Genomic DNA, 57,671 nt, shown 5'->3' with positions numbered 1-57,671 from the left:
CGCTTGATGCGCGACATGCTCAGGATGACAGGCAAAATATTTTTCTCTACATTTAACTAACGATTGTTAGTTACTCTTTGTTGAAGAAGCATGGAAACGCTAGAACTCACCCAGGAAGAACAGTTTCAGGCCCGCATCGACGAGGACATCCGCATTGAGCCCAAGGACTGGATGCCGGAAGCCTACCGCAAAACCCTGATCCGGCAGATTTCGCAGCACGCGCACTCCGAGCTGGTGGGGATGCTGCCCGAGGGCAACTGGATTACCCGCGCCCCTTCGCTCAAGCGCAAATCCATTCTGCTGGCCAAGGTGCAGGACGAAGCCGGCCACGGCCTTTACCTCTACTCAGCCGCCGAAACCCTGGGAGCCTCGCGCGACCAAATGCTGGCCGACCTGCACTCGGGCAAAGCCAAGTACAGCAGCATCTTCAACTACCCCACCCTGAGCTGGGCCGACATGGGCACCATTGGCTGGCTGGTAGATGGGGCGGCCATTCTGAACCAGGTGCCGCTGTGCCGCACCAGCTACGGCCCTTACGCCCGCGCTATGGTGCGCGTGTGCAAGGAGGAAAGCTTCCACCAGCGCCAGGGCTTCGAGATTATGCAGACGCTGTGCGAAGGCGCGCCCGAGCAGAAAGCCATGGCCCAGGAAGCTCTCAACCGCTGGTGGTGGCCCACGCTGATGATGTTCGGCCCCAAAGACGCCGACTCGCCCAACACCGAGCAGAGCATGAAGTGGCGCATCAAGCGCTTCACCAACGACGAGCTGCGCCAGAAATTCGTGGATATGATGGTGCCCCAGGCCGAGTTCCTTGGCCTGACCGTGCCCGACGATAAGCTGCAGTGGAACGAAGCCAAACAGGGCTACGACTTCGGCGATGTGGACTGGGCCGAGTTCTGGGACGTGGTGAAGGGCAACGGCCCCTGCTCCCGCGAGCGGCTGCAGGCCCGCACCGATGCCTGGGAACAAGGTGCCTGGGTACGCGAAGCCGCCCTGGCCCACGCCGCAAAGCGCAAGCAGCGCGCCGAGGCCGCTTAGGCATCAGCAACAAAAAGAACGTCATTCCGAGCGTAGCCGGAGTCGAGGAATCTCGCGTGCTGACGTTGCCAAACTAATTTGATTACCCTCTGGCGAGATTCCTCGGCTACGGCTGCGCCTTCGCTCGGAATGACGCTCTTCAAGAACTTAGATTGTATGTCTCAGAAAGAATGGCCGCTGTGGGAAGTATTCATCCGCAGCAAACAGGGCCTCGACCATAAGCACGTAGGTTCTCTGCACGCTGCCGATGCCGAAATGGCCGTACAGAACGCCCGCGACGTGTACACCCGTCGCCTCGAAGGCGTGAGCATCTGGGTGGTGGAAAGCAAGCACGTGCACGCCTCCAACCCCGATGATGCCGCCGCCTTTTACGAGCCGGCCAACGACAAAGTGTACCGCCACCCTACGTTCTACACGGTGCCGGACTCTATCAAGCACATGTAACCCGGCTTCGCCATGTACGCATCCACCCAAAGCATTGCCCTGCCCGACGTAGCGCCCGAAGTGCGCCAGCACCTGTTCGAGTACGTTTTGCAGCTGGCCGATACCAGCCTCATCCTGGCTCACCGCCTCTCGGAGTGGTGCGGCCACGGGCCAATTCTGGAGCAGGACCTGGCTATGGCCAATATCTCGCTTGACCTGCTGGGGGAAGCCCGTAGTTATTACCAGTATGCCGCTGAGCTGGAAGGCCGGGGCCGTACCGAGGACGACCTGGCTTACCTGCGGAGTGCGGTGGAGTACCGTAACCCACTACTGGTAGAGCAGCCCAACGGCGACTTCGCGCAAACCATTGTCCGGCAGTTTCTGTACGACTGCTTTCACTACCATCTGCTGCTGCAACTGCAGGCCAGTCCTGACCGGCACCTGGCCGGCATTGCCGAGAAATCGGTGAAGGAGGCAGCTTACCATATCAAGTGGAGCGCCGAGTGGATTATCCGACTCGGGGATGGTACCGACGAAAGCCGCCGCCGTGTGGAAGCTGCCATTGCCTCGCTATGGCGCTACAGCGGCGAGCTGACTACCCCCACCCCCACCGAGCAGGCCCTGCAGGCCGCCGGTTTCCTGCCCGATTACGCCGCCATCCAGCAACAGGCCGACACCCAGGTGGCGCGGGTGTTCGAGGAGGCCACCCTGACGGTGCCGCAGGGCGTGTTCATGCAGAAAGGCGGTAAAACCGGCCGCCACTCCGAGCACCTGGGCTACCTGCTCACCGAGCTGCAATACATGCAGCGCGCCTACCCGGGCATGAAGTGGTAAAGGCTTTAGGCATGCGTTGTAGAAAGAACGTCATGCTGAGCTTGCCGAAGCATCTCTACCGCTTCGTTGAGTTCACCCTGCAACAGCGCGGTAGAGATGCTTCGACAAGCTCAGCATGACCGTACCCACAAACACTTTGCCTACCGAAGACCACATCTGGCAGCTACTGGAAGAGGTTTCTGACCCCGAGATACCGGTGCTCAGCATCCTCGACCTGGGCATCGTGCGCGGGGTAGAGCTACGCGGCGACGAGGTGCACGTGACCATCACGCCCACCTACTCGGGCTGCCCGGCCATGAACACTATTGCCACCGAAATCCGGCTGCGGCTACTGGCCGAAGGTATGACCAACTTGCACATCCACAACCAACTCAGCCCCGCCTGGACCACCGACTGGATGAGTGCGGCCGGCCGCCAGAAGCTGGAGGACTACGGCATTGCCCCGCCCGTGGACGGCACGGCCTCGGGACACATGCTCAACTTGTTCGGGGCTGATACGGCCGTGCGCTGCCCGCTCTGCAAATCTACCCACACCCACTTGGTCAGTCAGTTCGGCTCCACCGCCTGCAAGGCCCACTACCAGTGCGACGACTGCCTGGAGCCGTTTGACTACTTCAAGTGCCACGCCTGACAGGCTAGAGCTAGTTCCCCTCCTCAGATGAGGAGGGGCTAGAGGTGGTTGATACTCGTTGAACATGAACTAGCTCTAGTTTCTATTTCTAGTCTTTCAACCACCCCTAACCCCTCCTCATCTAAGGAGGGGAACTAGACCTAGCTTACGCCTTTTCCCACCCTTTCCCCTATATGACCGACTCTCTCCAGTTCTCCCTCGATGGCGGCGTAGCCACCATCCGTTTCAACCGGCCGCAAGTATTCAACAGCGTCAACAAGGACGTGGCCCTGGCTTTGCAGCACCATTTGCGCGAGTGCCAGCAGAACCCTGCCGTGCGCGCCGTGCTGCTCACCGGCACCGGCAAAGCCTTCTGCGCCGGCCAGGACCTGGCCGAAATTACCGGCCCCAACGCCCCCGAGGTGGCCGACATCGTGGAGAAGCACTACAACCCCATTGTGGAGCTGATTCGGGCGCTGGACAAGCCGGTGGTGGCGGCCGTGAACGGCGTGGCCGCCGGCGCGGGGGCCAACTTGGCTCTGGCCTGTGATGTGGTAGTGGCGAAGGAGTCGGCCTCATTTATTCAGGCGTTCAGCAAAATCGGGCTGATTCCGGACAGCGCCGGCACCTACTTCCTGCCCCGCCTCATTGGCATGCAGCGTGCCTCAGCTCTGATGATGACCGGCGACAAGGTATCGGCCCAGGAAGCCGTGCAGATGGGCATGATCTACAAAACCTTCCCCGACGACACCTTTGAGCAGGAGGCCAACGCCCTGGCCCGCAAGCTGGCCGCCATGCCCACCAAAGGCCTGGCCTACACCAAGCAGCTGCTCAACCAAAGCTTCGGCAACGACCTCACCCGCCAACTGCGCGCCGAGGGCGACTACCAGCTCCGCGCCGGCAGCACCGCCGACTACAAAGAAGGCGTAGCCGCCTTCCTGGAAAAACGCCAACCCACGTTCACGGGTCAGTAATTTTTAGTGCTTAGTGCGTGGTGCCTAGTGCTTGGTCTGAATGACACCAAGGCACCACGCACTAAGCACTAGGCACCACGCACTAAGCACTACACAGAATGACTATCGGAATTATTGGCAGCGGGGCCATGGGGGCGGGTATTGCACAGGTGGTAGCCCAGGCTGGGCACCCGGTGCGCCTGCTCGACCAGAACACGGCCGCCCTGGACCGGGCCTTGGCCGGCATCCGCGGCGGCCTGCAGAAGCTGGCGGAGAAAGGTAAGCTCACCCCGGAAGCGGCCGACGCCGCCGTAGCCCGCGTGCAGCCCACCACCGAGCTCGGCCAGTTTGCCGACTGCGGGCTGGTGCTGGAAGCCATTGTGGAAGACCTGGGCGTGAAGCAGCAGCTGTTTCGGGAGGTGGAGCTGGTGGTGCCGGCCGACTGCGTGCTGGCTTCCAACACATCGTCGTTGTCCATTGCCAGCATTGCGGCGGCCTGCCAGCGGCACGAGCGGTTTATCGGCATCCACTTCTTCAACCCCGCCCCGCTGATGCAGCTGGTGGAGGTGATTCCGGCGGTGCAGACGCGCGCCGGGCTGGCCGAGGAAATCCGCCAGCTGGTGCAGAGCTGGGGCAAGTTGCCGGTGCTGTGCAAGGACACGCCGGGCTTCATTGTGAACCGCATTGCCCGGCCCTTCTACGGCGAGGCCATCCGGCTGCTGGAAGAAGGCGTGGCCGATGCCGCCACCATCGACTGGGCCCTCACCGAGCTGGGCGGCTTCCGCATGGGGCCGTTTCAATTGATGGATTTCATCGGGCATGACGTGAACTACCGGGTCACGGAATCGGTGTTTACTTCGTTCTTCTTCGACCCGCGCTACAAGCCTAGCTTCACCCAGAAGCGCCTGTTTGAGGCCGGCTACTACGGCCGCAAGTCGGGCCGCGGCTTTTACGACTACCGGGACGGGGCCACCCTGCCCGAGCCCACCCGCGACGCGGCCCTGGGCCGCCGCATTGTGCAGCGCGTGCTGGCCATGCTCATCAACGAAGCCGCCGACGCCCTGCACCTGCGCGTCGCCTCGGCCCCCGACCTGGAGCTGGCCATGACCAAGGGCGTAAACTACCCCAAAGGCTTGCTGCAGTGGGCCGACGAGCTGGGCCCCGCCACCGTGCTGGCTACCCTCGACGCGCTGTACGAGGAATACCACGAAGACCGGTACCGCGCCAGCCCGCTGCTGCGCCGACTGGTAAAAGCCCATCAACCTTTCCTGCAGCATGAGCCAGCCGACGCCCGCTGAGCTGGTGGCCCGCGCCGAGGCCGTGAAAAACCGGATGCTGGCGCACGACGCCTTTAGCCAGTGGCTGGGGCTGGAGGTGACGGACATGGCCCCCGGCTACTGTCGCCTGCAGTTTCGGGTGCGGCCCGAGATGCTCAACGGCTTCGGCATTCTGCACGGGGGCGTGGCCTTTGCCGCCGCCGATTCAGCTTTTGCCTTCGCCTGCAACAGCCACGGCCGCCAAAGCGTGGCCCTGAGCGTCACCATCGACTACCTGGAGCCCGGCCGCCCCGACGACCTCATCACGGTGGAAGCCCGTGAGGAAAGCCTCCGCCATAAAGTGGGCGTGTACCAGCTGCGCCTCACCAACCAGCACGGCACCCTGCTGGCCCTGTTCAAAGGCACCGCCTACCGCACCAGAACAGAGCACCTCACCCCCTAGCCCCCTCTCCTTGGGGAGAGGGGGGACTAGCTCTAAAAGTTAGTTTTAGTTTTCTCCCACACTCAACCACCTCACTCACCTCCACTAGAAAATCTGGATTCTAAAAAACTAGAAGCTAGTCCCCCCTCTTTCCAAGGAGAGGGGGCTAGGGGTGAGGTCCCTCCTAACCTATGACCACTCTCGAAAACTACACCCTCGGCCGCTGGGCGGCGGGCTCCGGCGACCAGCAGGAACTCTATGATGCCTCCACCGGCGAAGTCATTGCCCTGGCCCACCCCGAGGGCTACGACTTTGCCTCCATCCTCGACTACGGCCGCCGCGTGGGCAACCCCGCGCTACGCAAGCTCACCTTCCACGAGCGGGGCCGCATGCTCAAGGCCCTGGCCTTTTACCTGCAGGAGCGCAAGGAGCAGTTCTACGAGCTGAGCTACCGCAGCGGCGCCACCCGCGCCGATTCCTGGATTGATATTGAGGGCGGCATCGGCAACCTGTTCGCCAACGCCTCCCTGCGTCGCAAATTCCCCGACAAGCCGTTCTACGTGGAGGGCGAGCCGGTGGGCCTGAGCAAGGGCGGCACCTTCATGGCCCAGCACCTGCTGGTACCCCGAGAGGGCGTGGCCGTGCACATCAATGCCTACAACTTCCCTATCTGGGGGATGCTGGAAAAAATTGCGGTGAACCTGCTGGCCGGCATGCCCGCCGTGGTGAAGCCTGCCGTGCCCACCGCCTACCTCACCGAGGCCGTGGTGCGCGAAATCATCAAATCCGGCATTCTGCCCGAGGGCGCGCTGCAGCTAGTAGTGGGCTCGGGCCAGGGTATTCTCGACCACGTGACCTACCAGGACGTGGTAACCTTCACCGGCTCGGCCGCCACCGGCCGTAAGCTGCGCGCCCACCCGCGCATCATTGAGGAAGCCGTGCCCTTCACCATGGAGGCCGACTCACTGAACGCCGCCGTGCTGGGCCTCGATGCCAAGCCCGGCACCCCGGAGTTCGACCTGTTTGTGAAGGAGGTGCGCAAGGAAATGACGGCCAAATGCGGGCAGAAGTGCACCGCCATCCGCCGCATCATCGTGCCCGAAAACCTGCTGGAAGACGTGCAGATTGCCCTCGGCAAGGCCCTGAGCCAAACCACCGTGGGGCACCCGCTGGCTGAGGGCGTGCGCATGGGCGCGCTGGCTGGCCGCGAGCAGGCCGCCATTCTGCGCGACAAAGTGCGCCGCCTGGCCGAGCGCACCCCCATCGTGTACGGCGACCTGGACACGGTGAACATCCTGGGCCAGGAGCGCGGGGCCGATGCCACCAAAGGCGCGTTCATCTCCCCCATCCTGCTGCTCAACGAGCGGCCTTTCGAGCACCTCGACTCGCACGAGGTAGAAGCCTTCGGGCCGGTGGCCACGCTGATGCCTTATAAGGACACTGCCGAAGCCGTGCGCCTGACCAACATGGGCCGCGGCTCACTGGTAACCAGCATTGCCACCAACAGCGCCGAGGTAGCCCAGGAATTTGTGCTGGGTGCGGCTACGCACCACGGCCGCATCTTGGTGCTCAACGAGGAAATGGCCAAGGAAAGCACCGGCCACGGCTCCCCGCTGCCCATGCTCATCCACGGCGGCCCCGGCCGCGCGGGCGGTGGGCAGGAAATGGGCGGCATCCGCGGGGTGGAGCATTTTATGCAGCGCGTGGCCCTGCAAGGCTCGCCCAGCATGATTACGGCCATTACGGAAGTGTACCAGCCCAAGGCCAAGCAGATTGAGAAGGATAAGCACCCCTTCCAGCACTACTTCGAGGAGCTGGAAATCGGACAGGCCTACGTGACCCACAAGCACACCGTCACGGAAGCCGATATTACCAACTTCGCGCAGGTATCGGGCGACAATTTCTACGCTCACGTGGATGAAACCTCGCTGGAGGGCACGCTCTTCACCGGCCGCGTGGCTCACGGCTACTACATCCTGAGCAAGGCCGCCGGCATGTTCGTGGACCCGCGCAAGGGCCCGGTGCTGCTCAACTACGGCCTCGACGAGTGCCGCTTCACCAAGCCCGTGTACCCCGGAACCACCATCGGCGTAACGCTGACGGTGAAGGAGAAAATCGGCCAGGAGAAGCGCGACGAAACCGACGTAGCCAAGGGCATCGTGCGCTGGCTGGTGGAAGTAACCGACCAAACCGGTGAAACCGTAGCCGTAGCCACCATCCTCACGATGGTGAAAAAGAAGAACCAGGAGTAGATTTCCCACTAGAATGTCATGCTGAGCTTGTCGAAGCATCTCTACCGCTTCGTTGAATTACTACAGCAACAAAGCGGTAGAGATGCTTCGACTACGCTCCGCTTCGCTCAGCATGACGTCCTTCCGAGACCTAAGACACCCACCCCACCCATGAACGACATTCTTACCGCCGGCAAAGTAGAAACCGCCACCGATGACCGGGGCGTGGCTACCATCAGCTTCTTCCACCCCAGCCACAACTCCCTACCTGGCGTCCTGCTCACAGAGCTGGCCGAAACCATCACCCGCGTAGGCCAGGAAGCGGCCACGAAGGTTATCATCCTGCGCAGTGAAGGTGACAAAACCTTCTGCGCCGGGGCCTCCTTTGATGAGCTGATGGCCATTGAAGATGAAGCCCAGGGCCAGATTTTCTTTTCTGGCTTTGCCAAAGTGATTAATGCCTGCCGCACCTGCCCCAAAATCATCATTGGCCGGGTGCAGGGCAAGGCCATTGGCGGCGGCGTGGGCGTGGCTGCGGCTACCGATTACTGCTTCGCCACCCAGCAGGCCTGGGTGAAGCTCAGCGAGCTGGTGGTGGGCATTGGTCCGTTTGTGGTGGGCCCGGCCGTGGAGCGCAAAATCGGGAAGGCCGCCTTTGCCCAGCTGGCGCTGGATGCCGCCGAGTTCCGCACAGCCACCTGGGCCTGCAACCACGGCCTGTACGCCGAAGTGCACGACACCATCCGCCACCTCGACGAAGCCGTAACCGCCTTTGCCGGTAAGCTGGCCAGCTACAACCCCGAAGCGCTGCGCGAGCTGAAGCAGGTACTCTGGCAGGGCACCGAACATTGGGATACGCTGCTAGTGGAGCGCGCCGGCATCAGCGGCCGATTGGTACTGTCCGACTTCACCCGGCAGGCCCTGCAGCGGTTCAAAGCCTAGTAAAAACAACGGCCCCTTGCGAAATCCGCAAGGGGCCGTTGTTTTCGGGGCGTTTTCCTTACCGCAAACTACTTACCACAGTGGTAACGGACTGCGGCTCCAGGTGCAATGTGCTACCCGCCGCCAGCGCCGCGCCGGGTGCCAGGTCTGTAGTGGCAGACGTGACGTAGGTTTGGCATCTGCCTACTGACTTACCAGCCACCTCCAGCCGCAAATCGGCAGCGGAGGCGGCCGGGTTTACAACTACCGTAATCAGCTGCCGGCCGTTGGGGCTGCGGTAGGCCGATATCAGGGGGCCAGTGGTTGAGGCACCCTCCACGGCGGCAGTAAGGCGCACGGCTCCGGGGCGTACGAAGCGGCTGTAGTTGCCCAGCACCCACAGCATTTTGCTGGAGTAGTAGTTGCCATCGGCCTTGTTCTTGTCCACGTACACCAGCCCATCTTTGTAATCGTAGGGAGACACGGCCAGCCACCACTGCCACGCCGTGGCGTTGGCGACCGTGAGGTCGGTGTGGATTACCCGGGCCAGGTAGAGCGCCGCCGTCATGCCCAAATCACACGGACCGCCGTTGATTTCGCCCGCGTTGTCGCCCAGAATGCAGTATTCTGATTGCCAGAACGCCAGCCCCGGCACGGCGGCTACCTGCCCGGCCAGCTGCTCCCGCGTAGTCACGGCCACTGTTTGGGGCGAAGTGGTGAAGTAGCTGTGCCCGGCTATGATGCGCGCCACCCGGGGCGTGTTCCCTAAGTAGGTTGAAGCCGCGATATTCCCGAAAAAAGCGGCTATCTGGCTGCCTTGCTCGGGTTTATCGGCCGGGCCAGTGAGGTAGTCAAGCTTGCCGGCTTCGGTAATGAGTACTTGGGTGGGCAGCTTGCTGGCCTGCAGCTTTGGGCCCAGTGCCCGGGCAATGCCGCTGATGTCGTCGTTGCGGAAGGGCGTGCCTTCCTGACCTCCGTCGCTCCAGTCCCACTGGGGCTCGTTTACGGGGCTGAGGTACTGGAAGGTGACGCCCGTTTTCTGGCGCAGGCCTTCCAGCACCCGCACGCAGTAGTCGGCCAGGGCGGCCTGACGCTCGGGGGCCAGGTTGGGCTGCTTAGCGGTGGCGTAGACTTTGCCGTTGCGGGTGAGGCTCACGGGCGGGCTGTTCAGAAAACCTAGAAACTGCTTCACGCCCCGCTTGCGGGCCGCTTCCAGAAACCAGCGCTGCCCGGCCAGCCGGTTCCAGTCGTAGGTGCCGGCCGGGGTCAGGAACGATTCGGCCCGCCGCCACTCGTCTTTAATACCGCTTTGCTCGCCCTGCTCGGCGCTGCCCGCCCCCAGGTTGAAGCGCCACATCGAAAGGCCAATGCCCCGGGGCTGCCCACCGGGGCCGGTGGCGGTGCTGAACAGCAGATCGGCAATGGCCTCTTTCTTGGCGGCGGGCCAGTTGCCCACGAACTGACAGGACCAGGCATCTGAAGCGGCGAAGTTGGCAATGGTTTGCCGAGGTTGGCTGGGCTCAATGCGGACGGTGTAGATAGGCACCTGCTGACTGTAACCCGGCTGCGCCAGCAGCCACAGGCCGCCGAATACGCCCGCCGCCAGCCCGCGGACCTGTTGCATGGAAAAGATGGACATAGAACGGAAAGCGGCGGCCACTACTAATTCGGTAGCAGCCGCCAGTAAGGTGGGAAAAGGAAAAGCGCAAAGGAAATCCGGTTACTGCTGCCACACCAGCCATTGCTGCCCGGCGCTGTTGGTGCCGGCCGCCTGGATCACTCCCAATGCCGTAGTGGTGGAGGCCCCGCTCCCATCCAGCACCTGATTCGTGCTCCGGTTTTTGAGCGTGTAGTAGCCGGCTTCGTTGGCCGTGAGCTGCCACTGCTGGGTTTGGGTGCTGTTGTCGGGGTTCTGCACTACCATGTTGGTCGCCACATCGAGCAGCTGGCTGCTGTTGCGGTTTTTGAGCGTGTAGTAGCTGCCGGCCGCCGTGAGCTGCCACTGCTGGTTGGCCGCGCCGTTAGCGTACCACTGCACCACGGGGGCCATGGGCTGCTGGCTGGCCCCGTTCACATCGGCCACCTGCCCGCTACTGCGGTTGATGAGGCGGTAGTAGGCGTTGGGAAACAGCTGATTGGTGCCGCCCAGCCCCTCGCCCCAGGCAAACTGCACCCGGCCCAGGCCCGAGCCGTTGGTCACTGTCGTGTTAGTGCCATCAAACTGCAGCAGGCTGTACTGGTCGCCGCTGCGCAGGCCGGGCCAGTACACGCTGGCAATGTTGTGCTGGCGACAGTAGTTGCTCACGCCCAGCACATAAGCCTTCTTCACGTCGTTATCAATGGCCGAGTAGTAGTTTACGCCGGTGGTCATGAACGCGCCCCACTCGGTGAAAACCGTGCGGCTGGCGTTGTTGCCCAGCTTGCTGGCAAACACGGCCTCCCAGCCCGCCGCCGTGGTGGCGGGGCTGCCGTAGAAAAAGTCGTAGAGGTGCAAAGAGAGCAGGCAGTTGCTGAAGCGCGGGTCGGCACCCAGCCGGGTCAGGTCTTCGGAGTAGCCGGTGCCGCCCAGCAGCACCCGGTTCTGGTGCACGGCCGGAAAGCGGCTCAGCCAGTCGGCATACAGCGTGCCCAGTTCGGTGAGGGTGTAGCCGTAGGGCTCGTTGAACACCTCGAAGTACACCTTGGGGTTGCTGCCATACTTGCCCACCACCGTTTGCCACATGCTGAAGAACTGCGCCGGGTCGTCCACGCGGCCGTCGCGGCGGGAGCTGCTTTCCCAGCAGGCCAGAATCACCTTCATGTTCTTGGCCAGGGCCTGGTCGATGGCACCGGTGTAGGCTTCCCAGGTAGCGCCGGTGGCCGTGGCCGGGTTGATGGGCAGGCGCACGGTGTTGGCCCCGGTGCTGCCCTGCAGGCCGCTGATGATTTTGGCCGATTTGGCTTGCACGGTGGCGTAGGTGTCGCCGGCCTGCAGGCCCGAGAGCACCAGGGCGTCGTCCACAAAGTTGTCGCGGGGGTCGGCCCAGTTGAGGCCGGCAATGTTGCCCGCGCCCAGCCCGGCGGCCAGCACCGGCTCCGGGGTTACAGGTGGGGCGGGTGCGGGCTCCGGAGTATTGGAGCCGCAGCCGGCCAGCGCCAGCAGCAGGGCCCCGGCCGCCAGACGGGGCAGAATAACAGAACGAATCATGGGCATAAGCTCGTCAGGAAGAAGCCAATAACAACCAAATGCCCGGCGCAGAGCAGTCTGCGCCGGGCACCAAGCATTGAAGCGGAGGTTAGTAACCGGGGTTCTGGGTTACCACGCCGCCCGACAGCTGAATCTGGGGCGTGGGAATCGGGAACAGGTTGTTCTTCTCCGAAATCTGGTCTTTCACCTTGCCACCGTCATATTGGTCGGTGTTGGTGCGCTGGGAGGTGTTGAAGGCCTGCATTACCTGCACCAGGCGCTTCTGGCGCACCAGGTCGTAGTAGCGGTGGCCTTCCATGGCCAGCTCCAGGCGGCGCTCCAGCCAGATGTCGGCCAGCAGCTGCGCGCCGCCGGAGGTGCGGGGCAGCACAGTGCCGGGCTGCAGACGGTTGGCGCGGGCCCGCACCAGGTTCAGCGAGGTAAGGGCTTTGCTATCCTGGCCCAGGCGCTGCGAGGCCTCGGCGTGAATCAGCAGCAAATCGGGGTAGCGCATCTCAATGCGGTTGAGCGGGGAATGCTCCCGCTCGTTGGCCGGCCGGTCGGCCAGGGGCACGAACATCTTGCGGCTGATGCGGCCCGACTCGTTTTCCGAGGGCTTGGTGTCGTAGCTGGAGTAGTCGAAGCTGGCCGTTTTGGGGCCCACGTTGTCACCCTGCTTGATAATGGTCCACTTGCGGCGCGGGTCGTTGCCGAAGGCCTGCTCCAGGTTGCTGGTGGGTGTGTTGAAGCCCCAGCCGTTATCGGCGCGGCTGCGCATCACCACCGTCAGGGCCGTACCCAGGTTAAAGGTTTGGTTGGCGCTGTAGTTCAGCTCAAAGATGGACTCGTTGCCGTTGTGGTTGTTCACGTTCCACACGTAGCTGAACTCATCGTTGAGGTTGTACTGGGCCGAATTGATGACCTGCTCGGCGGCCTGCTGGCTGAGGGCCCACTGCTCGGTGAACAGGTAGGCTTTGGCCAGATAGGCATTGGCGGCACCTTTGGTGGCACGGCCTTTCTCAATGCTGGGGCGGGCGGCCTTCTCGGGCAGCGCGGCGGCAGCATCCTGCAAATCCTTGATAATCTGAGCGTAGCAGTCGGCGGCGCTGGAGCGCTGGATGGTCAGAGCCTGGCTCGGCGACACGGGCGTGAGCACCAGCGGCACCCCGCCGTAGCCCTTCACCAGTTCAAAGTAGTTGTAGGCACGCAGGAACTTCAGCTCGCCCAGCAGCTGCTGCTTCAGGGTGGCATCAATGGGGGCCTTCTCCACCCCTACCAGCGCGGCGTTGCAGTTGCCAATGGCCTGGAAGATGAAGGTGTAGCGGTTATCAAACCACTCGTTGTTGGGCAGCCAGAAGAAGCGTGAGAAGTCGCCGAACTCGCGCTGGTCGCCGGCAATGGAGTTGCCCTTCCAGGCGTCGTCCGAGCCGGCGTCGCCGAACATGCGGGTGCGGTCAATCTTCCACCAGTCGTCCTGGTCGGTGAGGGCGTAGCAGCCCATCACGGCCGCCTTGCACTCGTCGGCGTTGGTGTAGAAGTTGGCAGTCGTCTGCTGGCCGTTGGGCAACTGGGTCAGGAAATCTTCGCAGCTCTGCAGCGCGAGGCCCAGGGCAACCAAGCCGATATATAGACAGTATTTTTTCATGACAGGGAGCGGGTGGGAAGCGTTAGAACGTGATGTTGGCACCGGCCAGGAAAGTGCGGTTGGTGGGGTAGTTACCCAGGTCCACGCCGCGGTTGAGGGCCGAAGCTCCGTCGGTGTAGGAGCGGCCATAGCCCAACTCGGGGTCGAGGCCGCTGTACTTGGTGAAGGTGAACAGGTTCTGGCCGCTCACGTACAGTCGCAGGCTTTTCATGCGCATGGTGTTAGTGAGGCCGTTGCTGAAGGTATAGCCCAGCTGCAGGTTCCGCACGCGGGCGTAGGAGCCGTTTTCCACGTAGAAGTTGGAGAAGCGCGTCAGGTTCTGGTTGTTGTCGTTGGCCACCACGCGCGGCACCGAGTTGCTGGTGCCTTCGCCGTGCCAGGCTTTGTCTTCCAGGCCGGCAATCTTGTTGTAGTTGTAGCTGCCCGAGTACCACCAGCCCTTGTTGGCATTCACGATGTCGTTGCCGAAGCTGCCCACCAGCGAAGCCTGCAGGTCGAAGCCCTTGTAGCCGGCGTTCAGGTTCACGCCAAAGGTCAGGTCCGGGAAGGGGTTGCCGATGAACTTCTGGTCGTTGGCGTCAATCTTACCGTCGCCGTTCAGGTCGGCAAAGCGGAAGTCGCCGGGCTTAGCGTTGGGCTGGATGGTCTGCCCGTTGGCGGCCTTGTAGTTGTCTACCTCGCCCTGGTTCTGGAAGATGCCGCTGGTCTGGTAGCCGTAGAAAGCGCCCACGTAGCCGCCTTCCTCGGTTTTGGAAGGCCGGCCGAAGATGGGCGTGTTGCCCGAGTAGATGGCCTGTCCGTTGGCCAGCTTATCAATCCGGCTGATGGCGCGGGTACCGTTCACGCTCACGCCGTAGGTGAAGTCACCGGCCGACTTGTTGTAGCCCACCGTGAAGTCGAAACCGTTGGTGTGCATGCTGCCCACGTTGGTGATGGGGCTGTTGTAGCCCGCGCCCACGTGGCCCGGAATGGCCTGGTACATCAGCATGTCGTAGGTATTGCGGCGGAACACGTCGGCCGTTACCGTGAGCTGGTTGTTGAACAGGCCCAGGTCGGTACCCACGTTATAGTCCTCCACCGTTTCCCACTTCACGTCGGTGTTGGGCACGTTGCTTTGCACCACGGCCACCTGCTGGGTGGCATCCACACCGGTTACGTAGTAGGTTTTAGCCAGCGTGCCGATAAAGGCGGTGTTGCTGATGTTCTGGTTGCCCACTCGGCCCCAGCTAGCACGTAGCTTCATGAAGTTCAGCGTCTCAAACGACTTCAGAAACGACTCATCCGACACCAGCCAGCCCACCGACAGCGAGGGGAACGTGCCCCAGCGGTTGTTGGCGGGGAACACCGAAGCCCCGTCGCGCCGCACGCTGGCCGTGAGCAGGTAGCGGCCTTTGTAGTCGTAGTTTACCCGCCCGATCAGCGAGGCAATGGTGTTCACGTAGTTGTTGCCGTAGGCCGCGTAGTTGGCCGTGGCGGCATCCAGGTAGCGTAGGCTGGGGTCGTTGCTGGGAATGGCCTGGCCCGAGCCCGACTGCGTCCGGTTGTCGAACTTCTCCAGCGTACCGGCGGCCAGGGCCGTGAAGTTGTGGTCGCCCAGCGTTTTGGTGTAGGTGAGCGTGTTGGTGTTGTTCCAGTAGATGCCCAGGTTGTGCTCCCGGGTTACGGAGTTTACCAGGTTCTGCTCGTTGCCGTCAATCTTGAAGAACGGGTAGAAGGAGTCCCGCTCGTAGATGTTGGTGTTGGTGCCCACGCGGGTTTCCAGCACCAGCCCGTCGATGAACTCGTAGTTGGCGTACAGGTTGCCCACCACCGAGTAGTTGTTGCGCCGGTCGTCGTTGCGCTCCACCACGGCCAGCGGGTTGCCAATGTCGGTGGGCGAGGCGCCGTAGTAGTCGTAGGGGTTGCCGGAGGTGCCGGGTACGCGGGCTTTCGTGATGGGGTCGTCATTGAAGGCGTCGCGGAACAGGCTGCCGCTGTTCTGGTAGTGCTGGCCGGTGGTGGTGAGGGTCAGGTCCTGCCCTACTTTCAGCCGCTTGGCGGGCTGGTACTGCGTTTTCAGGCGCAACGACAGCCGGTCGAAATCCGAGCCCTGGATCAGGCCCCGCTCCTTGAAGTAGCTCAGGCCCGTGGAGTATACCAGCTTGTCGCTGCCGCCCGAGAGGCCCAGCGAGTAGTTCTGGGTGATGCCGCGCCGGGAGATTTCCTTCCACCAGTCGGTCGTTTCGGTGAAGGCAGCCGGGTTCTGGTACACGGCCGGCAGGCCCGAGTTGGCGGCCGCCAAATTCATCAGGCGGGCGTACTCGCTGGCCGAGGCCATATCGGGCACCCGCGTGGGGCTGGATACGCCGGTAGTGGCATCCACCGCAATAACCGACTCGCCTTTGGTGCCGGTTTTGGTGGTAATCAGGATAACGCCGTTGGCCGCGCGCGAGCCGTAGATGGCCGCCGACGCCGCATCCTTCAGCACCGAAATGGTGGCAATATCCTTCGGGTTCAGAAAGTTGATGTTATTCACCGGCAGACCATCCACCACGTACAGCGGCGAGTTGCCGTTGATGGTGGAAATGCCCCGGATCAGAATCTGGGGCGGGGTGCCGGGCTCCGAGCCCGCGCCCACTACCGTTACGCCGGCGGCCTTACCCTGCAGGGCCGAGCCCACGTCGCTCACCGTGAGCTTGGAAAGCTCCTTGCCAGCCACGGTGGTTACGGCGTTAGTTACGGTGCGCTTTTCCTGGCTGCCGTAGCCCACTACCACCGCCTCGTTGAGCAGCTGGGTATCGGGACTGAGGGCCAGTGAAAAGGTCGTCTGGTTACCCACCGGCACCTCCTGCCGCGTGTAGCCGATGGAGGTAAACACCAAAGTGGGGTTGGCGGTACCGGCCGGGATTTGCAGCGAGAAATTACCGTTCTGGTCGGTGGAGGTACCCACGGAGGTGCCTTTCAGGATAACCGTTACGCCGGGCATACCGGCCCCTTTTTCGTCGCGCACGGTACCGCTAACGGGGCCATCGGCCACCACGGCCTGCGTACCGGGCTTGCTAACCGGGTCAGCCGAAGCCAGGGCGGGAGCAACGGCCAGCGGCAGCAAGGCACCGCATAGCAAAATAGAAGTTCTCTGCATGTGGGAGGAAAATTGTGGACTGCCGGAGCAGGCCGGTGTGGGAGGGAATGTGTGGCGGGAGTGGGTGGCTGCTGGCCTCTGCAGAGTAGCCGCAACCTGAGCCGTTGTAAGCTGGGGTAAAACTACCGGAAGGTTACGTGCACACCGGGCGGCAATTCAGGCTATCAGCGGGGGCAAATTCGCCGCCGCCGCGCAGGGCTTCAGTTGCGGCTGTTACAGCCGTGTCTGGGCGTAGCACCGGACTGGTTCCGCGGAGTTTCGGGGGCTGTACCTGCTTTCTTTCCAGCTACACTACTGCGGTTTCGACTCCTGCTGCGGCCACAGCGAACCAGGAAGAGCGTTGAAAAACCCTGACGCATCCCGGTTCTGACGGATTTGCCACCCCTTATCGCTGGATTTGGAACGTTCCCGCCGCACGGCCCGCCGCTACCTTTGACACTTCCACTGGCGATGCGACCAACTGGTGCCAACGGCGCTTACACCTCTCCCCCGCGCCCCCTCCCCTTGCCTTCTGCCCCAGGGCCTGGCCATGCTTCAGCGGCCGGTTGGCCGCGCCGCGCGCTACTCCACAACTTTCAATTCAATCTGCCACCTCACAACTTTAGTACGTGATGCTAGGGAAGCACATTGCCGGGCTGCTGCTGAGCGGTCTGAGCCTGACCACGGGCGCACTGGCCCAATCTACCGCCCCCAAATCCGTCTCCGCGAAGCACACCTTCGCGCTGGGTGGCGAACAGTTTCTGCTTGATGGCAAGCCCTTCCAGATGATTTCGGGGGAGCTGCACTACCCCCGCATTCCGCGGGAAGCCTGGCGGGCCCGCATGAAGGCGGCCAAGGCCATGGGCCTGAACACCATCGGCACCTATGTATTCTGGAACCTGCACGAGCCCGAGCCGGGCAAGTACGATTTCAGCGGCAACAACGACATTGCCGCCTTTGTGCGCACGGCCCAGGAAGAAGGCCTGTGGGTAGTACTGCGCCCCAGCCCCTACGTGTGCGCCGAGTGGGAATTCGGCGGCTACCCCTACTGGCTGCAGAAGCAGAAAGGCCTGGAAGTGCGCAGCCTGGAGCCGCAGTACCTGGCCGCCTACGGCCGCTACCTCAAGGAAGTAGCCCGGCAGCTGGCCCCACTGCAAGTCAACCATGGCGGGCCGGTGCTGATGGTGCAGGTGGAAAACGAGTACGGTTTCTACTCCAATGACAAGAAGTACCTGGCCGAAAACCGCCGCATGTTTGAGCAGGCCGGCTTCGATGGGCTGCTGTACACCTGCGACCCGGGCGACAAAGTAGCCGAGGGCCACCTCGACGGGCTGCTGCCGGCCGTGAACGGCTGGGACAGCCCCAAGAAGGTGAAAAACGTGGTGCGCCAGAACCACGGCGGCAAGGGCCCCTACTACATTGCCGAGTGGTACCCGGCCTGGTTTGACTGGTGGGGCACGCCGCACCACACCGTGCCGGCCGCCCAGTACAGCACCCGCCTCGATTCGGTGCTGGGGGCGGGCATCTCCATCAACATGTACATGTTTCACGGGGGTACCACCCGCGGCTTCATGAACGGGGCCAACTACAAGGGCGGCGACACCCGCTACGAGCCCCAGACCAGCAGCTACGACTACGACGCCCCCCTGGACGAGGCCGGCAACCCCACCCCCAAGTTCCTGGCTTTCCGGCAGGTTATTGAAAAGCACCTGCCCAAGGGCCAGCAGCTGCCGCCGGTGCCCGCCGCCAAGCCGGCCATGCGCCTGCCCGCCATCAGCCTCACCAGCAGCACCAGCCTGCTCACCGCCCTGCCCAAGCCGGTCACCAACGCCCAGCCCCTCACCTTCGAGGACCTGAGCCAGCCCTACGGCTACGTGCTGTACCGCACCACCGTACCCGGCGGCCGCACCGGGGCCCTGCAGCTCAAAGACCTGCGCGACTACGCCGTGGTGCTGGTGAACGGCCAGCGCGTGGCTACCCTCGACCGCCGCCTCAACCAGGAGCAGGTGGAGCTGAAGCTGCCCGCCGGCTCGGTTACGCTGGATATTCTGGTGGAGAACATGGGCCGCCTGAACTTCGGCCCCTTCCTGAACCAGAACCGCAAGGGCCTGACCGGGGGCGTGAGCTTTGCCGGCCAGCCCCTCACCGGCTGGCAGCACTACCCCATGCCCTTCACCACGCCGCCCGCCGCGGCCAAGGCCACGGCCAAACCCGGCAGCAACGCGCCGGTGCTGCGCCGCGGCTCCTTCACCGTTGCCAAGCCCGCCGATACCTACTTTGATATGAGCAGCTGGGGCAAAGGCTGCGTGTGGGTGAACGGCCACCACCTAGGCCGCTTCTGGGAAATCGGACCGACGCAGACCATGTACGTACCCGCCGAGTGGCTGAAGAAAGGCTCAAACGAAGTGGTAGTGCTGGAACTGCTCAAAACAGACCAGGACCAGCTCACCAGCCTCGACAAGCCCATTCTGGACGTAGTTCACCCCGACGGCGAAGCCCGCAAATAATACCATCCGCCCGCCTCACACACCTATTGCACCACACAAGCCCGGGGGCTGCTTATCAAACCGATAAGCAGCCCCCGGCGTGTTTTTGACGCGGCTGTTGTTGAGCCAGTCGGCCAACGGCCCCGGTCCGACGGCCCCGGTCCGACGGCGCAGCCGTCCGACCGGTTGGCTGCGTGCTGACGCAGGAATAACAGCACGGCAGCGGCCCCGGAAAGCTGCGGGCTGACGAAGAAGTGAAGACGCGGCAACGACCCTAGGCAACAACTGGTCGGACGGCTGCGCCGTCGGACCGGGGCCGCTGTTTCGTGTGTTGTTCACTAACAAAAAAGCCACCCGGAATTGCTGCGGGCGGCTTTTTTGTTGGGCAGGGTACTTGCGCCTATTTCCGGGCCGGGACGCGCAGTACGGTGAGAGAGTACGGAGGCAGCGTGTAGCTTACCTGCTGGCCGGCAACGGTTACCGGCTGGGTTATGGGGGCCAGCTTTTGGGGCTGCTGGAGGCTGTTTTCGGTTTGCAGGTCGGTGGCGGCCAGGACCTGGGCCTGGGCGGTTTTAGCGGCGCGTTTCAGGCCGCTGAGGGTTAGCTGCACCGGGCGCGGGGTGGCGGCGTAGTTCACCAGCTTCACCACCACATCGGCCTTGTCGGCCACGGCGCTGACGTAGAGGTTATCCTGGCCGTTTTTGGCCCCGGCGGGCAGCTGCACGGGCAGAATCTGGGTGCCTTTGTTTAGGGAGAACAGCTTCTGCACGTAGTAGCTGGGCGTGCCGTAAGCCTGCAGGTTGTCGAACCAGATCAGGTCGGGGGCCCATTGCCAGGCGTCCACATGGGCGAACAATGGGGCGTAGGAGGCCATCTGCACGATGTCGGCGTTGCGCTCCAGGCCGGTCATGAAGGCCGCTTCCGAAATAGCCGCGTCCCAAGTGTTGCGGTTCTTGCTGTTGCCGATGCCCTCGGGGTGAGCGGCGTACTCGCCGGCGAAGATTTTGGGGCCGGTGCGGGGGTAGTTGTCGTAGCGGCCGGCGTTCTGGCGGAACCACTCGGGCCGGGCGTAGTAGTGCTCATCAATGAGGCCGACTAGGCCGGTGGGCAGCTCGCGCAGAAACTTGGTAGCTAGGTCGAAGTTGGCCCCGTCGGGGCTGGGGCCGGCGCTGCTCACCAGCTGCACCTGCGGGTATTTGGCTTTTACGGCCCGGGCGAAGGGCTCGTAGCGCTCCAGATACTGGGGGCCCCATTGCTCGTTACCCACGCCAATGTATTTCAGGTTGAACGGGGCCGGGTGGCCCATAGCCACCCGCTTAGCACCCCAGGGCGAGGAGGCCGGCCCATTGGCAAACTCCAGCAAATCCAGCGCATCCTGAATAAACACCTCCAAGGAAGGGTCGTCCTGGGCGTGGTCGTGGGGAGCCGGGGCGCTGGGGCCGGGCGCGGCGGCACGGCTCATGGGGGCCAGCTCAGATGAGTTGTACTGGCAGGCCATGCCCACGTTCAGAATCGGCAGCGGCTCGGCCCCAATGTCCTCCGACAGCTGAAAATACTCGAAGAAGCCCAGGCCGAACGACTGGTAGTAATCGGGCGTGAAGCGGTGGGCAAATTCCGTGTTCCAGCGGTTGATAATGGGCTGCCGGCTGGCTACGTCGCCGATGGTTTCTTTCCACTGGTAGCGGTTGGAAAGCGTGCGGCCCTCCACGATGCAGCCGCCGGGAAACCGCAGAAACCCGGGTTGCAGGTCCTTGAGCAGCTGCACCAGGTCGGGGCGCAGGCCGTTGGGGCGGTTCTGCCAAGTGGCTTTCGGGTAGAGCGACACGGCGTCGAGGTCCACGGTGCCGGCCCCGTACAGCACCAGCCGCAGGCGGGCCTTGGCGAAGGTGGCCGCGGGCCGGAGCGTGAGCGTGAGGGGCTGCCAGCCCGCGCCGGTGGGCAGGGCCAGGCGCGACTCGGCCAGGGTAGCGCCCTTATCGCCTTCCAGCACCACGCGCAGCTGTTGCACCGGGCCGGCCACGCGGCGGGCCAGCAGCGTGAGGGTGTAGTCCTCGCCCTGCTTCACGCCCATGCCGCGGAAGCCTTCGTTGCTGATGCCGGCATCGGGCGAGGTGGCTTTGGCCGTGAGGCGCAGGTAGTGCGGGCTGGCCGGACTGGCGGCCCCTTCGGTGCGCACTTGGTAGGTTTCCAGCGCCGCGCCGCCTTTTAGGGCCTGCCAGCCCAGCAGCGGCTCGGGCAGTTCAAACGACTTGTTCTTCACTAGCTCGGGGTACAGCCCGCCGTCGGCGGCGAAGTTGATATCCTCGAAAAACAGCCCGAACAGCGTTTTGGGCACGGCCGCGCCGGGTTTATCGGCCTGCACGGTAATGCGGGTGGGAGCCGCCGACTGAGCCTGAACGGCCGATGGGTCCGCCACCAGCAGCAGGCCCAACAGGGAAATGGTTGCGCGCATACGAAGAATAAATGGGCAGTACAGCCGCGAAGCCGCCCCGACTTCAGGGCAGCTCCGCGGGTGCGTTACCAGAACTTAATGTACAGGGCCGAAATCAACAGCAGCGTTACCACAATGAGCGTGAGCGTCTGGCTGCTGACGCGGAACAAGCGGGCGTCGATGTGCAGGGCGCGGGCATTCACCACCGGGCCGGCCAGGCTCATGGCTACCATCAGCACGAAGGTGAAGGCAAACGACAGGCCCATGCAGATGAGGAAGGGAATTTCGTAGCCGCCTTTGCCATTGGGAAAGGCCGTGTAGAATAGCGTTTCGTGACCGAATACGCTGGGGGCGTAGTTGTTGAAAAACACCGACAGCAGGAAACCCGCCAGAATACCGGCAATGGCGGCCGGTGCAGTGGTGCGCTTCCAGAACATGCCCAGCACAAACACCGCCACAATACCGGGCGAAATGAAGCCCGTGTACTTCTGAATGTAGGTGAAGCCGCCCGCACTGCCGATGCCCAGCAAATCTTCCCAGGTGAGGGCCACGCCCAGCAGCATGGCCACAAATACCGTTACGCGGCCAATCCACACCAGCTTGGCCTCGGGGGCCTCTTTGTTGAGGTAGCGCTTGTAGATGTCGAGGGTGAAGATGGTGGAGATGGAGTTGACTTTACCGGCCAGCGAGGCCACAATGGCCGCCGTGAGGGCTGCCAAGCTCAGGCCCTTGAGGCCGTTGGGCAGGAAGGTGAGGATGGCCGAGTAGGCGTTATCGGGGTTGAATGCCCCGCCGGAGTTCATTTCGATTTGCAGGCCGCCGTTCTTATAGAGTACGTAGGCCGCAATGCCGGGCAGCATCACAATAACGGGCATAATGAGCTTGAGCAGACCGGCGAACAGGATACCGGTGCGGGCCGTTTTGAGGTCGGCCCCGAGGGCGCGCTGGGTAATGTACTGGTTGCAGCCCCAGTAGTTCAGGTTCACAATCCACTGGCCGGCGGCGTACATGGCCAGGCCCGGCAGCATCAGGTACTTGTCCACGTCAACCTGGGGCGAGTTGGGCCCAGGCTTGTCGAACATCAGATGGAAATGGTCGTTAGCGTCGGTCATCATGGCGTTGAAGCCGGCCAGGATGTTGTTGCCCAGCCCGAAATGCTGGCTTACCATGGTGAGGGCAATGTAGGTCGTCAGCAACCCACCCGCCAGCAGCACCAGCACCTGAATTACGTCGGTGTAGCCCACTACCTTCATGCCGCCCAGCGTAATCAGCAGGGCAAACACGGCCAGGGCCACGATGATGGCGTGGAAATTGCCGCCGCCGGTGAGGTTGTTGATGGCCAGCGCGCCCAGGTACAGAATGGCCGTGAGGTTTACCAGCACGTACAGGAACAGCCAGAAAATGCTCATTACCAGGCTCAGCGTGGCGTTGTAGCGCTGCTCCAGAAACTGCGGCATCGTGTAGATGTGCTGCTTCAGATACACCGGCATAAAGAACACCGCCACAATGATGAGCACAATGGCGGCCACCCACTCGTAGGCGGCCACGGCCACGCCCACCGTGAAGCCGTTACCCGACATACCGATGAACTGCTCGGCCGAAATATTGGAGGCAATCATCGAGGCCCCAATGGCCCACCACGTCAGCGAGCCTTCGGCCAGAAAGTAGTCTTTGGTATCGAGCTGGGTTTTCTGCTTGCTGCGGTACACGTAGTACCCGTAGGCACCCACGCCCACCAGGTACACAAAGAACACCGCTAAATCGAGGGCGGTAAGATGTTGGGGCATATGCTGTGAAAAAGAGAAGAGAATGAACAGATGAAGGGCGCTCAGCGGGTGGGCCGCTGGTACACGCGCACGTAGTCGACTTCGTAGCGGTTGGGGAAGGTGGTGCCGGTGAGCGGGCCGCCGTTGTCGCCGCCCAGGGCCAGGTTCAGCAGCAGGTAGTGGGGCTGCAGCATGGGGTTGAGGCCGGTGCCGTCCTGGTTCACCGTCTGGGTGAGCGGGGTTTCGTTGAGCAGCTCGTCGTCGAGGTAGAGGCGGATGGCCTGGGCGTCCCAGTCCATGCGCCAGACGTGAAATTTGCTGGCCCAGGCCGGGTCAGGAAAGTCGGCGACGGGCTTGGTTTCGCTGTGCCACTTGGCCGAGTAGCGCTTGGCCGTACCCGAGGCCACGTTGGCCAGCACCTTGCCCCGGTAGAACTCCATAATGTCGATTTCGCCGTTCGAGGGCCACTCCCCTTTCACGCCCAGCGTCCAGAACGCGGGCCAGAGGCCGGAGCGCGCATCAATGCGGGCGCGCATCTCGAAGCGGCCAAATTGAAACTGCTGCCGACCGCTGGTATTAAGGCTGCTGGCGGTGTATTCGATGGTGGGGCGGCTGCGGCGCCAGTCGGGGCTGCCGGGCTGGTAGTCGGGGTTGGGCCGGTTTTCCTGGCGCGCCTCGATGACGAGCAGGCCGTCGGCCACCCGGGCGTTGTCGGGCTGGTACCACTGCAACTCATGGTTGCGCACGAAACCGTTCTCAAACTGCCAGTTCTGCGGGTCGGGCCGGCCGTCCTGGTTGAACTCGTCGGCCCACACCAGGTTCCAGCCCGGGTAGCTGGTTGGGGTGGCGGTTTTGGTCAGCGGCTGGGTGGCTTCAGTGGTAGTCGTTGCGCCCGCCGCACCGCTGGCAGGGGCGGCTGTTGGGTCGGTGCTGCTGAGGCTCCAGCCGGCGGCCCCGGTGGGGGCCGAAGTCGGCTGCCACTCCTGGATGTACACGGGCTGGGCGGGCAGGTTTTCCAGCCGCTCCCCGTCGCCCTGGCCGGTGCGCTGCACGAAGAGGCTCAGCACCCCGTCACGCCGCCACCGCTCGGTGTCGTAGCTCGGCTCCCAGTTGCCCACGCTGCTGGTGGTCAGGTCGGTGATGCGCCACTGCGGCTGGCGCAGGTCGGGGCAAATGGAGAGAGAGGCGCGGTCCTGGCGCTCCGCGTCGCGGAATATGAGGTAGGCAGCGGTGCGGCCTTTCTGGCTCGTTACCAACAGCTGGGGACGGGCAATGGGTATCTTTTTGGTGCCGGCTCCGCTCAGGCTGAACGGCGTGCTGCGTTGCGAAATCTGCAGGGTTTTCCAGCTCCGGCCGTCGAGGTAAATCAGCTGGTATTGCGGCACCTGCGTGCCCTGGGGCCGCCAGTAGGTGGCTATGTAGGGCTGCCCGGCCGCGTCGGCGGTGATGCTGGTCTGGTTGATTAGCTCACTGTTCTGCGGAATGCGGGCGGCGTACTCGGCCGAGGCGGCGGTGATGGGCAGCTGGTAGGCTTCGCCGGTGCTGCGCTGCCAAGTGCGGCCGCCGTCCATGGAACGGGCATAGGCCATGTCGTGGTTGGAGGCCACATCGGGCGACTCGCGCCACACCCACGACACGTGGATGGTGCCCCGCGCGTCGATGCAGGCCTGCCAGTAGGCGTTGCGCTGGCCCTCGCCGTCGATGAGCACGTCGTACAGGCGGGTCCAGTGGCGGGTTTTCAGCTCGTAGCGGTTCAGCACCAGGTTGCCGTTGCCGCTGCCCCCGTCGCGGTACAGAAACAGCAGGTCGCCGCTGGGGAAGCGGTGAAACTCGGGGTAGGTTACCTTCTGCTCGCGGGTACCGAGCATGGGTTCCAGCGGGCCCATTTCCAGGGAGCCAGCGGCCTTGCCCCGGCAGTAGCGCAGCGGGTTGTTGTGGTGGTCGAAGGACAGATGCACGAAGCCCGCGCCGTCCACCATCAGGCTGATGACGTTGTGGGCGTCCTTTACGTTGCCCTGGTAGGGCGTGCGCTGCGTCTGCCAGGCCCCGGCGGGCAAACGGCGCTTGGCCAGCACCACGTACCCCAGCGAATCATAGTAGGCCGTGTACTGCTCCCGCTGGTGCGTCACCACCGAGTTCTTGCGGAACACGGCCCCATTCACGTTATTCTTCGCCCAGCCCAGTCCAACCGGCGTTTGGGCCACAGCCGCTACCGTCAGCAGACAGATAGTAAGCAAAGCAAGCAGCAGGCGGGCGGGGTGATTCATGGGATGGGAAGTTGCCTCACCCCCCGGCCCCCTCTCCAGGGGGAGAGGGGGAGCCAGAGGTCAGCAACGATGCGGACGTGGAACGGGCTATTTGACAGTTTGATATGGATGGTCCGGCACTACAATTGAGGCAGAAATCCGGCAGCCGCGGGCTGCGGAGGCCCAAGCCGCCGCAATGTGCCCCGGTGCTGACTCCTGGCTCCCCCTCTCCTCCTGGAGAGGGGGCCGGGGGGTGAGGCCTTACCGGCGGCCGACGCTCGGGCTGGGTTTCGGGGCGTCGAGCAGGCGCAGGGTGTAGCTGTAGCGATACTGCTTGGCGGTGAGGCGGTATGCATCGTGGGGCAGAGCGCCCCAGCTGTTGTCGCCGCCCACGCCGCGCTGGGCCAGGTCGATGTGCAGGGTGGTTTGGTCGCGCAGCTTGATGTCGGTGGGGTGCTGCTGTTTCTTGCTCAGGCCGGGGTCCAGGTCCTCAGTGCGCACGGGCAGGGCACTGAAGCTCAGGGGCTGGCCGGCGGCTTCCACGCGCAGGCCACGGCCGGCAGCATCGGTCAGCGTGAGCCAGCGCATATCGGTGTGGTAGCCGTACTCCTGCGGGCGGATGTAGTTGCTGGTGAGCGTGCGGGCCACCGTATCCTGGTACACGCCCAGGAAAGTGGTGGTGTTGCGGTCGGCGTAGTTTTCCCAAGGGCCGCGGCCGTAGTACTGCACCCGGCCAAACTGTCGGGGCACCTCCAGGCGCATGCCGAAGCGGGGCAGCTCGGGCAGCTCCCGACCGGCCAGGTCGATGGCGGCGGTTACCTGAATGGCACCGTCGGTGCCGATGAGGTAGTCCACGGTGTAGGGCACGTTGATGTCGGTGAGCTGGTACTCCACCTTGATGGGCAGGCCGGCGGCCGACTGCTCCCCTACCGTCACGCGCTGCACCTTGCGGGCGGCGTGGGCCGAGCGCCAGGCACTCAGGCCCTGGGGCATGCCACTGCCGAAGTCGTTATCGGTGGGGGCGCGCCAGAAATACGGCTCGGGGTAACCGCCGATGACCCACTGGTTTTTCAGGCGGTAATCCGTCAGGCGGCCCTGCCGGGTGTTGAACTCGCCGCGCACGTCGCCGGCCGTGAAGGTCAGCTTGTCGCCGTCGCGCTTCACGTCCAGGGTACCGGCAGCCGAAGCCGGCGCGGCGGCGAAGTACGTGGCGGCGGGCGTGAGACGGAACTGCTCCCGGGCTACCTCGTGGCCAGCGGGCAGCAAAGGCTGGGCGGTTTTGGTGGTGGCAAACACGTTGAGCACGTACTCGGCGCCGGGCTCGGCTTTCAGGGCGGGCAGCGACAGGGCCACTTCCTTCTGCTGGCCGGCCGCCAGCTTTTTCATCTCAAAGCTGCCCGACTTCGTCGCCACGCCGTTGCGCAGCAGCTCCCAGCGGAAGTTGTAGCCGTCGAGGTTGCGGAAGGTGAAGCCGTTGCGCACCGTCAGGCGGCCCGAGGCGGGCTGGGCAGCGCTGAAGCGGATATCCTGGTACACCTTCTTCACCTCGTAGAGGCCAGGGTGCGGGGTGCGGTCGGCGGCCACGAGGCCGTTGGCGCAGAAGTTCTCGTCGTTCTGGCGGTAGTAGCCGCCCAGGTCGCCGCCGTAGGCGTAGAACGGGCGGCCGTCGGTGGTCCGGGTCAGCAGGCCCTGGTCCACCCAGTCCCAGATAAAGCCACCCTGCATGTGGGGCTTGCTGCGAATCAGGTCCCAGTATTCCTGGAAGTTGCCCGAGCTGTTGCCCATGGCGTGCGAGTACTCGCACATGATGTAGGGCCGGGTTTTATCGGTGGCCGCGGCGTAGCGGCGCATCGACTCCATGCCGGGGTACATCGGGCATACAATGTCGGTATTCTCGTTTTCGCCGGCCTGCTCAAACTGCACCGGGCGCGAAGGGTCGCGCTGCTTCAGCCACTTATAAGCGTCATGAAATACCGGGCCGTTGCCGCACTCGTTGCCCAGGCTCCAAATGATGACGGAAGGGTGGTTTTTGTCGCGCTCCAATAGCCGCTCAATGCGGTCCATGTGGGCGGCGGCCCACTCGGGGCGGTAGGCCGGGTGCTGTGTTTTGTCGAACCAGCCCTGCAACTCGGCCCCGTAGCCGTGGGTTTCGATGTTGGCCTCGTCCACTAGGTAAAAGCCCAGCTCGTCGCAGAGCTGGTAGAACCGCTCGTCATTGGGGTAGTGCGAGGTGCGGATGGCGTTGATGTTGAACTGGCGCATCAGCTCCAGGTCGCGGCGCATGCCGGCCTCCGTTACCGCCCGGCCGGTGGTGGGCTCCAGCTCGTGGCGGTTTACGCCGTGCACTTCAATAGCTCGGCCGTTCACCAGCAGCTGGGCATTCTTGATTTCGACCTTGCGGAAACCCACCCGCGTGCCCGTCTGGGCCAGCGTCCGGCCGCCCGCGTCCTGCAGCGTGAAGCGGCACTGGTAGAGCGTGGGCGTCTCGCCCGACCACGGCCGCACGTTCCGGATGCTGCCGCCGCTGAACTTCACCGTCTGCTGCCCGGCCCCCGAGGCGGCGGGCACGGCCTGTTGCTGGCGCAGCACCGTTTTACCGGCGGCATCCAACACTTCCACCAGCAGCTTAGCCGGCGCGGCCGAGCCCTGGAACTGGCGCACCGTCACGTCGGCCGCGAACTGGCCGTGCTGGTAGCTGGGGTCGAGGTCGGCGTGGGTGAAAACGTCCCAGATGGTTTGCTGGGGCAATGAGGTCAGGTACACGTCCCGGTCGATGCCGGAGAGGCGCCAGAAGTCCTGGTCTTCCAGGTAGCTGCCGTCGTGCCAGCGCAGCACCTGCACGGCCAGCTGGTTGTCGCCGGGCTTCAGGTATTGGGTAATATCGAACTCGGCCGGCGACTTGGCCACCTTGCTCATGCCTACGCGCTGCCCGTTTACATACACCACCGCGTAGCCCGAAATGGAGCCGAAGTGCAGCAGCACCTCGCGCCCGGCCCAGCCGGCCGGCACCGTAAACGTGCGGCGGTAGGTGCCCACCGGGTTGTCGCGCCCGTCGATGAAGGGAGCGTTGCGCGGGAATGGGTAGGTGATGTTGGTGTAAATGGGCGTACCGAAACCCTGCACCTCCCAGCTCGAGGGCACCGCAATGGTCTTCCAGCCGGCATCGTTGAAGCTAGCCGGGGCGAAGTCGGTGGGCCGCTCGGCGGGGCGCGGGGCGTAGTGGAATTTCCAGGTGCCGTTCAGGCTCTGGAAGTAGCCGGAGCGGGCGTAGTCATTTGTGGCCACGTCGGCGGCCTTGTCGAAGAGCATAAAGGAGGCGCGGGGCTTTTCCTTGTGCTCATCAATGAGCTGGGGGTTTTCCCACTCGTTGGGGGCGGCGGTCTGGGCGGAAGCCAGGCCACTGCCCAGGACGAGAAGGGCGGTCAGGAAGCGAGAATGGAGCATGGCAAACGGGTGGAGAGGCGGAAGCGGAGCGCCAGGCCCGACGTGCGGACCAGGCGTCAAAAACCCTTCAGCAATACTAGCAGACCGAGCCGCCCCGGCGCGGGGGTAATTCCGCAGAATGCGGGGGGCAGATTCGTCAGGACCATCAGAGCCAGTGGGTTTACAAGAATATCCGCAACCCTGGAAGGCCGGTGGTTTTGGGTATTGGGCTAGCCAGCGGGGGGGTCGGGAGGCTTTTGGCGGCTGGGCTGATGGTGGCTGAAATACCTATAAACTGTCATTCTGAGCAGCGCGAAGGACCTTACCGCGCTGAAATGCTTTGTCCTAGCGTGATAAGGTCCTTCGCGCTGCTCAGGATGACAAGGATTACCTCTACTTCGCCGCAACGGCCGCCGACTGCAGCTGTACGGTAGCCGGCTTCAGCCCTTTGCCACTTACTTTCAGCGTCAGCGGACCGGCCTTATCGGTGGTTTGGACGGTGGCCACGAGCTGGCCGTGGAAGGCATGCATGTGAGGCTGGTGGAACAACTCCAGGCTGGTGGCGTCGCCGTTGGCTACGGCGCGGAAGCGACCGGCCCCCTTTACCTCCATCTGCAGTTCGTTGGTGGCGTCGGGGCAGAGGTTGCCCTGGACGTCCTCCACCCGGGCCGTCACGTAGGCCAGGTCCTGGCCGTCGGCGGTGAGGGCGGTGCGGTCGGCTACCAGCCGGATGTGGTGGGGCTGGCCGGCGGTGCGCACTTCCTCCTCGGCCACGGCTTTGCCGGCGGCGTCGTAGGCCACCACTTTGATGGAGCCGGGCTGGTACTTCACGTCGTTCCACATCAGGCGGTAGCGCGTCTGGGGCTGGGCGGAAGTGGCTTTCGTCTGGCGGCCCTGGCTCACGCCGTTCACAAACAGCTCGGCCGAGGGGTAGTTGGTATAGGCGTATACCGGCGTGGTCTGGCCTTCGCGGCCGGGCCAGGTCCAGTGGGGCAGTAGGTGCAAGGTGGGTGCAGTGGGGTTCCACTTGGCGCGGTAGAGGTAGAACCGGTCCTTGGGCAGGCCGGCCAAGTCCAGAATGCCGAAGTAGGAGCTATGCGAGGGCCACACTTCGTCATAAGGAGTCGGCTCGCCGAGGTAGTCGAAACCGGTCCACACGAACTCCCCGGCGACGTAGGGCAAATCGTCCTGCTGCACGAACTCCTCGTCCGGCGTCTGCGACCAGACGCAGGCTTCCAGGTCGTACGACGACGACTGGTTGTCGGGGTATTTCTTCTGCTTGGCCTTTTCTACCGGGAATTTGTACACGCCCCGGCTGCTCACCGTGGAAGCCGTTTCGGAGCCCAGCAGCACGCCCTGGGGTAGCTTGGCCTGGGCTTCGGGGTAGCGGTGGGGCTTGTAGTTGAAGCCCGCAATGTCGAGCACCGCCGCAAAGTTGTTCTTGAGGGCGTCGTCAATACGGTCCATGCCCATAGTCACGGGCCGGGTGGGGTCCTCGCGGTGCACCACGTCCTGCAGGCGCTTGAGCAGCTTGCCGCCGCCGGGCACGCTCTGGTCGGGCACCTCGTTGCCGATGCTCCACATAATCACCGAGGGGTTGTTGCGGTAGTGGCGCACTAGGTTCACCAGGTCCTTTTCGGCCCACTCATCAAACAGGAGGTTGTAGCCGTTCTTCACCTTGGGCGTTTTCCACTCGTCGAAGGATTCCAGCATGAGCATGATACCCATTTCGTCGCAGAGCTGCACCAGCTCCGGGGCGGGCATGTTGTGCGAGGTACGAATGGCGTCGCAGCCCATGTCCTTGAGCAGAGTAATCTGCCGGCGCAAAGCGGCCACGTTGATGGCCGTGCCCAGCGGGCCCAAGTCGTGGTGGTTGCAGACGCCCTTGAACTTGCGCGGCTGCCCGTTCAGCGAGAAGCCCTTGCCCGCCTCAAACTTGAAGGACCGGATGCCGAAGGGCGTTTTGTATTCATCCACCAGCCGGTAGGTGGTATCGGCGGGCGCATCCTGCTGGTACAGCCGCGAAACGGCCGTGTACAGCGTCGGCGTTTCCGGGCTCCATAGCTGGGGCTGCACAATGGTAAACGCCTGCTCGCACGTGGGCAGGCCGCTTTGCAGCGGCGTGCTGCTGTGGGCCACCACCCGGCCGCTGGCGTCCAGCAGTTCCGTATCGAGGCGTAAAAACAGGGCTTTCTGCAAAGCTCCCCGACCAATGTGCTCGTCCTGGCTGCCCCGCACGCTGATCTTAGCGCCTTCGCGGCCGATTACGCGGCCCGCAGGCACGGATACTTCGGTGGTCAGCTTCACCCGGGCATAGTCGGCGGTGACTTCCGGGGTGGTCAGGTAGGTGCCCCACACTGGGATGTGCACCTCGGGCGTCACAATGAGGTGCACGTTGCGGTACAGGCCCGCGCCGGGGTACCAGCGCGACTGTTCCGGCAGATTCTGCAGGCGCACGGCCAGCACGTTGTCCTTGCCCGGCTGAATGGCCTCGGTGATGTCGACGCTGAACGAGTTGTAGCCGTAGGCCCAGGTGGCCACTTCCTTGCCATTGATGAACACGTGCGCGTCGCTCATAGCCCCATCAAACACCAGCACCGCCCGCTGCCCGGCCCCGAAGCCCGGCACCTCCAGCTTGCGCCGGTACCAGCCCGTGCCAATGAATGGCAGCCCGCCCGTGCGCCCCGATTTCTGGGTGGCCTGCTGCTCCTGGTTCTGCTCAATCTGCACCGTCTGCAGGTCGTTGTTGCCATCAAACGGCCCGTAAATGGCCCAATCGTGCGGCACCTGCACGCGCTGCCACCTGGCGTCGTTGAACTTGGGGTTGGCCGCGTCGGGCTGGTTGCCTTTGCTGAAGCGCCAATCAGTGGTGAGCAGGTATTCGCGGCGGGTTTGGGCCTGGGCGGCGGGGCCGCTGATCAGCAGCAGGCCGGTGCCCAAAGTCAGGCCCAACAGGGCGCGGTAAAAAGGGGTAGAAAACACAGTGCGGAGAAAAGAAGAAACAACGGAAAAAGAGTTGCCAGCCGAGGGTTGGTTGCGCCGGCTAATACTCTACTTATCGGCGTAGCGCACCATTTCGCTGGCGGCCAGCAGGAAAGCGCCCACGCCGAAGTTGGAAGTGGAGTTCTGGTTGACGACCTGGCCGGGAATGGCCTTCTCGCCGATGGGCTGCACGTAGCCGATGGCGCCGTCGGGCTGTAGGGCGGTGGTGGTGAGGTACTGCCAGCCCTTTATAGCCGTGGGCAGGTACTCCTTCTTGCTCAGCACGCCGTGGTTGATGCCCCAGAGGTAGGCGAAGGTGTTGAAGGCGGTGCCGCTGGTTTCGGGGCCGGGGGCGTGGGCGGGGTCCAGCAGGCTGCGCGTCCAGTAGCCCTCGGGCTGCTGAACGGCTTTGAGGGCGGCGGCCAGGCCGCGGTATTTGCTCAGGTACTCGGCGCGGTGCGGGTCGTTCTGGGGCAAATCCTGCAGCACGCGGGCCAGACCGGCAAACACCCACCCGTCGCCGCGGGCCCAGAAGTCCTTCTTGCCATTCACCGATTTGTGCTGGGGGTACACGTACTTGGCGTCGCGGTAGTACAGGCCGGTTTCGGCATCGAAAATGAGACTGTTGGTGTAGCTGAAGTACTCGTGCAGCTTCTGCAGGTACAGCGGGTTGCCGGTGGCCTTGTGCAACTTGGTCATCACCGGCATCACCATGTAGAGGCCGTCCACCCACCACCAGTAGTCGTTCTTGTCGGTGCTCATCTGGTACTCCATCACCTCGCGGGCCCGGGCAATGCGCTGGGGCTCGGGCCGGAGGGCGTAGAGGTCGGCGTAGGTCTGGAAGCAGATCTGCCAGTCGCCGAACAGCACGAACTCGGGAGCCTCGCCGTAGGGCTTGTACTGCCAGCGGGCCTTGTCGTCGGAGGTGGCGCCCTTCCACTGGTTGTGCACGGCCCAGTCTTCGGAGTACTGGCGGTACTTCTCGTTTTTGGTGGTGGCGTAGGCGGCCATGTTGCCGGTGTGGTAGGCGGCCACATCCCAGAACGCCCGCTCCTGCGGTGGGTGCGCGGCCTGCCAGTGGTCATTCACCTTGGTAATCAGGGCCAGCACGTCGGCCTTTTGGGGCTGGGGCGCAGTGACGTTAGAAGCCGCAGTTTTCGAGGACGCGCAGCCGGTGGGTAGCGTCAGCAGCAGGGCGGCACCGAGCAGGTAGGCGGAGAAACGGGTCATAGAACGGGCTGAAGTAGATTACTGAGGTTGCACCACGAAACCGCCCCGGGCCGGCAGAGTCAGGCGTAGCGTGGAGCCGTTGAGGGAGCGGGTGGCAAACTGGCGGTTGGTTTCGCCATCAAAAATCAGGACACCTGATTTTAAGTCCAGCTTGGCAAGGTCGAGGGTTAGCTCACGGGGCTGGTCGGTGGCGTTGATGCCGGCCACGTACCAGCGGCCGTCGGGAGCCTGGCGGGCCAGCACGGCGTACTCGCCGGGGAAGCCGTCGAGCAGCTTCACGTCGGCCCAGCCGGCGGGCAGCTGGCGCAGGAAGCTCTGCACGTAGGCCGGCTGCCGGGCCATACCCTCGTCGGTTTCGGCGTAGTGCTGAATGCCCGACTGAAACAGCACCGACAGCGCCAGCTCGAAGGCATTGGAGGTGCGGCGCTGCTTGCCCGGAATTTCCGAGAAGCACACCGGCGTGAAGTCCATCGGGCCCACGGCGTTGCGGGTAAAGGGCAAGGTGGCGCAGTGCGTGGCTTCCTGGTCGGTGTTCTGCTGGTCGAAGGTCAGGAACTCGAAGCCGCGCACGGCCTCCATGGTCATCAGGTTGGGGTAGGTGCGCTGCCAGCCGCGCGGGATGGTAGTGCCGTGGAAGTTCACCAGCAGCCCGGCCGCGGCGGCATCGGTCAGCAGGTCCTGGTAGTAGTTCATAAACGACTGCCCGTCGCCGCCGAAAAAGTCGATTTTGACCCCGGCAATGCCCATCTGCCTGATGCGGGCAAATTCCCGGCGGCGCGTTTCGGGGTCGAAGAGGATGTTCTTTGGCGTCTGCGGGGCTTCGTTCCAGCTGCCGTTGGAGTTGTACCACACCAGCAGACCCACGTTTTTGCTGCGGGCGTACCGGGCCAGCTCCTGCATCTTGTCGTAGCCGATCTGCGTGTCCCACAGCGCATCCACCAGGCAGTAGCCCCAACGCATGTCGGCGGCGTAGTCGATAAAGCGGCGCTGCACCTCGTAGGTGGTGTTCTTATCTCCCAGCAGCACCCACGACCACGAGGCCTTGCCCCCTTCGGCCAGCTTGGTCGCAGCCGGTGCCGGGGCGCTCAGGTTCGTGGTCAAGGTCGATTCAACAATGGGTGCCAGCGAGTTGCCCAGCACGATAACGCGCCAGGGCGTGCGCCAGGGCAGACGGCCTTCGGGCGTCACGGGCGCCTCGGGCGTGGTGCGCTCGGCGGGCTGGGCGAAGGCAACGGCGTACTCCCCGTTGGGCGCTTCGTGGGCTAGGTGAGAGCCGCAGTAGTTACGGCCCATGCCGGCCTCAGTGAGCAGCAGCCAGTGTCCGTTGGCCTGAAACAAGGCCGGAAACGACCACCCCTCCCCCAGCGGCGACGCGGTGCCGACGGCCACGCCCTTCTGGTAATATTCCTCGTACGAGGGCTGCGTTTTGGCCCAGCCCGTCTGGGCTTTGGCGTGGGGGTGCAGCCAGCCGATGGCCCCGGCCGGCAGCCGGAACGTGGTAGCCTCCCGGGTGATGCGCTGCACCTCCGTGGCCGGGCCTTCGAGCAGGTACTGAAACGCCACCCCGTTGTCGGAAACCTGGAACACCACGCTCAGATGCGGGCCACCTTTTCCTTGGAAGCGCACCACGCGGCGGTTGGCGCGGTAGCGGCACCGTGCGCGCTTATCGGTGCTGAGTTGGTAGTCGTCGGCCACGGCTTCCACCTTTTCGGCCTTTTGCAGGGTGAGGCCCTGGCTGAGGTCGGCGCCGGCCAGCACCAGGCCCAGGCGCGAGGCGGGCAGCACCTCGGCGCGGCCGTAGCGCACGGCGTACGTGGGCCGGCCCTGTTCATCCACTTCAATAGTGACCTGCACGGTGCCGTTGGGGCTGCTCACGCGCACGGGCGCAGCCGGCCCAGACCTGCTCGGGCGGGCCCAAACAGCAGCAGTCAGCAAACAGAAACCAAGCGTGAATAGCAGGCGCATAAGCAGCATCCGGGTTCAGGTGAAAGATACGCCCGACGATTACGGCCGGTAGGGCTGGCCCAGCACCAGTTTGTCGCCCGCGGTGCTCACCTCAAACAGGTGTGGCACGCGGTGGTAGTCCCCGTTGATATCCTTGTGGCTGTGCAAGGACATCAACAGCTTGCCTTCAAAGGTGCGGAACAGCATGCCGTGACCGTAGTTGGGCGGGGTAATGGGCTGCGGTTCCTGGGTCCAGGGGCCATCCAGGGTACCGCTTTGGGAGTAGGCCACGCCTTGGGTGTATTGGTCGTACACCCAGCTGGTCCAAATCATGCCCAGCCGGCCAGTACCGGTGCGGAACAGGTAAGGCCCGTCGGTAACCTTGTTAGGGCGCACCGGGCCGGTACGCGGGTTCTCCCGGCTCCAGGGCGCTTCACTGGCCCGAAACAGCACCTTCCCCTTGCCCACAGTACCGCTCAGGTCGGGCTTCAGGGCAATTTTCTCCACGGTGCCGTTCTGGTTCTGCAGCCACTCGTGGCAGTACACCATATAGGGCTTCTGGTCCTTATCCACCCACAGCGTGGCATCGAGGGTGGGCATGGTGGCGGGCAGGTAGGTGGCGTCGCGCATGGGCCGGAAGGGGCCGTCGGGCCGGTCTGCCACCAGCACGTGGCAGGCCCGGCGCTCAATCACCTGGCCCTGCACGGTGTCAATCTTGATGGCCGGGTTGGTGAAGGTGGCGAAGTAGTAATACTTGCCCTTGTAGGGGTGAATCTCGGCCGCCCAAATCATCGGTTTCGGCCCCATCCAGGAAGCAGGGTCGGTTTGGGCCACAGTATACGGACCGCTCCAGCGCTTCAGGTCAGGGCTTTTCCAGAGCAGGCCGCCGGTCCCCGTCATGTAATACTGATGAGTTTTCGCATCAGCCAGGATAAACGGGTCACTCAGCCGGATGGAATCCAGCGGCAGGTTCTGGCGAATAACCGGCGGTGTCGCCCGCTGGGCCCGGGCCGTAGCCGGAGCTAGTAGAGCGGCTAATGCTAGCCATTTCGCAACCTTTCGCGTCATACTTCCTAGTTGATATACGGTGTGTATCATCCTATTTACAGCTTGGCTCCGGTTACTGGCGTTTTCCGTGGTGCACTTTTCGGCGCACTCAGGCGGTACAATACCGCGCCGTGCCGCCGCACGTAGGGAGCCAGCTCTGCGCCCTTCACCACCGCGCTTTGGCCGCTCCACAGGTCTGTAGCCGTGGTGCCGGCGAGCAAGCCCAGCTCCTGCAGGGCTACCGATATGCGCACCGAGTCGGCGGGCGGGGGCAGCATGGGGTTTTGGGTGAACACGAGGGCCTGGAAAGTACCACCGGTGTTCTGGCCGGCCGCCGCGCGGTCGAGGCCCACGGTGGCGGTGAAGCGGGTGCAGCCGGCCGGCACGTCGTACTCAATAATGGAGCTGGCGTGGGTTCCGATGCCATCAACATACGTCTGCTCCCCTACCCGCAGCGGCCCGCCCGATACGCTTTTGCCCGGACTGACTTTGCCCCAGCCGGCGGTGGCCTGTTGCCAGGTCAGCCCGCTGAGCGGCAGGGCTTCGGTGCCGCGGTGCATTTGGGGATTGAGCCAGTCGGCGTGGTCCCAGGCCGAGCCGTCGCCCCCGTCGCGCACTACCAGGTAGAGCTTTTTCGCCCCGTTCAGCTGCACGTTTACCTCCTGCTGCGGATGCTGGCGGGTGATGGGCTCACTACGCCAGGCGGCGGCGCTGGCCGGGGCGGGCTGCTGGTCCTGGGCATTGAACAGGGCCAGGTACTGGTCGCCGGAAGCGGGGTCGTGGGCCGTCCAGGCTACCAGGTCGCCGCGGCGCCAGAGCTGGCGGCCGCCGGTGCTGCGCTGGTTTACCTGTAGCACGGCCCGGTTGGTGAGCAGGCTGAGGGTGAACGGGTCGTTGCTGGGCAGGTCGCCGCCGAACATAAGCGGGGAGCGGGCCATGCTCCAGAGCGTCATCAGGGTGCGCTGCTCGTCGCGGGTGAAGCGGGTCATCCGGTCGTCGCCCCGCTCGGCCCGGATGCCCAGGCGACCCAGCGGCAGCATGTCGGCATCGGGCCAGTTGCCGGGGCGGCTGTAGGGTGCCCAACGCTGGCACACCGCAAAGTGCTCCTTAAGTTGGTCCCAGCTGTCCCAGAAGTCGCCCACGGTGCGCCACATGTTGGCGTGCTGCTGGGCGTGCGGGGCGTTGGCAATGGGCGTTTCGCCCGGTGACATGCTCAGCACGATGGGCCGGCCAGTACGGTCGATGGCCTTGCGGATCAGCTCGATTTCGGCGGCGTGGTAGGGCTCCGACAGGTCATCCACCTTCACAAAATCCAGCCCCCAGCTGGCGTACAGCTCGAACAGGGAGTTGTAGTACTCCTGGGCGCCGGGGCGGTCGGCCACCACGGTATACATGTCGCGCAGCCACTGGCACTGGCCTTCTTTGGAGTAGATGTCGGCGGCGGTGAGCTGGGTGCCTTTGATGGGCAACTGGCGCAACACCGCCTGCACCGGCACCCCACGCATGATGTGGATGCCGAACTTCAGCCCCTTACTATGCAGGTAATCAGCCAGGGGCTTGAAGCCCTGCCCGCCCGCGGCCGAGGGGAACCGGTTGGGCGCGGGCACGAAGCGGCCGTACTGGTCGAGGTTCCAGTCGGGATTTTCCTCGTTGTAGCCGTGGGCGGTGTCGTTGCCCACGTACCAGCGGATGTCCACCACCACGTACTCCCAGCCGAAGGGCCGCAGGTACCGGGCCATGTAGTCGGCGTTGGCCTTGGTTTCGGCCTCGGTCACGGTGGGACCGTAGCAGTCCCAGCTGTTCCAGCCCAGTGGCGGCGTGGCGGCCCAGGTGCGGAAGGCGGGCGTCAGGGCCGTTGGCTTAGTCCGTTGCTGGGCGGCGGCCGGGGCTCCAAGCAGCAGACCGCCCGCCAGCGCGGCAACAAGGGAGGTGAAACGGAACGACATGGGGAGGTGGGAGGCGTGAGAAATCGAACAGAAGTAAGGCCAAGACCACCGGACAAGCCGGCAGCCGCAGCGGCATAAACGACCGGCTATTTCACCTTCACCTGCTGAATCCCGGCGTGCGTGGGCGTCACGGGCTTGATGCTGCCATCGGGATTGAACTCCAGCCGGTCGATGCACACCTCCCGGTTGTAGCCGGCGGCGTCGCCCATGGTAATGCCATTGGGGAAGGAAAAGCGGTGATACACCAGGTACCACTCGTCGCGGCCGGGTACCTGGATGGTGCTGTTGTGGCCGGTGCCGTAGATGCCGCTGGCCGCGTCCTTGCTCACCACCAGGTTGTTGGCCGGCACGGTGATGGGGCCGAGTGGCGTGTTGGCCGTGCCGTAGCGCACCCGGTAGTTGGGGCTGCGGGTGTCGTCCTCGCTCCACATGAAGTAGTAAGTGCCGTTACGAAACAGCACGTGGGCGCCCTCGCGGAAGGTGTTGTCGGGCGTAAGTACGCGGATGGTGCCGGGCTTGAGGCTCGTCAGGTCGTCGCTCAGCTCGGCGCCGGCCATGTAGCCGTTGCCCCAGTACAGGTAGTTTTTGCCGCTCTGCGGGTCGTGAAATACAGCCGGGTCAATCTGCTGGCCGCCCTTTACGCCCTCGGGCAGCTTATCCAGCAGCGGCTGGCCGGAGTCCTTGAACGGCCCGGTGGGGCTGTCCGAAAACGCCACGCCGATTTTCTGCTCAGCACAGAAATAGTAGGCGTAACGGTAGCCGGCGGCCTTTTTCTGCTCCAGCATGCACGGGGCCCAGGCGTTCTTTTTGGCCCAGCTCACGTCCTTGGGCAAGTCCAGTATCACGCCCTCGTCCTGCCAGTTCACCAAATCAGCCGAGGAAAACGCCTTGAAATACGTACCCGACCAGCCCGTAAACCCGTCGGAAGTGGGATAGAGGTAGAATTTGCCGGTTTTCTCGGCGTAGATGATGGCCGGGTCGGCAAAGTAGCCGCCCAGGGCGGGGTTGTGGGTTTCGGTGGCCGATACGGTAACGGTTTCGGCGGGCCGCTCCCCTACCCGCACGGTGTAGCGCACGGGGCCTTTTGAGAAATCCTGCGGACCGCCGGGCGTGAGGCGGGTGCCGGGAATGGGCCGGAACTGCGGGTCGAGGGCTTTGAGGTTGGTGCCGGGCTTCACGAGGAAGCGCACCTGACGGGCGGCGCTATCCACGGCGGTGTTGTTGGGCCGGATGGCGGGGTTCCGGGCTGTGAGCAGCGGCTCGGTAGCCGGCAGCCAGCGGGCGGCCAGGCGGGCGGCTTCCTGCTCGGTGATGGGCAGCACGGTGCCGTGGCGGGGGTGAAAGTTCATGCTCACCTCGCCATCCACCACCCGGAACGTGCGCAGGTCCGAAGTGCGGGTAAACTGGTACTGGCCGCTCATGTACCGGTCGTACATCAGGATGTAGTCGGTGGAGCCGTTGAGCCGGAAGGTGCCGGCACCCTCTACCGCGTCCTTGGTTTGCTGCACGTACTCGTCGCGCAGCACGTAGCCGCTGGTCAGCTTATCCGACACGGCTACCTTGATACCGTTGCCCTGGCCCTCGGTTTTGAAGAACAGGTAAAACTTGCCGTCCCGGGCCACAATGTCGCCGTCGATGCAGGAGCCGTTGGTGGGCGAAAAGAACAGCTGCTTCGGCTCGCCTTCCAGGTCGGTGAAGTCCCGGTTGGCGTAGGCGTAGTAGATTTTGTCGGGCTCGTCGCCGTGCTTCAGCGAGAAGTACACCAGGTACTTGCCGGCCTGCACGTCGTAAATGGTTTGCGGGGCCCACACCCGCAGCAGGTTTTCCTGGCCCTGGTAGCGCCGCTGGAAGTTGATGGCGCTGTGCGTCCAGTTCACCAAATCCTTGGACTTGAGCAGCACCATGCCGCGGTTCGAGCTCCAGCCCTTGGCCGATACCATGTCGGTAGCCACCATATAGAACTGCCCGTCGGGCCCGCGCAGAATGTGGGGGTCCCGCACGCCGCCGGTTTCGCTGATGGCGGCCGAGCTGATGACCGGCCGGTTGCCGTTGAGGGCGCGGTAGTGGTAGCCGTCGGGACTCAGGGCAAAGCGGATGGCTTCTTCCTTTTTGTCGTTGCCGGTGAAGTACACGAATAGGTAGGCCGTGGGCTTGGGTGGCTTGGGGCCTTTGGCGAAGCCGGGCAGAACCGTTGCCACCCCAAGCAGCAGCAGCAGCGCTGCAAGAGCAGTCCGGCGCAGCCAGCTGCTGCCAGGGGCGACAAACGGATTAGAACGAGTGCCCCGATGGGCAACGGTAGAAACGGGAGTAAGCAACATGGCGGGTGGGAAATCGGCAGGAAGGACGCTCCACGAAAAACCGCTTTTTCCGGGCAAACGCCATCATACCAAGCGCCGCTGGCGAATTTCACCCCCCACTTTGACCGTTTCGGAGCCAGTAGCCAGGCCAAGCTGCACATCAGAATTGGTAACTAATTCCCCTCCTTGGAAAGGAGGGGTTAGGGGTGGTTGACAATCGTTGAACGACTTTTTGATCTAACTCTAGCAATCGTTCTAACAGCATCAACCACCCCTAACCCCTCCTTTCCAAGGAGGGGAACTAGCTTAGATGCTTCGCGGGGCTCAGCATGACGGTCTAGAAAGTCTATAAACCATTAACCTTCATACCACCTCTTACCCGGTGATTTTGAAGGCGTAGGCCAGCCCGGCCGCCGGGGGCTGGGCGGGCAACTGCACTCTCAGACCCTGAGCCGTTTGCTCGAAGATCAGCGCCTGCCCGGCCTGACCCAGCAGCTCCACGCGGCGCACCGGCTGCGGGCGCAGCGCATTGCCGGCGGCCAGGGAGGTGATGAGCAGCTGCCCATCGGTGGGCCAGCCTAGGGCGGTAGCGTAGAGCACGTCGCCCTTGGTAGCGAAGCGGATATCCTGCGCCCCGAAGGCTTTTCCTTTACCCTCGTTGAAACCTTGGGCGCTGAGGGCGGCCGCCTGTGCCTGAGCCGGACCTTCGCCGAACACGCCCCAGGGCCGGGTGCCGTAGATGCTCTCGCCGTTCACCTGTATCCAGCGCCCGATTTCGGCCACAATGGCCCGCTCCTGCTCGTCGATGGTGCCGTTGCCGCGCACGGGCACGCTCAGCAGCAGATTGCCGTTTTTGCTCACTACGTCCACCAGCGTCTGTACCACCGTTTGGGCGCTTTTGTAGCCGTGCCGGTCATATACGCCGCGGTTGTAGTGCCACTCGCCCAGGCAGGTGCAGGTTTGCCAGGGCAGCGGCTCGGTCTGCTGGCTCTGCCCCCGCTCGATGTCCCACACCAGGCAGCGCCGCTGCGCCTCGGTGAGGATCTTGCCGGTAATGACGGCCTGGTTGCGGCCCCGGTGCCGGCGGATGCTGGTGTTGTACTGGTAGGCCGCCAGCCGCAGCCCCACGTCGCTGGCGGGCCAGAGCGGCAGGGCGGTATCGTCGTAGTACACCAGGTCGGGCTCGTATTTGTCGAGTAACTCGGCGGTGCGGCGGTAAAACTTCTCGCAGTAGGCCGCGTCGGGCTGGCTGGCGCCTTCGGCCCAGTCCCACTGCCGGTGAATGGAGCCGGGGCCGCTGGGGGCGTGGTTCTGGGCGTAGAGCTGCTGCGGGTCGAGGCCCTCCCACCACTGCCCTTTACCGTCGGCGGCGATGAGGCAGCCGTCGTAGGGCACGCCGACCAACGGGCCGGTTTTATCGGCCTGACGGGCGGTGTCGTACCAGTTCCAGGCGTGGGCGGCGTGCACGCTCACCCCGAAGCGCAGGCCGTGCTTTTTGGCCGCCTTGGCCCAGCCGCCCACCAAATCCTTTTTCGGCCCGAGGCGGGTGGAGTTCCAGGGCTGGTGGCTGCTCTGGTAGAGGTCGAAGTTGTCGTGGTGGTTGGCCAGGGCCACGAAGTACTGCGCGCCGGCCTGCCGGTAAAAGCCCACCAGCTCGTCGGGGTTCCAGGATTCGGCCTTCCACTCCCGGATGATGTCCTTGAAGCCTACTTTCGAAGGGTGGCCGTAGTGCTCCAGGTGCGACTTATACTGCCAGCCGCCCTGCTCGTACATGCCCCGGGCATACCAGTCGCCCGACTCGGGCTGGCACTGCGGCCCCCAGTGCGCCCACAGCCCAAACTTGGCATCCCGAAACCAGTCGGGTACCTGGTACTGCGCCAGGGATTCCCAGGTCGGCTCGAAGCGCGGGGCGGCGGAAGCAGCCGGCCGGCTCCGGCTCAGCAGGGCACCGGGGAAATAAGCGGCCGGAGCAGCCAGCGCCAGGCTTTTCAGTAGTTCACGACGGTTCATGGAAGGTGGGGTATTGGAGCGAGGAAACAACAAAGTGAAACACTGTCATTCTGAGCGGAGCGAAGGACCTTATCACGTTGGAACGACTCGTTTATTGGTAAACCAAACGTGATAAGGTCCTTCGCTCCACTCAGGATGACAGGTTTGATAGGTATCGTCTACTTCTTCTCCTCTTTCTGCACGACCGGGCGCGTCACTAGGTCCACGTCCACTACTTTGGCGGGGAACCACACCGTCATTTCGCCCTTGCCGCGGTTGGCCCAGGCGTAGTACGGAATGGCCGTCAGCGTCTGCTGCACAGTTTGGATGGAGCTGGTAGCCTCGTTGACCTGCACGGCGGGCACGGTGGCGGTGAGGGTCGTCACGCCGTTGAGCATCTCGGGCTTGTAGGTGGCGGTGAACTGCGCCGTGGGCGGCACAATGAGGTTGCTGGCGCGGCCCTGGTTGTCGGTCCACTCGGCACAGTACATGAGTGGGCCGCGCTGCAGGGCTACTTTACCCAAGTCCTCGCGCACGTTGGGGTTGGCCACCACGCGGCGCACTTCCATCGGCAGGGTCACGGTTACCACGTCGCCCTTGCGCCACTTGCGCGGCAGCACGGCGTAGCCGTTGCGCAGCTGATAAGGTACCGGCTGGCCGTTCACCTTCACCTCCACTTTGGCGGCCGAGGGCTGGGCGAAGGTGTAGAGGTTGGTCGGCAGGGCTTCGCCGCGGGCCCAGCCGGGAATGCGCACCAGCAGGTTGAAGGCGGTGGCGCGGGCGGGGTTGACGGTGAACTGCAGGCCGCCGTCCCAGGGGTAGTTGTTCTGCTGCACTAGCTGCACCTTTTCCTTACCGACCTGCAAATCGGCGGTGCTGCTCACGAACAGGTTCACCAGCACGTCGCGGCCCTGCTGGCCGTACACGTAGCCGGGCAGGGCCGGGAAGAGGCGGGCCAGGTTGGTGGGGCAGCAGGAGCAGTCGAACCAGCCGGAGCGCTGGGCCTCGGGGTGGGCCAAGTCGGCAGCGTTCTTCACCTGCATGGCATTGGAGTAGAAGAACGACTTGCCATCCAGCCCCACGCCCGAAATCAGGCCGTTGTAGAGCACTTTTTCCAGCACGTCGGCGTACTTGGCGTCGCCGTGGAGCTGCCACATGCGCTGCTGCCAGTACACGTCGGCCACCGAGGCGCAGGTTTCGTTGTAGGCTGTGGCGTTGGGCAGCTCGTAGTTCTGGCCGAACCGCTCCCCGTCGGAGGCCGCGCCGGTGCCGCCGGTTACGTAGAGTTTCTTGCCCACCATGTTCTGCCAGATGCTGTCCACGGCCGCCAGCAGCGGCTTGTCGCCGGTGAGGGCCGCCACATCGGCCATAGCCGAGTACAGATACTCGGCGCGCACGGCGTGGCCGATGGCCTCCTTCTGCGCTACTACCGGCTGGTGGTCCTGCCAGTAGGCGCCGTTCTTCCACACGTCCGGGCTCTTGGGGTCGTAGCCTTTGTACTGGCCGCGCTGGTCGAGGAAGAATTTGGCGGTGGCCAAGTACCTGGGCTGACCGGTGGCGCGGTAGAGCTTCACCAGGCCCATTTCCACGATTTCGTGGCCGGGGGCCACGGCCCGCTTGCCGGGGCCGAAGGTGGCGCACACCAAATCGGCGTTCTTCAGGGCAATGTTCAGCAGGTTGCGCTTGCCGGTGGCTTCGTAATGGGCCACGGCGGCTTCGTAGAGGTGGCCGGCGTTGTAGAGCTCGTGGCTCAGCTCCCGCTCCTTTTCCCACCGCTCTTTGCCAGCCCAGGCGTGCGGGTGCTGGGGGTCGATGGTGCGGGCGGTGTAAAGGTAGCCGTCGGGCTCCTGCGCCGCCGCTACTTTCTGAATCAGCTCATCCACATAGGCGTTCAGCTTCGCGTCGGGCTCCAGCTGCATCGAGTACGCAGCGCCCTCGATAGTCTTATAGATGTCGGTGTCGTCGAAGGGGTACGTGGTGGCGAACTTGCCCGATTTGGCGGCAGCCATTTCGAAGTTCTTCACCCGGTTGGTGGCCTCGCAGCGCTGAAACGAAGCCGGAATGGTTACGTCGGTGTTCGTCTTGAGCCGGGGCAGCCAGAAATTATCGGCCAGCTTCACCTTGGTAAACGACACGGCCTGAATGGGATAATCAGCTTTCTGCTGGGCCAGCGCGGCGGTGGCGAGGCGCAGGCCCAGGGCCGTGAGCAGCAGCGGTTTCAGGGGGAAGCGGGTGGTAGGCATGGGAAAGGCTTTTGTACCGGATGCGGAATAAAACGGAGCGGGTTGGGCTCGGCCGGACGCGCGAAAACCGCTCCCCGCGCGGCACCCGCCGGCCGGGTAGGTTCCCACGCCTACCCGGCCAGCTGCGACAGCAGTCTTTCACTCGTCGGGGAGCTGGCTTGCAGACCACTTCTCCCGATGCTGCCGGCGGCGCCGCGCGGTGCGCGGTTCTCTCACCTTCCCCTTCGTGTAGCAGGCGGCCCGCCAGCGCAGGCCCCGCAAAAACAGAGCAGGCCACAAACCCGCGGCGCCCGGCCGGCGGTACCATTCCCACACAGTACCGCCGGCGCTCGGATAACGACCTGCCTCTCTCAAAGCAAACGGGTCCCCTTCACCCTGGTCGTGCTGATGCAGCGCATCCAAGGCGCCGCGTGATTTGTGGCCTGCTGAAAGCCGTTGGCAAAGCGGTCAACGGTACTCCGTATCCCGTTCTGCCTATGGCAAATTTCAGCACCCGCCACCCAAAACAGGCGGGACAAATCGGGCGTTTAGCCGGGCCGTATTCGTCAGCAACCTGTTTTTTTTAGCGGTTTTGTAGAAGAACGTCATGCTTCACCTTCGGCACAACAGTCGTTCCTTTTATACCCGTCACGCGGTAGGGTGCGGGGCTTGTCCCCGCCCGTCGTTGAACGAAACCCACTTGGCTGTACAACGAAGGGCGGGGACAAGCCCCGCACCCTACCGCGTTTTCGCATACCACTTCCTGAGAAGTATATTGCTGACGGCTTCACCGTCAACCACCGTTTTGCATCCCTCCACTCCTACTCCCCGAACCGCACCACGCGCTTACTGCCGTCAGCCATCTGCACGGTGATGCTGCGGTAATCGGCGGCGGAGAGGCTGCGCACGGGCAGTAACTCGGCTTTAGTCCACTTCTGCCCCGAGCGTTTCCAGAGCAACAGCGTGGCCAGTAGCGGGCGGCTGGGGGCCGAGGTTCCTACGGCGTTGAGCACGGTGCTTTTCTGGCTGACGGGGTGCAGGCCGGTAGCGTCCACGGCGTCCACGGCGTCCCAACCTTGCAGGGGCACCAGGGCCAGCTGGTAGGTGCCGTTGTCGAGGAGGTGCACGGTGTGGCCCTGCACGCGGCGGGTGCGGTGGCGCACGGTGCCGGTGAGGTTAGGCAGGGCGTAGTGGCCCAGGCGCAGCGGCAGGGTTTCGGTGCTTTGGTTGACATCGAGGCGCAGGATGCCGTTGGGCAGGGGCAAGTCGGCCAGGCGCAGCTTCACGTTAGGGTTGGTTTCCAGCACGGCGTCGCGGTAATACACGCCTTCCTCGAAGCGGCGGAAAGTAAACAGCCTCAGCGGCTCCCACTTGCCCTGCTGGTTTTTGAACACGTAGTTCATGGCTACCTCGCCGTTGGGGCCGTCGGCCTGCCAGGGAAAGGCCGAGTTGTAGCTCAGGCGGTTGTAGTTCTCGTCGCCGCGGTAGGGGTCGGAGCTGGGCTGGTGGCAGGGGGCGCGCAGCTCGGCCGCACCGGTGTTGGGGTAGTCGGTTACCAGAATGTTGGGGCCGGGCTCGAACTTGTTGAACACCGTGCCGCTGGCCAGCGCGGGCGTGGTCCAGGCACCTTCGTTTTCGGGGGCAGTCCAGAAGGGCGAGTCGGCGGGCACCAGCAGGCCCAAAAAGGCTTTGGCCAGCCAGTACACGCTGCCCCGGCAGCTGTAGGGCTGCACGGCCGGCTCGAAGGCTCCGTAGAAACCCAGCGTGGGCACGTTGTCCTGCAAAAAATCGGGGTTCTGTAGAAACTGCAGCAGGGCCCCCGAGGCAATGCGCCGCATCCAGCCGAAGTTGGTATCGGCGGCGGGGCGCAGGCCCATCAGCGGGAAGGGCACCACCGCCGCAAACCGGTACGTGATGCTGCGCCCCCACATAATCATGTGCCCGTCGCGCCCGAACTGGTAGGGGTACGTGTCGTGGAGCGGGGCGAAGTTCGCGTCGAGCTGGCGGACCACCTCGGGGTAGCGCTGCCGGCCGTAGTACTCGCTCCACAGCCGGCCGTACATCTGAAACGCCCACATGCTGTAGTAGTCGTAGGTGGGCGCATCGTTGTACCAGCCCTGGCCGTCGTAGTGGGTCAGCTGCTTCTGCAGGTAGTCTTCCAGCAGCTTTTTATTGACCGGGTAGCCTCTGGAATCGAAAAAACTGAGGATGAAGATGTTGAAGTAGCGCCAGTTCTGCGGCACCGTGGGCCCGTCGCCGTAGCTGAGCATGGTGGCGGCCAGGGCATCCTTGGTGGCCTGGGGCAGCGGGTCCCACAGGATTTTGGGCGCGGCAAACAAAGCCACGCCCAGCCCCCCAAACTCCACCAGGTTCTGGCTGGGGCCGCCATCCTTGGCCCGGGGTCTGATGAAGCTGGGGCTCTGCGGGTCCACCAGCAGACCGAGCTGGTGACGGTAGTAGTCGGCCACTTTGATGCCGTTGAGCGTGAGGCCGGGTTCTTCCTTCAGCAGGGGCGCGGCCATGAACAGCGTGCGACACAGGCCCTCCAGCTTCTCGGTGGGTACCTGGCCGGGGGTGCGCGAGTAGCTTTTGCCCGGCTGCTTCGGAAACTGCATCGGGTCATTCAGCTTATGCACGTAGCTGAAGGCGCCGCTGAGCAGGTAGCGGGCCGCATCCTGCCAATGGCGGCGCGTCATGCCGGTAAACGGGCTCAGTTGCTTGTCAGGCTGCCGGATTTCGAACGAGGGCAGTTTCTCGGCGGCGGGCGGCACCGAGGGCATATCCGCGTTGGTGGGCACGCCCTGTTGAGCCCGGCCCGCCAGCGTCAGGAGCAGCAGCGCGGCAGTTAGAATTGGTTTGAGCACGGAGAGCGAAGAGTTGGAAGGAAGATGAGCGTATAAAATCATCTGTCATCCTGAGCACAGCGAAGGACCTTACCACGTTACAACGATACTCGTTCAGACGTGCAAAGGCCCTTCGCCGTGCTCAGGATGACAGAGAAAGATGGAAACAGACAAAGCAAAAACCGACGGCCAAAGCGGGTGCTTCAACCGTCGGTTTCACTTTTTAGTAGCCCGGGTTCTGGCTCAGATTGGCACTGATGTTCCGGTCCCGTTCGGCCTGCGGAATGGGCAGCAGCAGGTTTTTCTGGGTGATGCCCGTTACGTAGGTCCCGTTGAGGCGGGTGGCGCGCTCGATGAGCGTGCCGGTGCGCACCAGCGTGATGCGGCGCTGCTCCTCACCGATCAGCTCCCGGGTGCGCTCATCCAGAATGAAGTTCAGGTCAATCTGGCCGGCGGTTACCTGAGCCGCCTGGGCCCGGGTGCGCAGCACGTTGATGCTGGTGGCCGCATCCGCAAGCTTGCCCTGCTTGAACTGCGCCTCGGCCAGCAGCAGGTAGGTTTCGCCCAGGCGCATCATGGGCAGGTCCTTAATGGTGCCGAAGCCGAAGGTATCGGTGGGGTCAAACTGGTTCCACTTGGTGGTGTAGGGCGTGATGTAGAAGATGGTATCCGAGCCCTTGAGGCCGGTGACCGGCTTCCCGAACGTAGCCGGGCGCGAGGCATCGTTGTAGTAGAACTTGCGCTTGAGGTTGTACTTGGAGTTGCGCATGTCGGGACCCGAGTTATAGAGGCGGTAATCCACCCAGTTGCTCAGGCGCAGACGGGCCAGGCCGCGGCCACCCAGGGAGTCGGCCAGGGCCATGCCGGGCACGTTGTAATAGGCGGGCACCCACACGCGGCGCTGCTGGGCGCTGGTGGTACCGCCCGGCACTACCAGCTGCTGCTCAATACCCCAGATCAGCTCGGTGTTGCCCTGGCTGCGGCGCTGGTTGCCCACAATGAACATGTCGGAGAAATAGTCGCCGGGCTGGCTTGATTTCACCCCGTAGCGGGCCCGGATGAGCTGGTACACGTTGCTGTTGATCAGGTCACGCAGCACCTGCTCGGCCAAGGCCGGCTTGTTGTCGCGCAGGTACACCTCCCCCAGCAGCTGCTGGGCCGCGCCCCGCGAAATCCGGCCCGAAATAACCCGGTTACCGGGCAGCATGCTCGGAATGGCCGTGGTCAGGTCGTTGATGATGAAGGCGTTGATGTCGGCTACCGGCGTACGCGTGAAGTCAGTACGCGGCGAGGTAACGGGCTTGTCCACCAGGGGCACGTCGCCCCACAGCGTGGCCAGGAAGTTGTAGGCATAGGCGCGGAAAAACCGGGCTTCGGCGCTGATGCGGTTTTTGTAGCCCTGGCGCACCGTGGAGGGTGCCGTGGCCGCGCCGTCGATAATCTGGTTGGCGTTGTTGATGGTGCGGTAGGCCCAGCTCCAGAAGATTTCCGAGCCCCGGTCCTGGGCCGTGAGCTGGGCGTAGTTGTAGTAGGGCACTTCCACACCCTGCACCTGGCCGGGCATGGCCACATCGGTACCCAGCTGCATGATGCTGATCAGGCCCTGCTGGTCGGAGTGGGTGTACTGCTCCCGCACCACCGACTGCAGGCCGGCCATGGCGGCCTCAAAACCCAGCGAGTCGGTCAGGACGGTTTGTGGGGTGTAGAGGGATTTGGGAGTTTCGTCGAGGTAGTCTTTGTCGCAGGAGCTGAGCACCTGGGCCAGGCCCAACAGGCTGGCAGTGGCAAGTAAAACGCGTTTCATCGTGAGTCAGAGGAATGCAAGGGTGGGAATTAGCGCAGGGTCACGTTCAGACCCAGCACGTAGCTGGCCGAGTTGGGGAAGTTGGGCGTGCCGCCGTCCACGTTGCCCGTGCCGTTGCCCAGGGTGTAGTTCTGCTCGGGGTCGTAGCCAATCCACTTGGTCCAGGTGTACAGGTTGCGGCCCGATACGTAGGCCGACACGCCGCCCAGCTTCAGGCGCTCCGTCAGGCCCGCCGACAGCGTGTAACTCAGCGTCACGTCCTTGAGGCGGGTGAAGCTGGCGTCGCTGGGGTAGCCGTAGCCGCGGGGGTTATAGTAGTTGAGGCCGGGGCGGTCCTGGCGGGCGTTGTCGGGCGTCCAGTAACCCACTTCGCGCGGGGTGTTCAGACGGCCGCCCAGGTCCACCAGGTTGAGGGTGGGGTTGTTTTTGAGCACGCCCTGCACCGTTTGCAGGAACACGCGCAGGCTCAGCCCCTTCCAGGTGAAGGTGTTGGTGAGGCCGGCCGTGTACCGCGGCTGCGTGGAGCCCTGGTACTGCCGGTCGAGGGAGGTGATTTTGCCGTCGCCGTCGAGGTCGGCAAACTTCAGGTCGCCGGGCTTGGCACCGGGGTCGAGGGTGGTAGCGTCCTCCCCTACCTGCCACACGCCCACCATGCGGTAGTCGTAGATGGCACCCAGGGGCTTGCCAATGAAGCGGCGGTTGCCAATGTCGTCGGTGCCGTTGCCATACAGCTCCAGCACTTTGTTCCGAATCACGGAGAAGTTGCCGTTGGATTCCCAGGTGAAGTTGGCAGCCCGCACGTTGGTAGTAGCCAGCGTCAGCTCCACCCCTTTGTTCTGCACCCGCCCAATGTTGTCGAGAATGGTGCTGTAACCGGAGATAATCGGAATCTGCCGGGCCAGCAGCAGGTCCTTGGTTTTGGCGTCGAAATACTCCACCGTACCCGTGATGCGGTTATTCAGCACGCCGAAGTCCACCGCGTAGTTGGTGCTGGTGGTCTGCTCCCACTTCAGGTTGCTGTTGCCGATGTTGCTGGCCCGCAGGCCCACGGCCGTTACGCCACCGTAGGCGTACTGCAGCAACGCATTGCCGGTGATGGTGCCGTAGGGAGGAATAGCCTCATTGCCGGTGATGCCGTAGCTGAAGCGCAGCTTCAGCTGGTTAACCAACGAGTTACCGCGCAAAAAGCCTTCGTTGGCTACGTTCCAGCCCAGGGCTACCGAGGGGAAAACGGCGTACTTGTCGGCATTGGCCCCGAACACCGACGAACCGTCGCGGCGGGCCGTAGCCGTGAACAGATAGCGCGAGTCGTAGGAGTAGTTCAGGCGGCCCATCTGCGACACCAGGGCCCGCCGCTCACTGTAGGAGCCGATGGTGGGCGTGTTGGAGCCCGAGCCGATGCTGTTGAACCCGATCTGGTCGTTGATGAAGCCCGAAGCGTTTTCGGTGGTGGTGAAGTAGGTGTTCTGCTGGCCGCTGTACAGCAGCGTCACATCGAAGTGGTGCTTGTCGATGTCGTGGTTGTAAATCAGCAGGTTTTCCAGGGTGTAGTTGTGCCGCTCGTCGTTGGTGAGCTGGGCCCCGCCGCGCAGGTTGCCGAACTGCCGGCCTTCGTAGTAGGCATACCGGTAGGGCCGGTACGAGTACGTGGCGTTGAGGCGGTACTTCAGGTTTTTCAGGAAGGTGGGCTGCACCTCGGCGTAGGCCGTGCCGGTGAGCTGGTTCACGCGGCTTTCCCGGGTGGTGGTCAGGCCCAGCAGCGGGTTTTTCACCAGCTGTTCCGGGGGCTGCGGGAAGATGGTATAGGTACCATCGGGGTTGTACACGTTGCCGTAGGGACTGGCCACCTGCGCCAGGCCCAGGTCCACGCGGCCGCCGTCGTCGTTGTTGCGCGAGAAGAACGAGGACGTGCCCACCGTCAGCCAGGAAGTTAGGTTGGCGTCGATGTTGGTGCGGAAGCTCACGCGCCCGAACTGGTAGCCTTTCAGTACCCCGCGCTGCTTGAAGTAGTCCGCCGACACGAAGTACTTGATGTCGTTGGTGCCGCCCGAAATGGACACGTTGTGGTCCTGGAGGTAGCCCTGCTGGCTTACCAGGTCCATCCAGTCCACGGTGCGGTTGTTGTTGTAGTTGTCCAGCTCGCCGGTGTTGGGCACGGGCGTTACGTTGATGCCGCGCTGCCGGGCAAACTCCTGGTACTTGGCCGAGTAAGCCGGCCCATCGAGCGGGTGCAGGCGGGTTACCAGATTCTCGAAGCCCGCGTAGCCGTTGTAGCGAATCTGGGGCTTGCCGGTTTTGCCGCGCTTGGTAGTGATGAGAATAACCCCGCTGGAACCCCGCGTACCGTAAATGGCCGTGGACGAAGCATCCTTCAGAATCTCAATAGAGGCAATGTCGTTGGGGTTGATATCGTTGAAGTTGCCCGGGAACGGCAGCCCGTCCACAATTACGTAGGGGCTGGCTTCGGCCGTAATGGAGCGCACCCCCCGGATGCGGATGTTGGGCTGGGAGCCGGGCAGGTTGGAGCCCCCCGTGATGGTCACGCCCGCCACCGCGCCCTGCAGGGCCTGGGCCACGTTAGCCACCGGCAGCTTCTCCAGCCGGTCCTGCGGCACCGACACCACGGAGCCCGTCACGTCGGAGCGTTTCTGAGTGCCGTAGCCCACTACTACTACTTCGTCCAGGGCTTTGGCATCGGGCTGCAGGCGGATGCTCAGGCTGCTGCGGCCGTTCACCGAAATTTCCTGGGCCGCAAACCCGATGGACGATACCAGCAGCACGGCGTTGCCGTCGGGCAGGCGCAGGCTGAACTTGCCGTCGGCATCGGTGCTGGCACCGGTAGTTGTGCCTTTCACTACCACGGTAGCGCCGGGCAGCGGCTGGCCGTTGTTGTCGGTTACGGTACCCGTTACCGTCACCTCGGGAGCGGGGGCGGCAGCGGCCAGTGTGGCGGGGAGGGGAGCCAGAGCGCCATAAAGGAGTAAATGTTTTACCCTCATAGGATGCGTGGGTTATGGGGGCCGGTGGGCCGAGTGGGAGAAATGGTGTGGTGAGTCAGAGAAATTCAGCATACTGACGTAGCGGCCGGGCAATTCCGAGGGACGAATCGGGAAGCACTTCACCCCCTCAACCCGCTAGCAGTCAGCACCCAAAAGTACCTGGGCGGTTACTGAAACAGCGGGGAGTTTCCGGGCAATAACGGGGGATAAATTCGGCGGAAAAGCGCCCGTACTGCCTATTAAGCAGCTTTGTAAGTAAGCAGTCACTTTAAACTACCGATAGAGAATTACACAAGCCTGACTTGGTTTGATACCATTCGCCGCAACAGCCTTCGGGCTCCGGCTTGGCGGGAATCAGAGCAAGCCCTGGTATTTAACCCAGGTTGCGGTTTAGAGCTAGCTCCCCTCCTTGGAAAGGAGGGGTTAGGGGTGGTTGATGCTGGTAGAACGAATTCCAGATCTAGTTCTAGTGACCGTTCAACGATTGTCAACCACCCCTAGCCCCTCCTTTCCAAGGAGGGGAACTAGCTTTTAGCTCTAAACCGCAACCTGGATAATTGTAAAAAGAGCGTCAAGCACGCGCTTACCGCCCGGCCGATTTCGCGCCGGCTGGCTTGAAAAAGCCCAGGTTCCAGCGGTCCAGCCACTCAATGGTGGGCTGCTCTTCCCGGAACTGCACCGGCAGCCAGAGGTAGCGGCTATCCTTGAGGTCCTTGGGATTCCACTGGTCGGCCAGGAAAATGAACGAGCCCGGCCGCCCCGGTGCCGGCAGCACGTAAGTAGATTGCCCGCCGAAGGTTTTGGCGGCGTTGGGCCCGCGCATGGGGTCACCCAGTTCCTTCCAGGGCCCAAAGAGGTTGTCGGCGACGTGCAGCGTGGCCTGGTTGGGGTCCCAGCCGGTGCAGCCGCTGGTGATGAGGTAATACCTGTCGCCGGTTTTGAACACGGCCGGGGCCTCGCGGTGGTTGCTGAACAGCAGCGTATCCTGCCGGGTAGCCGTCAGAAAATCATCGGAGAGCCGGGCAATGCGCAGGTCGTAGTTTTCCCGGGCCGAGTAGATGTGGTAGGCCCGCCCGTTGTCGTCGAGGTACAACGTCATGTCGCGCGACATATGGCCGTTGGGCCGGAAGCTGCTTACGTAGCGGAATGGGCCGGTGGGTTTGTCGGCCACGGCCACGCCGGCGCGGGCGGCACTGTAGCCCTTGCCCTTCAGCTCCAGGTGAAACCACATCACGTATTTGCCAGTCTTCTGATTGAAGAGCACCTTGGGCCGCTCCATCAGGCAGCCCTGTTCAATATCGTGGCCGGGCTGGGGGCTGGGTTGCAGGGCCAGGCCCTCGTAGTGCCAGTTGTAGAGGTCCCGGGAGGAGTACACCGTCACGCCTTCCTCTTGCTGCCGGGCGCGCTTCTCCCCGTACCAATAGTAGGTGTTGCCCACCCGCAGAATCCCGCCGCCGTGGGCGTTGATGAGGTTGCCCTCGGTATCATACCACAGTTTCCCCGGCTGGAACTCGGTGTTGCGGGCCCCTGAACCGGGCGCAGTTACGGAGGCCGCCGGGGACTGAGCCAAGATTACGCCGCTCCAGAAACTGAGGCAAACGACGGCAAGGAGGGTACGCATAGCTGAGAATAGGTGACGAGGTACCAGGGCGCTTCAGCAAGACTCCCGGAAGTGGAAAGAGTGGGAAGCGGACCGGTAATACTCCGGCCACCGGGCCGCTTCAACACCCTAAAAGTACCCGGCGCCCGCCCCCTAAAATGGGGGGTATTTCGGGCGAATTGGGGGGATGAATTTCAACGCAGGCGCTTTCTGCCGTTAGGGTAGCGTTGAGCTTACCCGGACGGGGGAGCAATTCACGGCCGGAATGTTATTTTCGTAGCCGCAGCACCAGCCGGCGTGTTCCCACCCGCCCCGAACCGAGTGCTTTGCCTAGTTCCCCTGTTCCCACTGCTGCCCCACCCCTACCTGCCCGTGATGTCCCACCATCTCACCCGCTGGGCTTCCGCCGGCCCGCTGCTCTGCCTGCTGCTCTGGTTACTACCCGCAGCCGTGCAGGCGCAGAATACCGCCCCGGAGGATTTCCGCTTCGAGCACCTGACCGTTGATCAGGGCCTCTCGCACAGCGACGCCATGGCGGTGGCCCAGGATCGGTCGGGCTTTATCTGGGTGGGCACCAACCGGGGCCTCGACCGGTACGACGGCTACAACCTGAAGCAGTACGTGCTGCCCGTGAACCCACGCAAGGGCGTTACGGCCAACCGCATTCAGGTACTGCACGTGGCCCCCGATGGCCAGCTGTGGGCCGGCACCGAGCGGGCCGGCCTGAGCCGATACGATGCCGCCGCCGACCAGCTGCTGAACCTCGATGAGACTACCGGCCCCGCACGCCTGCGGCCGCTCATGCAGCAGCTCGCCCGCGTAACCGTATCGGCGCTGACCTCCGATAAGCGCGGCCGACTGTGGGTGGGTACTCAGAATGAGGGCGTATTTGTGCTGACTCTCGATAAGCAGGGCACTATAACCGATTTAGCCCGGCTGGCCCCGCTCACCCCCTCGGCCCAGGACCAGCTGCAGGTAACCAGCCTGGCCGCCGACGTGGAGGGCAAACTATGGATTGGCACCCTGAACGGCGGCCTGCGGGTGGTGCGCCCCGAAAGTGCCCGCCTCACGGCCGAAGCTACCGAGCTGACCGCCCCCGTGCGGGCCCTGCACCTGGACCGCCGCGGCGACTTGTGGGTGGGCACCGGCCAGCAGGTGTACTGGATAGCGGCCGCCAACCGCCGCACCGTGCGCCGCCTCTCGGACCATCCCCAAAACCTCACGTACCCGCAGCTGCAGTCGTTGCTGCTGGATTCGTTCGGGCGGCTGTGGGTAGGTACTATTTATGGCCTGTATGTGTGGGAAGCCGGAGCCGTTACGGGCACTGCCCCGCCCCTGCGCCCGGCCCCGCCCACCCTGCTGCTGCCCGAAGACGGGGAACCGTTCAACATCAACTCGGAGCGCATCCACCAGATTTTTGAGGACCGCAACCAGATTGTGTGGCTGTGCGCCTCTGCCGGTGGCCTCAACAAGGTGGATCTGCGGCAGAAGCCCTTCGGGCGGCTGCGGCGGCAGCTGGGCGGGCCGTCGTCGTTGTCCAACAACTACGTGAACACACTCTATAAGGAAGAGGCGCGGAATATTCTCTGGTTTGGCACCCGCAACGGGGTTTCGGCCTACGACCTTGGCCAGCGCACGTTTCGCAACTACCTCAACCAGGAAAAGAGCAGCACCACCCGCGGAGTGGATGTGGCGAATATCTTCCAGAGCAGCAACGGCACGCTGTGGTTTGGTACCCGGGGCTACGGCCTCACCAGCCTGGTACGGCGGGGCGGCCAGGACAAGCTGACCACCATGCGGCAGCTGCCCGACGGTACCGACCTGGGTCGGGCCGGGGTAGAAAGTATGGCCGAGGACCGTTTCGGTACGCTGTGGGTGGGCACATTTACCTCCGGCCTGGTGCGCCTCACGCCCGAGGGCAAGGTGCTGGGCTCCTACCGCGCCAGCAAAACCGGCCTGCCCACCAACCGCTTCACCTACCTGCTCTACGACCGGCAGCGCGACGTGCTCTGGGCCAGCACCACCGACCAGGGTCTGCTGAAACTACGCCCCACCGCCGACTCCCTGCAGGTGCTGGGCCAGTTCAAAACCGACCCCACGGGCCGGACCAAGGGCCTCACCGTGAACTACGTGTGGCCTTTGCTGCTGGACCGGGAGGGCAACCTGTGGATGGGAACCATCGGCGGGGGCCTGCACCGGCTGAGCACCGATGCCCAGGGCCGCGAAACTGTGCAGAGCTACCGCAAATATCTGCCCGAAACCGACGTAGAAAGCATCCTGGCCGATGATGAAGGCCACCTCTGGATTGGCGGTACGGGCCTGTACCGCTTCACGCCCGGCACCCGCCAGTACCTGCGCTACGACGTGGCCGATGGTCTGCAGAGCAACGCTTTTAAGATTGGGGCCGCGGCCCGGGCGCAGGATGGCACCCTTTACTTCGGGGGCGTCAACGGTATCAGCTACTTCCAGCCCCACGCCATCCAGCCCAACCCCTACCCGCCCGTGGTGCAGATAACCGGCCTGCGCATTGCCAACCAGCCGGTGGCCGTGGGCCAGGAACTCAACGGGCGGGTGGTGCTGCAGCAGCCTCTGTCCAAACCGCAAACCGTTACCATTAAAGCCTCCGAAAACGATTTTTCGGTGGAGTTTGTGGGCCTGAACTACGCCAACCCCCAGAAAAACCGCTATGCCTACCGGCTGGTGGGCTATAACCAGAACTGGGTGTACCCGGCCCCCGGCCAGCGTACGGCCTCCTTCGCCAACCTGCCGGCCGGGCAATACAGCTTCGAGGTGAAGGCCAGCAACGGCGAGGGTGTGTGGTCGAAGCGGGTGGCCGCCATGCAGTTTGATGTGCGGGCTCCCTGGTACAAAACCTGGTGGGCCTACGTGCTCTACGGGGTGGTGGCCGTGGGCGGCGTGCTGCTGTACCGCCGCAACGAAATGGCCCAGCAGGAGCTGCAAAACCGTCTGGCTCTGGAGCAGTTCCAGAAGCAAAAGGAGAAGGAAGTTACCGACCTGAAGCTGGGCTTCTTCACCAACGTCTCGCACGAACTGCGCACCCCGCTCACGCTCATTCTGGGGCCTATGGAGGAGATTATGCGCAGCGCCGGCCCGGTGCAGGATTTGCGCGGTAAGGTGAACCTCATGCACCAGCAGGCCCGCAAGCTGCTGGAACTGGTCAACCAGCTGCTGGACTTCCGCAAGGTGGAAACCGGCAACGTGCCCCTGCGCGCTGCTTCCGGCGACGTCACGCGCTTCCTCACCGACGTGTACGGCATGTTCCGGCTGAAGGCCCAGGAGCGGGCCGTGCAGTACGTGCTGGACGTGCCCAGCGAGCCGGTGCAACTGTACTTCGACCGGAGCAAGCTGGAAATCATCCTGACCAATCTCTTGGCCAATGCCTTCAAATATACCCGCGACAAAGGCCGGGTGGAGCTGTCGGCCACCATCATTGGCAGCCCCGGCGGCGAGGCCGTGTACACCGGCGAGCAGCTCACGGGCAACTACCTCAAAATCAACATCAGTGACACGGGAGTAGGCATCAAGGCCAACGAGTTGGAACGCATCTTCGACCCCTACTACCAGGCCTCGCACACCAACACGCTGCGCATGACAGGCACCGGCATTGGCCTTTCGCTGGCCCGGCAGTTTGCCGAGCGCCACGGCGGACAGCTCACCGTGGCCAGCACCGTGGACATCGGGACATCGTTTGAGCTGCGCCTGCCCTTTGGCCAGCAGCATCTGCGTCCCGAAGACATCCAGTCCGAAGCCGGCCTCACAACCCCGCTGACGCTGGA

31 protein-coding genes and 1 pseudogene (1 of these 32 running past the window's edge) are annotated in these 57,671 nt (G+C 63.7%); 11 read left to right on the top strand and 21 right to left on the bottom strand.

What is annotated here, in order from left to right; all coding sequences use genetic code 11:
* The first annotated feature begins 90 nt into the window (after positions 1-90).
* The 9 genes from paaA (at position 91) to EI291_RS18655 (ending at position 8,729) form a co-directional block, all read left to right on the top strand.
* The gene (gene paaA / locus EI291_RS18695; protein ID WP_125423640.1) at positions 91-1,038 is read left to right on the top strand and encodes a 1,2-phenylacetyl-CoA epoxidase subunit PaaA; all 948 of its coding nucleotides are present in this window, start codon (positions 91-93) and stop codon (positions 1,036-1,038) included.
* Positions 1,039-1,194: 156 nt separating this feature from the next.
* The gene (paaB, locus tag EI291_RS18690; protein ID WP_125423637.1) at positions 1,195-1,482 is read left to right on the top strand and encodes a 1,2-phenylacetyl-CoA epoxidase subunit PaaB; all 288 of its coding nucleotides are present in this window, start codon (positions 1,195-1,197) and stop codon (positions 1,480-1,482) included.
* Between the two features lie 12 nt (positions 1,483-1,494).
* The gene (paaC, locus tag EI291_RS18685) at positions 1,495-2,295 is read left to right on the top strand and encodes a 1,2-phenylacetyl-CoA epoxidase subunit PaaC (RefSeq protein ID WP_125423634.1); all 801 of its coding nucleotides are present in this window, start codon (positions 1,495-1,497) and stop codon (positions 2,293-2,295) included.
* Between the two features lie 136 nt (positions 2,296-2,431).
* Positions 2,432-2,926: a 1,2-phenylacetyl-CoA epoxidase subunit PaaD gene (gene paaD / locus EI291_RS18680; protein ID WP_240635600.1), complete on the top strand. Its 495-nt coding sequence runs from the start codon at positions 2,432-2,434 to the stop codon at positions 2,924-2,926.
* A 173-nt stretch (positions 2,927-3,099) separates the two neighbouring features.
* Positions 3,100-3,879, top strand: coding sequence for an enoyl-CoA hydratase-related protein (locus EI291_RS18675; RefSeq protein ID WP_125423628.1), 780 nt, complete (start codon positions 3,100-3,102; stop codon positions 3,877-3,879).
* Between the two features lie 98 nt (positions 3,880-3,977).
* Positions 3,978-5,156: a 3-hydroxyacyl-CoA dehydrogenase NAD-binding domain-containing protein gene (locus EI291_RS18670; RefSeq protein WP_125423625.1), complete on the top strand. Its 1,179-nt coding sequence runs from the start codon at positions 3,978-3,980 to the stop codon at positions 5,154-5,156.
* A complete protein-coding gene (paaI, locus tag EI291_RS18665; protein ID WP_125423622.1) occupies positions 5,134-5,577 on the top strand; it encodes a hydroxyphenylacetyl-CoA thioesterase PaaI in 444 nt (147 codons plus the stop codon). Before EI291_RS18670 ends, paaI begins: the two co-directional genes overlap by 23 nt.
* A 170-nt stretch (positions 5,578-5,747) precedes the next feature.
* The gene (gene paaZ, locus EI291_RS18660; RefSeq protein ID WP_125423620.1) at positions 5,748-7,808 is read left to right on the top strand and encodes a phenylacetic acid degradation bifunctional protein PaaZ; all 2,061 of its coding nucleotides are present in this window, start codon (positions 5,748-5,750) and stop codon (positions 7,806-7,808) included.
* A gap of 150 nt (positions 7,809-7,958) precedes the next feature.
* The gene (locus tag EI291_RS18655) at positions 7,959-8,729 is read left to right on the top strand and encodes an enoyl-CoA hydratase/isomerase family protein (protein WP_125423617.1); all 771 of its coding nucleotides are present in this window, start codon (positions 7,959-7,961) and stop codon (positions 8,727-8,729) included.
* A gap of 58 nt (positions 8,730-8,787) precedes the next feature.
* Here EI291_RS18655 and EI291_RS18650 read toward each other — a convergent pair whose 3' ends face one another.
* The 4 genes from EI291_RS18650 to EI291_RS18635 all read right to left on the bottom strand — a co-directional run bounded on the left by EI291_RS18650 (position 8,788) and on the right by EI291_RS18635 (position 16,640).
* Positions 8,788-10,347 (bottom strand): glycoside hydrolase, encoded by a 1,560-nt coding sequence (locus tag EI291_RS18650; RefSeq protein ID WP_240635599.1) that lies wholly within the window; start codon positions 10,345-10,347, stop codon positions 8,788-8,790.
* Positions 10,348-10,428: 81 nt separating this feature from the next.
* Positions 10,429-11,895 carry an RICIN domain-containing protein gene (locus EI291_RS18645; protein WP_170172719.1) on the bottom strand — a complete coding sequence of 489 codons (1,467 nt, stop codon included), beginning with the start codon at positions 11,893-11,895 and terminating at the stop codon, positions 10,429-10,431.
* A gap of 88 nt (positions 11,896-11,983) precedes the next feature.
* The gene (locus EI291_RS18640) at positions 11,984-13,519 is read right to left on the bottom strand and encodes a RagB/SusD family nutrient uptake outer membrane protein (protein ID WP_170172718.1); all 1,536 of its coding nucleotides are present in this window, start codon (positions 13,517-13,519) and stop codon (positions 11,984-11,986) included.
* A gap of 22 nt (positions 13,520-13,541) precedes the next feature.
* The gene (locus tag EI291_RS18635) at positions 13,542-16,640 is read right to left on the bottom strand and encodes a SusC/RagA family TonB-linked outer membrane protein (protein WP_125423608.1); all 3,099 of its coding nucleotides are present in this window, start codon (positions 16,638-16,640) and stop codon (positions 13,542-13,544) included.
* Positions 16,641-17,251: 611 nt separating this feature from the next.
* On the opposite strand from EI291_RS18635, the gene EI291_RS18630 reads away from it, so the two are divergent.
* Positions 17,252-19,126 (top strand): glycoside hydrolase family 35 protein, encoded by a 1,875-nt coding sequence (locus tag EI291_RS18630; protein WP_125423606.1) that lies wholly within the window; start codon positions 17,252-17,254, stop codon positions 19,124-19,126.
* Between the two features lie 379 nt (positions 19,127-19,505).
* Here EI291_RS18630 and EI291_RS18625 read toward each other — a convergent pair whose 3' ends face one another.
* From EI291_RS18625 to EI291_RS18545, 17 genes and pseudogenes are all read right to left on the bottom strand, one after another.
* Entirely contained in the window at positions 19,506-21,557 is a 2,052-nt protein-coding gene (locus EI291_RS18625; protein ID WP_125423603.1) for an alpha-L-arabinofuranosidase C-terminal domain-containing protein, read from the bottom strand.
* Positions 21,558-21,622: 65 nt separating this feature from the next.
* Positions 21,623-23,323, bottom strand: coding sequence for a sodium:solute symporter family transporter (locus EI291_RS18620; protein ID WP_125423601.1), 1,701 nt, complete (start codon positions 23,321-23,323; stop codon positions 21,623-21,625).
* Between the two features lie 41 nt (positions 23,324-23,364).
* Positions 23,365-24,162 carry a glycoside hydrolase family 16 protein gene (locus EI291_RS23565; RefSeq protein WP_125423674.1) on the bottom strand — a complete coding sequence of 266 codons (798 nt, stop codon included), beginning with the start codon at positions 24,160-24,162 and terminating at the stop codon, positions 23,365-23,367.
* A gap of 474 nt (positions 24,163-24,636) precedes the next feature.
* Positions 24,637-25,569: pseudogene (locus EI291_RS23560) on the bottom strand (BNR repeat-containing protein); the annotation flags it as partial.
* A 240-nt stretch (positions 25,570-25,809) separates the two neighbouring features.
* On the bottom strand, positions 25,810-28,992 hold the full coding sequence (locus EI291_RS18605) for a glycoside hydrolase family 2 TIM barrel-domain containing protein (RefSeq protein WP_125423598.1): 3,183 nt from the start codon (positions 28,990-28,992) through the stop codon (positions 25,810-25,812).
* A 372-nt stretch (positions 28,993-29,364) separates the two neighbouring features.
* Positions 29,365-31,953, bottom strand: coding sequence for a beta-galactosidase GalB (gene galB, locus EI291_RS18600; RefSeq protein ID WP_205701632.1), 2,589 nt, complete (start codon positions 31,951-31,953; stop codon positions 29,365-29,367).
* Between the two features lie 69 nt (positions 31,954-32,022).
* Complete coding sequence (locus tag EI291_RS18595; RefSeq protein WP_125423595.1) at positions 32,023-33,183, bottom strand: glycoside hydrolase family 88/105 protein; 1,161 nt, start codon at positions 33,181-33,183, stop codon at positions 32,023-32,025.
* Positions 33,184-33,201: 18 nt separating this feature from the next.
* A complete protein-coding gene (locus EI291_RS18590) occupies positions 33,202-35,148 on the bottom strand; it encodes a glycoside hydrolase family 97 protein (protein WP_125423592.1) in 1,947 nt (648 codons plus the stop codon).
* 39 nt (positions 35,149-35,187) lie between these two features.
* A complete protein-coding gene (locus tag EI291_RS18585) occupies positions 35,188-36,195 on the bottom strand; it encodes a glycoside hydrolase family 43 protein (protein WP_125423589.1) in 1,008 nt (335 codons plus the stop codon).
* Between the two features lie 35 nt (positions 36,196-36,230).
* The gene (locus EI291_RS18580) at positions 36,231-38,120 is read right to left on the bottom strand and encodes an NPCBM/NEW2 domain-containing protein (protein ID WP_125423586.1); all 1,890 of its coding nucleotides are present in this window, start codon (positions 38,118-38,120) and stop codon (positions 36,231-36,233) included.
* Between the two features lie 86 nt (positions 38,121-38,206).
* A complete protein-coding gene (locus EI291_RS23235; RefSeq protein WP_125423583.1) occupies positions 38,207-40,438 on the bottom strand; it encodes a family 43 glycosylhydrolase in 2,232 nt (743 codons plus the stop codon).
* A gap of 354 nt (positions 40,439-40,792) precedes the next feature.
* Complete coding sequence (locus EI291_RS18570; RefSeq protein ID WP_125423580.1) at positions 40,793-42,427, bottom strand: alpha-L-fucosidase; 1,635 nt, start codon at positions 42,425-42,427, stop codon at positions 40,793-40,795.
* 158 nt (positions 42,428-42,585) lie between these two features.
* Positions 42,586-44,649 carry a glycoside hydrolase family 127 protein gene (locus EI291_RS18565; RefSeq protein ID WP_125423577.1) on the bottom strand — a complete coding sequence of 688 codons (2,064 nt, stop codon included), beginning with the start codon at positions 44,647-44,649 and terminating at the stop codon, positions 42,586-42,588.
* 800 nt (positions 44,650-45,449) lie between these two features.
* Entirely contained in the window at positions 45,450-47,492 is a 2,043-nt protein-coding gene (locus EI291_RS18560) for a DUF2264 domain-containing protein (RefSeq protein ID WP_170172717.1), read from the bottom strand.
* Between the two features lie 202 nt (positions 47,493-47,694).
* The gene (locus tag EI291_RS18555; RefSeq protein WP_125423572.1) at positions 47,695-49,275 is read right to left on the bottom strand and encodes a RagB/SusD family nutrient uptake outer membrane protein; all 1,581 of its coding nucleotides are present in this window, start codon (positions 49,273-49,275) and stop codon (positions 47,695-47,697) included.
* Positions 49,276-49,304: 29 nt separating this feature from the next.
* A complete protein-coding gene (locus EI291_RS18550; RefSeq protein WP_125423569.1) occupies positions 49,305-52,274 on the bottom strand; it encodes a SusC/RagA family TonB-linked outer membrane protein in 2,970 nt (989 codons plus the stop codon).
* Positions 52,275-52,857: 583 nt separating this feature from the next.
* Complete coding sequence (locus tag EI291_RS18545) at positions 52,858-53,895, bottom strand: glycoside hydrolase family 43 protein (protein WP_125423566.1); 1,038 nt, start codon at positions 53,893-53,895, stop codon at positions 52,858-52,860.
* A gap of 354 nt (positions 53,896-54,249) precedes the next feature.
* On the opposite strand from EI291_RS18545, the gene EI291_RS18540 reads away from it, so the two are divergent.
* Positions 54,250-57,671 carry the 5' portion of a hybrid sensor histidine kinase/response regulator transcription factor gene (locus tag EI291_RS18540; protein WP_125423564.1) on the top strand. Its footprint extends 856 nt past the window's final position, so only the first 3,422 of its 4,278 coding nucleotides appear in the window; it begins with the start codon at positions 54,250-54,252; its stop codon lies beyond the right edge, outside the window.

Origin of the sequence: Hymenobacter rigui (assembly GCF_003944715.1) — a bacterium.
GTDB lineage: Bacteria > Bacteroidota > Bacteroidia > Cytophagales > Hymenobacteraceae > Hymenobacter > Hymenobacter rigui.
The sequence above is the reverse complement of the archived record's forward strand: the minus strand, read 5'-3'. Positions and strand labels throughout refer to the sequence as shown.

Bases quoted from the DNA above. Each gene is read 5' to 3' on its own strand.
- EI291_RS18545 (WP_125423566.1), bottom strand. From the start codon at position 53,895: ATGCGTACCCTCCTTGCCGTCGTTTGCCTCAGTTTCTGGAGCGGCGTA.
- EI291_RS18570 (WP_125423580.1), bottom strand. From the start codon at position 42,427: ATGAACCGTCGTGAACTACTGAAAAGCCTGGCGCTGGCTGCTCCGGCC.
- paaA (WP_125423640.1), top strand. From the start codon at position 91: ATGGAAACGCTAGAACTCACCCAGGAAGAACAGTTTCAGGCCCGCATC.
- EI291_RS18585 (WP_125423589.1), bottom strand. From the start codon at position 36,195: ATGACGCGAAAGGTTGCGAAATGGCTAGCATTAGCCGCTCTACTAGCT.
- paaB (WP_125423637.1), top strand. From the start codon at position 1,195: ATGTCTCAGAAAGAATGGCCGCTGTGGGAAGTATTCATCCGCAGCAAA.
- paaI (WP_125423622.1), top strand. From the start codon at position 5,134: ATGAGCCAGCCGACGCCCGCTGAGCTGGTGGCCCGCGCCGAGGCCGTG.
- EI291_RS18645 (WP_170172719.1), bottom strand. From the start codon at position 11,895: ATGATTCGTTCTGTTATTCTGCCCCGTCTGGCGGCCGGGGCCCTGCTG.
- EI291_RS18630 (WP_125423606.1), top strand. From the start codon at position 17,252: ATGCTAGGGAAGCACATTGCCGGGCTGCTGCTGAGCGGTCTGAGCCTG.
- EI291_RS18635 (WP_125423608.1), bottom strand. From the start codon at position 16,640: ATGCAGAGAACTTCTATTTTGCTATGCGGTGCCTTGCTGCCGCTGGCC.
- EI291_RS18640 (WP_170172718.1), bottom strand. From the start codon at position 13,519: ATGAAAAAATACTGTCTATATATCGGCTTGGTTGCCCTGGGCCTCGCG.
- EI291_RS18670 (WP_125423625.1), top strand. From the start codon at position 3,978: ATGACTATCGGAATTATTGGCAGCGGGGCCATGGGGGCGGGTATTGCA.
- EI291_RS18580 (WP_125423586.1), bottom strand. From the start codon at position 38,120: ATGTCGTTCCGTTTCACCTCCCTTGTTGCCGCGCTGGCGGGCGGTCTG.
- EI291_RS18655 (WP_125423617.1), top strand. From the start codon at position 7,959: ATGAACGACATTCTTACCGCCGGCAAAGTAGAAACCGCCACCGATGAC.
- EI291_RS18555 (WP_125423572.1), bottom strand. From the start codon at position 49,275: ATGAAACGCGTTTTACTTGCCACTGCCAGCCTGTTGGGCCTGGCCCAG.
- EI291_RS18595 (WP_125423595.1), bottom strand. From the start codon at position 33,183: ATGACCCGTTTCTCCGCCTACCTGCTCGGTGCCGCCCTGCTGCTGACG.
- EI291_RS18650 (WP_240635599.1), bottom strand. From the start codon at position 10,347: ATGTCCATCTTTTCCATGCAACAGGTCCGCGGGCTGGCGGCGGGCGTA.
- EI291_RS18590 (WP_125423592.1), bottom strand. From the start codon at position 35,148: ATGCGCCTGCTATTCACGCTTGGTTTCTGTTTGCTGACTGCTGCTGTT.
- EI291_RS18675 (WP_125423628.1), top strand. From the start codon at position 3,100: ATGACCGACTCTCTCCAGTTCTCCCTCGATGGCGGCGTAGCCACCATC.
- EI291_RS18625 (WP_125423603.1), bottom strand. From the start codon at position 21,557: ATGCGCGCAACCATTTCCCTGTTGGGCCTGCTGCTGGTGGCGGACCCA.
- EI291_RS18605 (WP_125423598.1), bottom strand. From the start codon at position 28,992: ATGCTCCATTCTCGCTTCCTGACCGCCCTTCTCGTCCTGGGCAGTGGC.
- paaC (WP_125423634.1), top strand. From the start codon at position 1,495: ATGTACGCATCCACCCAAAGCATTGCCCTGCCCGACGTAGCGCCCGAA.
- EI291_RS18550 (WP_125423569.1), bottom strand. From the start codon at position 52,274: ATGAGGGTAAAACATTTACTCCTTTATGGCGCTCTGGCTCCCCTCCCC.
- EI291_RS18565 (WP_125423577.1), bottom strand. From the start codon at position 44,649: ATGCCTACCACCCGCTTCCCCCTGAAACCGCTGCTGCTCACGGCCCTG.
- paaZ (WP_125423620.1), top strand. From the start codon at position 5,748: ATGACCACTCTCGAAAACTACACCCTCGGCCGCTGGGCGGCGGGCTCC.
- EI291_RS23235 (WP_125423583.1), bottom strand. From the start codon at position 40,438: ATGTTGCTTACTCCCGTTTCTACCGTTGCCCATCGGGGCACTCGTTCT.
- EI291_RS18620 (WP_125423601.1), bottom strand. From the start codon at position 23,323: ATGCCCCAACATCTTACCGCCCTCGATTTAGCGGTGTTCTTTGTGTAC.